62 protein-coding genes (2 of these 62 cut by a window edge) are annotated in these 54,660 nt (G+C 67.3%); 20 read left to right on the top strand and 42 right to left on the bottom strand.

Going from position 1 to position 54,660, the window contains the following annotated elements:
- From G3T36_RS09345 to G3T36_RS09335, 3 genes are all read right to left on the bottom strand, one after another.
- Positions 1-75: the beginning of a class II 3-deoxy-7-phosphoheptulonate synthase gene (locus G3T36_RS09345; RefSeq protein ID WP_163289532.1), read on the bottom strand. 1,260 nt of this gene lie to the left of the window's left edge; only the first 75 of its 1,335 coding nucleotides appear in the window; its start codon is at positions 73-75; the stop codon falls past the left edge of the window.
- A gap of 106 nt (positions 76-181) precedes the next feature.
- On the bottom strand, positions 182-871 hold the full coding sequence (locus tag G3T36_RS09340) for a lysophospholipid acyltransferase family protein (RefSeq protein ID WP_163289531.1): 690 nt from the start codon (positions 869-871) through the stop codon (positions 182-184).
- Positions 872-906: 35 nt separating this feature from the next.
- Positions 907-1,857: an ROK family glucokinase gene (locus tag G3T36_RS09335; protein ID WP_163289530.1), complete on the bottom strand. Its 951-nt coding sequence runs from the start codon at positions 1,855-1,857 to the stop codon at positions 907-909.
- Between the two features lie 182 nt (positions 1,858-2,039).
- On the opposite strand from G3T36_RS09335, the gene G3T36_RS09330 reads away from it, so the two are divergent.
- Positions 2,040-3,872 (top strand): AMP-binding protein, encoded by a 1,833-nt coding sequence (locus tag G3T36_RS09330; protein ID WP_163289529.1) that lies wholly within the window; start codon positions 2,040-2,042, stop codon positions 3,870-3,872.
- 103 nt (positions 3,873-3,975) lie between these two features.
- Here G3T36_RS09330 and G3T36_RS09325 read toward each other — a convergent pair whose 3' ends face one another.
- The 5 genes from G3T36_RS09325 to G3T36_RS09305 all read right to left on the bottom strand — a co-directional run bounded on the left by G3T36_RS09325 (position 3,976) and on the right by G3T36_RS09305 (position 11,607).
- Positions 3,976-4,821, bottom strand: coding sequence for an NAD-dependent epimerase/dehydratase family protein (locus tag G3T36_RS09325; RefSeq protein ID WP_163289528.1), 846 nt, complete (start codon positions 4,819-4,821; stop codon positions 3,976-3,978).
- Positions 4,822-4,849: 28 nt separating this feature from the next.
- Positions 4,850-5,341, bottom strand: a complete 492-nt coding sequence (gene def, locus G3T36_RS09320; protein ID WP_163289527.1) for a peptide deformylase — start codon at positions 5,339-5,341, stop codon at positions 4,850-4,852.
- 16 nt (positions 5,342-5,357) lie between these two features.
- Positions 5,358-6,779, bottom strand: coding sequence for a mycothione reductase (locus tag G3T36_RS09315; protein WP_338031529.1), 1,422 nt, complete (start codon positions 6,777-6,779; stop codon positions 5,358-5,360).
- Positions 6,769-8,124 (bottom strand): nucleotide-binding protein, encoded by a 1,356-nt coding sequence (locus G3T36_RS09310; RefSeq protein WP_163289525.1) that lies wholly within the window; start codon positions 8,122-8,124, stop codon positions 6,769-6,771. Before G3T36_RS09310 ends, G3T36_RS09315 begins: the two co-directional genes overlap by 11 nt.
- Positions 8,125-8,199: 75 nt before the next feature.
- Complete coding sequence (locus G3T36_RS09305) at positions 8,200-11,607, bottom strand: pyruvate carboxylase (protein WP_163289524.1); 3,408 nt, start codon at positions 11,605-11,607, stop codon at positions 8,200-8,202.
- A 79-nt stretch (positions 11,608-11,686) separates the two neighbouring features.
- Here G3T36_RS09305 and G3T36_RS09300 point away from each other — a divergent pair, with 79 nt between their 5' ends.
- Positions 11,687-12,493: an AAA family ATPase gene (locus tag G3T36_RS09300; RefSeq protein ID WP_163289523.1), complete on the top strand. Its 807-nt coding sequence runs from the start codon at positions 11,687-11,689 to the stop codon at positions 12,491-12,493.
- A 164-nt stretch (positions 12,494-12,657) separates the two neighbouring features.
- Here the strand turns inward: G3T36_RS09300 and G3T36_RS09295 are convergent, their stop codons facing one another.
- From G3T36_RS09295 to G3T36_RS09280, 4 genes are all read right to left on the bottom strand, one after another.
- The gene (locus G3T36_RS09295; RefSeq protein WP_163289522.1) at positions 12,658-13,206 is read right to left on the bottom strand and encodes a MerR family transcriptional regulator; all 549 of its coding nucleotides are present in this window, start codon (positions 13,204-13,206) and stop codon (positions 12,658-12,660) included.
- A gap of 120 nt (positions 13,207-13,326) precedes the next feature.
- A complete protein-coding gene (gene ftsR, locus G3T36_RS09290) occupies positions 13,327-14,025 on the bottom strand; it encodes a transcriptional regulator FtsR (protein WP_163289521.1) in 699 nt (232 codons plus the stop codon).
- A gap of 35 nt (positions 14,026-14,060) precedes the next feature.
- Complete coding sequence (locus G3T36_RS09285; protein WP_163290269.1) at positions 14,061-14,537, bottom strand: FHA domain-containing protein; 477 nt, start codon at positions 14,535-14,537, stop codon at positions 14,061-14,063.
- A 34-nt stretch (positions 14,538-14,571) separates the two neighbouring features.
- Positions 14,572-15,207 (bottom strand): CDP-alcohol phosphatidyltransferase family protein, encoded by a 636-nt coding sequence (locus G3T36_RS09280; protein WP_163289520.1) that lies wholly within the window; start codon positions 15,205-15,207, stop codon positions 14,572-14,574.
- A gap of 43 nt (positions 15,208-15,250) precedes the next feature.
- On the opposite strand from G3T36_RS09280, the gene G3T36_RS09275 reads away from it, so the two are divergent.
- The gene (locus tag G3T36_RS09275; RefSeq protein WP_163289519.1) at positions 15,251-16,090 is read left to right on the top strand and encodes a DUF1295 domain-containing protein; all 840 of its coding nucleotides are present in this window, start codon (positions 15,251-15,253) and stop codon (positions 16,088-16,090) included.
- On the opposite strand, the gene G3T36_RS09270 is transcribed toward G3T36_RS09275, so the two are convergent.
- Positions 16,006-16,518, bottom strand: a complete 513-nt coding sequence (locus G3T36_RS09270) for a hypothetical protein (RefSeq protein ID WP_163289518.1) — start codon at positions 16,516-16,518, stop codon at positions 16,006-16,008. The two genes, G3T36_RS09275 and G3T36_RS09270, sit on opposite strands and share 85 nt — an antisense overlap.
- A gap of 72 nt (positions 16,519-16,590) precedes the next feature.
- Between G3T36_RS09270 and G3T36_RS09265 the strand changes: the two genes are divergently transcribed.
- Genes G3T36_RS09265 through G3T36_RS09255 form a run of 3 tightly spaced genes read left to right on the top strand, consistent with a single transcriptional unit; the run spans position 16,591 to position 18,256 of the window.
- Positions 16,591-17,037: a hypothetical protein gene (locus G3T36_RS09265; RefSeq protein WP_163289517.1), complete on the top strand. Its 447-nt coding sequence runs from the start codon at positions 16,591-16,593 to the stop codon at positions 17,035-17,037.
- Complete coding sequence (locus G3T36_RS09260; RefSeq protein ID WP_163290268.1) at positions 17,034-17,417, top strand: RNA-binding S4 domain-containing protein; 384 nt, start codon at positions 17,034-17,036, stop codon at positions 17,415-17,417. The genes G3T36_RS09265 and G3T36_RS09260 overlap by 4 nt, the downstream gene beginning before the upstream one ends.
- Entirely contained in the window at positions 17,414-18,256 is an 843-nt protein-coding gene (locus G3T36_RS09255; RefSeq protein WP_163289516.1) for a DUF72 domain-containing protein, read from the top strand. The genes G3T36_RS09260 and G3T36_RS09255 overlap by 4 nt, the downstream gene beginning before the upstream one ends.
- A gap of 3 nt (positions 18,257-18,259) precedes the next feature.
- Here the strand turns inward: G3T36_RS09255 and G3T36_RS09250 are convergent, their stop codons facing one another.
- Entirely contained in the window at positions 18,260-18,652 is a 393-nt protein-coding gene (locus G3T36_RS09250) for a VOC family protein (protein ID WP_163289515.1), read from the bottom strand.
- An 82-nt stretch (positions 18,653-18,734) separates the two neighbouring features.
- On the bottom strand, positions 18,735-19,682 hold the full coding sequence (locus tag G3T36_RS09245; protein WP_163289514.1) for a nuclease-related domain-containing protein: 948 nt from the start codon (positions 19,680-19,682) through the stop codon (positions 18,735-18,737).
- Positions 19,683-19,899: 217 nt separating this feature from the next.
- Here G3T36_RS09245 and G3T36_RS09240 point away from each other — a divergent pair, with 217 nt between their 5' ends.
- The 4 genes from G3T36_RS09240 (at position 19,900) to G3T36_RS09225 (ending at position 22,033) form a co-directional block, all read left to right on the top strand.
- Entirely contained in the window at positions 19,900-20,271 is a 372-nt protein-coding gene (locus G3T36_RS09240) for a glyoxalase superfamily protein (RefSeq protein WP_163289513.1), read from the top strand.
- Between the two features lie 87 nt (positions 20,272-20,358).
- Positions 20,359-20,736: an ArsR/SmtB family transcription factor gene (locus G3T36_RS09235; RefSeq protein ID WP_163289512.1), complete on the top strand. Its 378-nt coding sequence runs from the start codon at positions 20,359-20,361 to the stop codon at positions 20,734-20,736.
- Positions 20,733-21,227: an SRPBCC family protein gene (locus G3T36_RS09230; protein ID WP_163289511.1), complete on the top strand. Its 495-nt coding sequence runs from the start codon at positions 20,733-20,735 to the stop codon at positions 21,225-21,227. The genes G3T36_RS09235 and G3T36_RS09230 overlap by 4 nt, the downstream gene beginning before the upstream one ends.
- Positions 21,224-22,033 (top strand): alpha/beta fold hydrolase, encoded by an 810-nt coding sequence (locus G3T36_RS09225; protein WP_163289510.1) that lies wholly within the window; start codon positions 21,224-21,226, stop codon positions 22,031-22,033. The genes G3T36_RS09230 and G3T36_RS09225 overlap by 4 nt, the downstream gene beginning before the upstream one ends.
- Here G3T36_RS09225 and G3T36_RS09220 read toward each other — a convergent pair.
- The 6 genes from G3T36_RS09220 to G3T36_RS09195 are packed head-to-tail and all read right to left on the bottom strand — an operon-like array spanning position 22,023 to position 27,117.
- Positions 22,023-22,904 carry a prenyltransferase gene (locus G3T36_RS09220; RefSeq protein WP_163289509.1) on the bottom strand — a complete coding sequence of 294 codons (882 nt, stop codon included), beginning with the start codon at positions 22,902-22,904 and terminating at the stop codon, positions 22,023-22,025. The genes G3T36_RS09225 and G3T36_RS09220 overlap by 11 nt on opposite strands.
- The gene (locus G3T36_RS09215; protein WP_163289508.1) at positions 22,901-23,221 is read right to left on the bottom strand and encodes a lycopene cyclase domain-containing protein; all 321 of its coding nucleotides are present in this window, start codon (positions 23,219-23,221) and stop codon (positions 22,901-22,903) included. Before G3T36_RS09215 ends, G3T36_RS09220 begins: the two co-directional genes overlap by 4 nt.
- Entirely contained in the window at positions 23,218-23,544 is a 327-nt protein-coding gene (locus tag G3T36_RS09210) for a lycopene cyclase domain-containing protein (RefSeq protein WP_163289507.1), read from the bottom strand. The genes G3T36_RS09215 and G3T36_RS09210 overlap by 4 nt, the downstream gene beginning before the upstream one ends.
- On the bottom strand, positions 23,541-25,133 hold the full coding sequence (crtI, locus tag G3T36_RS09205; protein ID WP_163289506.1) for a phytoene desaturase family protein: 1,593 nt from the start codon (positions 25,131-25,133) through the stop codon (positions 23,541-23,543). Before crtI ends, G3T36_RS09210 begins: the two co-directional genes overlap by 4 nt.
- On the bottom strand, positions 25,130-26,044 hold the full coding sequence (locus G3T36_RS09200) for a squalene/phytoene synthase family protein (RefSeq protein WP_163289505.1): 915 nt from the start codon (positions 26,042-26,044) through the stop codon (positions 25,130-25,132). The genes crtI and G3T36_RS09200 overlap by 4 nt, the downstream gene beginning before the upstream one ends.
- The gene (locus G3T36_RS09195) at positions 26,041-27,117 is read right to left on the bottom strand and encodes a polyprenyl synthetase family protein (protein ID WP_240148423.1); all 1,077 of its coding nucleotides are present in this window, start codon (positions 27,115-27,117) and stop codon (positions 26,041-26,043) included. Before G3T36_RS09195 ends, G3T36_RS09200 begins: the two co-directional genes overlap by 4 nt.
- 73 nt (positions 27,118-27,190) lie before the next feature.
- Here G3T36_RS09195 and G3T36_RS09190 point away from each other — a divergent pair, with 73 nt between their 5' ends.
- Positions 27,191-27,748 carry a MarR family winged helix-turn-helix transcriptional regulator gene (locus G3T36_RS09190; RefSeq protein ID WP_163289504.1) on the top strand — a complete coding sequence of 186 codons (558 nt, stop codon included), beginning with the start codon at positions 27,191-27,193 and terminating at the stop codon, positions 27,746-27,748.
- 10 nt (positions 27,749-27,758) lie between these two features.
- Here the strand turns inward: G3T36_RS09190 and G3T36_RS09185 are convergent, their stop codons facing one another.
- Entirely contained in the window at positions 27,759-27,986 is a 228-nt protein-coding gene (locus G3T36_RS09185; protein WP_163289503.1) for a hypothetical protein, read from the bottom strand.
- A 127-nt stretch (positions 27,987-28,113) separates the two neighbouring features.
- Here G3T36_RS09185 and G3T36_RS09180 point away from each other — a divergent pair, with 127 nt between their 5' ends.
- Together G3T36_RS09180 and G3T36_RS09175 are read left to right on the top strand one after the other, a co-directional pair.
- Positions 28,114-28,458 (top strand): DUF7882 family protein, encoded by a 345-nt coding sequence (locus G3T36_RS09180; RefSeq protein WP_163289502.1) that lies wholly within the window; start codon positions 28,114-28,116, stop codon positions 28,456-28,458.
- A gap of 113 nt (positions 28,459-28,571) precedes the next feature.
- Entirely contained in the window at positions 28,572-28,745 is a 174-nt protein-coding gene (locus G3T36_RS09175) for a hypothetical protein (protein WP_163289501.1), read from the top strand.
- A 52-nt stretch (positions 28,746-28,797) separates the two neighbouring features.
- On the opposite strand, the gene G3T36_RS09170 is transcribed toward G3T36_RS09175, so the two are convergent.
- The 3 genes from G3T36_RS09170 to ku all read right to left on the bottom strand — a co-directional run bounded on the left by G3T36_RS09170 (position 28,798) and on the right by ku (position 31,644).
- Positions 28,798-29,709, bottom strand: coding sequence for a sigma-70 family RNA polymerase sigma factor (locus tag G3T36_RS09170; RefSeq protein WP_163289500.1), 912 nt, complete (start codon positions 29,707-29,709; stop codon positions 28,798-28,800).
- Between the two features lie 118 nt (positions 29,710-29,827).
- The gene (locus G3T36_RS09165) at positions 29,828-30,796 is read right to left on the bottom strand and encodes a DNA topoisomerase IB (protein ID WP_163289499.1); all 969 of its coding nucleotides are present in this window, start codon (positions 30,794-30,796) and stop codon (positions 29,828-29,830) included.
- Positions 30,793-31,644: a non-homologous end joining protein Ku gene (ku, locus tag G3T36_RS09160; protein ID WP_163289498.1), complete on the bottom strand. Its 852-nt coding sequence runs from the start codon at positions 31,642-31,644 to the stop codon at positions 30,793-30,795. Before ku ends, G3T36_RS09165 begins: the two co-directional genes overlap by 4 nt.
- Positions 31,645-31,717: 73 nt before the next feature.
- Between ku and G3T36_RS09155 the strand changes: the two genes are divergently transcribed.
- Positions 31,718-34,159, top strand: coding sequence for an ATP-dependent DNA ligase (locus G3T36_RS09155; RefSeq protein ID WP_163289497.1), 2,442 nt, complete (start codon positions 31,718-31,720; stop codon positions 34,157-34,159).
- Positions 34,160-34,173: 14 nt separating this feature from the next.
- Here the strand turns inward: G3T36_RS09155 and G3T36_RS09150 are convergent, their stop codons facing one another.
- The 4 genes from G3T36_RS09150 to G3T36_RS09135 are packed head-to-tail and all read right to left on the bottom strand — an operon-like array spanning position 34,174 to position 37,191.
- Entirely contained in the window at positions 34,174-34,401 is a 228-nt protein-coding gene (locus G3T36_RS09150) for a ferredoxin (RefSeq protein WP_163289496.1), read from the bottom strand.
- 18 nt (positions 34,402-34,419) lie between these two features.
- Entirely contained in the window at positions 34,420-35,673 is a 1,254-nt protein-coding gene (locus tag G3T36_RS09145; RefSeq protein WP_163289495.1) for an NADH-ubiquinone oxidoreductase-F iron-sulfur binding region domain-containing protein, read from the bottom strand.
- The gene (locus tag G3T36_RS09140; protein ID WP_163289494.1) at positions 35,670-36,227 is read right to left on the bottom strand and encodes a ferric reductase-like transmembrane domain-containing protein; all 558 of its coding nucleotides are present in this window, start codon (positions 36,225-36,227) and stop codon (positions 35,670-35,672) included. The genes G3T36_RS09145 and G3T36_RS09140 overlap by 4 nt, the downstream gene beginning before the upstream one ends.
- The gene (locus G3T36_RS09135) at positions 36,220-37,191 is read right to left on the bottom strand and encodes an FAD:protein FMN transferase (RefSeq protein ID WP_163289493.1); all 972 of its coding nucleotides are present in this window, start codon (positions 37,189-37,191) and stop codon (positions 36,220-36,222) included. Before G3T36_RS09135 ends, G3T36_RS09140 begins: the two co-directional genes overlap by 8 nt.
- Positions 37,192-37,268: 77 nt before the next feature.
- Between G3T36_RS09135 and G3T36_RS09130 the strand changes: the two genes are divergently transcribed.
- Genes G3T36_RS09130 through G3T36_RS09120 form a run of 3 tightly spaced genes read left to right on the top strand, consistent with a single transcriptional unit; the run spans position 37,269 to position 39,546 of the window.
- The gene (locus G3T36_RS09130) at positions 37,269-37,676 is read left to right on the top strand and encodes a hypothetical protein (RefSeq protein ID WP_163289492.1); all 408 of its coding nucleotides are present in this window, start codon (positions 37,269-37,271) and stop codon (positions 37,674-37,676) included.
- A 47-nt stretch (positions 37,677-37,723) separates the two neighbouring features.
- On the top strand, positions 37,724-38,164 hold the full coding sequence (locus tag G3T36_RS09125; RefSeq protein ID WP_163289491.1) for a hypothetical protein: 441 nt from the start codon (positions 37,724-37,726) through the stop codon (positions 38,162-38,164).
- Between the two features lie 50 nt (positions 38,165-38,214).
- The gene (locus G3T36_RS09120) at positions 38,215-39,546 is read left to right on the top strand and encodes an MFS transporter (protein ID WP_338031528.1); all 1,332 of its coding nucleotides are present in this window, start codon (positions 38,215-38,217) and stop codon (positions 39,544-39,546) included.
- Between the two features lie 13 nt (positions 39,547-39,559).
- Here G3T36_RS09120 and G3T36_RS09115 read toward each other — a convergent pair whose 3' ends face one another.
- Together G3T36_RS09115 and G3T36_RS09110 are read right to left on the bottom strand one after the other, a co-directional pair.
- Complete coding sequence (locus G3T36_RS09115) at positions 39,560-40,279, bottom strand: putative glycolipid-binding domain-containing protein (protein ID WP_338031527.1); 720 nt, start codon at positions 40,277-40,279, stop codon at positions 39,560-39,562.
- Positions 40,276-41,595 (bottom strand): citrate/2-methylcitrate synthase, encoded by a 1,320-nt coding sequence (locus G3T36_RS09110; RefSeq protein ID WP_163289490.1) that lies wholly within the window; start codon positions 41,593-41,595, stop codon positions 40,276-40,278. Before G3T36_RS09110 ends, G3T36_RS09115 begins: the two co-directional genes overlap by 4 nt.
- 97 nt (positions 41,596-41,692) lie before the next feature.
- Here G3T36_RS09110 and G3T36_RS09105 point away from each other — a divergent pair, with 97 nt between their 5' ends.
- Positions 41,693-42,862: a citrate synthase gene (locus tag G3T36_RS09105; protein ID WP_240148421.1), complete on the top strand. Its 1,170-nt coding sequence runs from the start codon at positions 41,693-41,695 to the stop codon at positions 42,860-42,862.
- 250 nt (positions 42,863-43,112) lie between these two features.
- A complete protein-coding gene (locus G3T36_RS09100) occupies positions 43,113-44,204 on the top strand; it encodes a serine hydrolase (protein ID WP_163289489.1) in 1,092 nt (363 codons plus the stop codon).
- A 523-nt stretch (positions 44,205-44,727) separates the two neighbouring features.
- On the opposite strand, the gene G3T36_RS09095 is transcribed toward G3T36_RS09100, so the two are convergent.
- Entirely contained in the window at positions 44,728-45,216 is a 489-nt protein-coding gene (locus G3T36_RS09095) for a MarR family winged helix-turn-helix transcriptional regulator (RefSeq protein WP_163289488.1), read from the bottom strand.
- A gap of 43 nt (positions 45,217-45,259) precedes the next feature.
- Here G3T36_RS09095 and G3T36_RS09090 point away from each other — a divergent pair, with 43 nt between their 5' ends.
- The gene (locus G3T36_RS09090; protein ID WP_163289487.1) at positions 45,260-45,979 is read left to right on the top strand and encodes an NAD(P)-dependent oxidoreductase; all 720 of its coding nucleotides are present in this window, start codon (positions 45,260-45,262) and stop codon (positions 45,977-45,979) included.
- Positions 45,980-46,117: 138 nt separating this feature from the next.
- Here the strand turns inward: G3T36_RS09090 and G3T36_RS09085 are convergent, their stop codons facing one another.
- The 10 genes from G3T36_RS09085 to G3T36_RS09040 all read right to left on the bottom strand — a co-directional run.
- On the bottom strand, positions 46,118-48,010 hold the full coding sequence (locus G3T36_RS09085; RefSeq protein WP_240148420.1) for an MFS transporter: 1,893 nt from the start codon (positions 48,008-48,010) through the stop codon (positions 46,118-46,120).
- Positions 48,003-48,575 (bottom strand): helix-turn-helix transcriptional regulator, encoded by a 573-nt coding sequence (locus tag G3T36_RS09080; protein WP_163289486.1) that lies wholly within the window; start codon positions 48,573-48,575, stop codon positions 48,003-48,005. The genes G3T36_RS09085 and G3T36_RS09080 overlap by 8 nt, the downstream gene beginning before the upstream one ends.
- A gap of 142 nt (positions 48,576-48,717) precedes the next feature.
- Positions 48,718-48,939: a hypothetical protein gene (locus G3T36_RS09075; RefSeq protein WP_163289485.1), complete on the bottom strand. Its 222-nt coding sequence runs from the start codon at positions 48,937-48,939 to the stop codon at positions 48,718-48,720.
- 98 nt (positions 48,940-49,037) lie between these two features.
- On the bottom strand, positions 49,038-49,856 hold the full coding sequence (locus tag G3T36_RS09070; protein ID WP_163289484.1) for a MerR family transcriptional regulator: 819 nt from the start codon (positions 49,854-49,856) through the stop codon (positions 49,038-49,040).
- A gap of 92 nt (positions 49,857-49,948) precedes the next feature.
- Positions 49,949-50,464: a hypothetical protein gene (locus G3T36_RS09065; protein WP_163289483.1), complete on the bottom strand. Its 516-nt coding sequence runs from the start codon at positions 50,462-50,464 to the stop codon at positions 49,949-49,951.
- A 6-nt stretch (positions 50,465-50,470) separates the two neighbouring features.
- Positions 50,471-51,844 carry a hypothetical protein gene (locus G3T36_RS09060; RefSeq protein WP_163289482.1) on the bottom strand — a complete coding sequence of 458 codons (1,374 nt, stop codon included), beginning with the start codon at positions 51,842-51,844 and terminating at the stop codon, positions 50,471-50,473.
- Positions 51,845-52,022: 178 nt separating this feature from the next.
- Entirely contained in the window at positions 52,023-52,883 is an 861-nt protein-coding gene (locus G3T36_RS09055) for a hypothetical protein (protein ID WP_205245046.1), read from the bottom strand.
- A complete protein-coding gene (locus G3T36_RS09050) occupies positions 52,883-53,326 on the bottom strand; it encodes a hypothetical protein (RefSeq protein WP_163289480.1) in 444 nt (147 codons plus the stop codon). The genes G3T36_RS09055 and G3T36_RS09050 overlap by 1 nt, the downstream gene beginning before the upstream one ends.
- Positions 53,327-53,363: 37 nt before the next feature.
- Positions 53,364-53,660: a WXG100 family type VII secretion target gene (locus G3T36_RS09045; protein WP_163289479.1), complete on the bottom strand. Its 297-nt coding sequence runs from the start codon at positions 53,658-53,660 to the stop codon at positions 53,364-53,366.
- A gap of 153 nt (positions 53,661-53,813) precedes the next feature.
- A protein-coding gene (locus G3T36_RS09040; RefSeq protein ID WP_163289478.1) for a type VII secretion EssC family protein crosses the window boundary here: on the bottom strand, positions 53,814-54,660 show its 3' portion. Its footprint extends 3,668 nt past the window's final position; the window shows 847 of its 4,515 coding nt (coding positions 3,669-4,515); its start codon lies beyond the right edge, outside the window; its stop codon occupies positions 53,814-53,816.

Here is a 54,660-nt window from a genome sequence, read left to right as displayed (position 1 = left end):
AACCGCTTCGATGTCGGGCCAGTGCGGCTGCTGCTTGATCTCGAGGTTGCGCCAATAGTCCAGCCCTGCAATCACAGAATCGTCAGCCTTTACGACGGGTTCGGTGGTGTCTTGCACTGGATTTCCGCTTCGTGATCGAGGTGGCAGGAAGGCGCCGAAAAGTCGGCGCCTTGATCTGAGCCTATCGCGAAAGGGTGCCCCTCTTTTCTTTCACGCTGGTCGCGTAGACGTCGACGTATTCCTGCTTGCTGAGGGCGTGCAGCTCGTACATGATCTCGTCGGTGACCGATCGCAGGATGAACCTGTCGCCCTCCATGCCTTCGAAGCGCGAGAAGTCGAGCGGCTTTCCGATGATGAGGCCGATCCGGCCCACCTTGGGGATCCGCTGGCCGATCGGCATGATCTTCTCGGTGTCGATCATCGCGACGGGGACGACGGGCACCTGGCCTTCGAGGATCATTCGCGCGACACCGGTGCGGCCGCGGTAGAGCTTGCCGTCGGGGCTGCGCGTACCCTCCGGGTAGATGCCCAGGATCTCGTCACGCGCGAGAACGGCGAGGCCCGAATTCAGCGAATCCTCGGATGCCTTGCCTCCCGACCGGTCGATCGGCAGCTGGCCGGTGGCGAGCATGAAGTTGCGGGTCATCCACCCTTTGAAGCCTTTGCGGGTGAAGTATTCGCTCTTCGCAAGGAAGGAGACGTGCCGGTCGACGATGAGCGGCAGGAAGATCGAGTCGATGAACGAGAGGTGGTTGCTCGCGAGGATCACCCCGCCCGTCTTCGGGACGTTCTCGAGGCCGACCACCCACGGACGGAAGATGCCCTTCAGCAGCGGACCGGCGATCAGGTGCTTCATGATCCAGTAGAACATGGGCGCTTAACTCTCCTCGACGAGTGAGACCAAGCCTAACGCTGCGTAGCGTGCAGCCGTGCGAGATCTGCAGCTCCGACGACCCCGGCATCGTTCACGAGTTCGGCGATGCGGAACTCGGGTTCGGGGTGATACCCGCGCGCCGGGAGGTTCTCGAGGTACGCGAGACGGATGGGCTCGAGGAGCAGGTCGCCGGCCTGCGCGACGCCGCCGCCGAACACGAAGACCTGCGGATCGAGAACCGCGCCGAGGCTCGCACAGGCCTGGCCGAGCCAGTCGCCCAGCTGCCGGAGGGCTGCCAGGGCACCGGGGTCGCCCGCGAGGATCAGCTTGCTGATGTCCTTGCCTTTGAGTGCGCCCTTGCGGGTCCGCACGTCGGCGAGGGCCTGCCCGATGCCGCCTGCGTCGGCGAGCTCGCCGGCGAAACGCTCGAGCGCGCGCCCGGAACCGTACTGTTCGATACAGCCGTGGGCACCGCATCCGCACGGCAGCCCACCGGGCACGACGCGCATGTGGCCGATTTCGGCTCCGGCGCCGAAACCGCCACGGAAGAGCCGGTCGTTGCTGACGATGGCGCCGCCGACACCGGTGCCGATCGTGAGGATGACCATGTCGCTCACGAGGCGGCCGGCCCCGTAACGGAATTCAGCCCAGCCTGCCGCGTTCGCGTCGTTCTCGATGATGACGGGCATGGCGAGACGGGACTCGAGCTTCTCGCGGAACGGCTCGTGGCGCCAGTTGATGTTGGGCGCGTAGTAGACGATGGACTGGGCGGCATCGATGAAGCCCGCGGCCGCAACCCCCGCACCCACGATCTCCTCTGGCCCCTCGGAGAGGCGTTCGATCATCTCGACGACGGCGTTCTCGATCTCGTCCGGCTGTGCGGCGGTCGTCGGCTGGCGGTCCTCGCGAACGATCGTCCCGAACTCGTCGACCACGGCTCCGGCGATCTTGGTTCCACCGATGTCGATACCGATCGAATGCACAGGCGGGCGCCTTTCTCGAAGGAGGGAGCTGGGGTGACTCGGATGTGGGGTATCTCGACTCAGAATGCCCCGACCCGCACCATCTAGAGTGTAGTTAACCAATTTGCCGAAGGCCATTTGGTGCGAAACCCACAAGTGCGCTGGTCGCGCCCAGGCCCCCACCGGTACCAAAGGAGTTACCTGTGCAACAGTTCGATGTACCCGCCGTTGTCCCCGCCGACCCCGAGGCCAACGCCACCGACCTGCTCATCGATCGAGTCGCCGCAACGCCCGATGCCCCGCTGTTCGCCCTTCCGAAGGACGGCGGCTGGCAGGATGTCTCGGCTGCAGAGTTTCTCCGCCAGGTCATCGCCCTCTCGAAGGGCCTCGTCGCGTCCGGCATCCAGCCGGGCGACAAGATCGGCCTGATGTGCAAGACCCGCTACGAGTGGACCCTCATCGACTTCGCGACGTGGTTCGCCGGCGCCGTACTGGTGCCCGTCTATGAGACCTCGTCGCCGACCCAGGTGCACTGGAACCTCAGCGACGCCGGCGCGGTGGCGGTCATCCTGGAGACAGCCGACCATTTCACGAAGTTCGACGAAGTCCACCCCGAACTCCCCCTCATCGGGAACGTCTGGCAGATCGACCTGGGCGACCTCGACAAGCTCGTCGCCGCCGGAGTCGACGTGCCCGATGCCGAGATCGAGCGTCGCCGCAATCTGGCCCGCGGCGACGACATGGCCACGCTCATCTACACCTCAGGCTCCACCGGGAAGCCGAAGGGATGCGTCCTCACGCACTCGAATTTCGTCGAGCTTTCGCGCAACGCGGCCGTCGCACTCCGCGATGTGCTCGAGGCGCCGGGTGGAGCATCCACCCTCCTGTTCATCACCACGGCACACATCTTCGCGCGCTTCATCGCCGTGCTCAGCGTCCACTCGGGCGTCAAGGTGGGCCACCAGCCGGACACGCGGCAGCTGCTGCCGTCGCTCGCCTCCTTCAAGCCGACCTTCCTCCTGGCCGTGCCGCGCGTCTTCGAGAAGGTGTACAACTCGGCGGAGCAGAAGGCCGAGGCCGGCGGGCGCGGGAAGATCTTCCGGCAGGCCGCCGAAGTGGCGGTCGAGCATTCGAAGCTGGTCGAGGCCGGCGACCGGATCCCGCTCGGGCTCCGACTGCGCTTCGCGCTGTTCGACCGGCTCGTCTACAGCAAGCTCCGCGAGGCCATGGGTGGCCGCGTTGTCTACGCCGTCTCGGGATCGGCGCCTCTCGGCGCCCACCTGGGGCACTTCTTCCACAGCCTCGGGATCAAGATCCTCGAAGGCTACGGCCTCACCGAGACGACCGCGCCTGCGACGGTCAACCTGGCCACGAAGTTCAAGATCGGCACTGTTGGGCCGGCCCTGCCCGGTGTGTCGGTGCGCCTCGCCGACGACGGTGAGATCCAGGTCAAGGGTGTCGACGTGTTCAAGGAGTATTGGAAGAACCCGGAAGCGACCGCTGCGGCCTTCGAGGACGGATGGTTCAAGACCGGTGACCTGGGCTCCTTCGACGAGGACGGCTTCCTGACGATCACCGGTCGTAAGAAGGAGATCATCGTCACGGCGGGCGGCAAGAACGTGTCGCCGGCCGCCCTCGAGGACCCGATCCGCGCGAACCCGCTCGTCAGCCAGGTGATCGTCGTCGGCGACCAGAAGCCGTTCATCGCCGCGCTGGTGACCCTCGATCCCGAGATGCTGCCCGTGTGGCTGGCGAACAACGGTGAGGACAAGGAACTGACACTCCGTGAGGCGTCGGTGAACCCGGCCGTGCTGGCGGAGATCCAGCGCGCGATCGATGTCGCCAACGGCACGGTGTCACGGGCGGAGTCCATCCGCAAGTTCGTCGTGCTCTCCACGGAGCTCAGCGAATCGAGCGGGCACCTCACGCCGAAGATGAGCATCAAGCGCCATGTCATCCTCGACGACTTCTCCGATGTCATCGACGGGATCTACAACAGCGCACCCGCGACGCAGGGCACCTCGTTGTCTCACTGAGCGCTGGAGCTCTGGCGATTGCACTGCAATCGCGCTACGCCAGCTCCGGGCGAGCTGCGCTCGCCCGGCTCGACCTCTCGCGGTGTGCTCGCGAATACGAGCGCTAGACGGAGTCGCGCCAGGAGTGCGCGGGGGCGTAGCCGAGAACGCGCCGGGCCTTGTCGATCGACAGGAGCGTATCGTTCAGGCCGAGGTCACCTTTCACGGGGACACCAGGGAAGACCTCCGCGACCAGGTCGGCATTCGGCCGGCTCATCACCGTGTCGGCCGCTGCGATGATGAAACGGTGGAAGCCCGTCGCGTCCCAGTCGAGCGCCCGCTTCACCGCCTGGGCTCCATCGCGCCCGTCGATGTAGCCCCACAGGTTCCACTTGCGCAGCAGCGGATCGGCGTCGAACGACGGGAACTCCGCGTAGTCGGATTCGTCCATCACGTTCGAGAAGCGGAGTGCGACGATCTTCAGCGACGGATCCCACCGGACCAGCTCGATCGCCATCTGCTCTTCGAGGTGCTTGACCAGCGAATACGTGCTCTCGGGCCGTGCCGGGTAGTCCTCGTCGACCGGGATGTACGGCGGCGGCACGTCGAAGGGCAGGCCGAGTACGGTCTCGCTCGACGCGTACACGACGTTCCGGATGCCCGCCCGCCTGGCCGCCTGGAACACGTTGTAGGTGACGCGGATGTTGTTGTGGAACGTCGCCGCATCTCCCAGGATGCCGGGGGCCGGGATAGCCGCGAGGTGGACGATCGCGTCGAACCCGTCGATCTTGTCGTCGATGCCGAGGATGGCGTCGAGGGTCTGCCCGAAATCGGTCAGATCGACTTTCACGAAGCCGGGGCCTCGCTCCCCTGCCGTGTCGAGGTTGACGACCTCGTTCCCCGCTTGCGCGAGCGTGCGCACGACCGTGCGCCCCAACTTTCCTGATCCACCGGTAACCGCAATTCGCATACTGCCAGTCTAAGGAACCCCGGCGACTCTAAAACCAGTCGCTCGCGCGAACCTGCTTCATCGCTTCGCGACGGCTGTCCTTGTCGAGCCGGTCGAGGTACAGCGTGCCGTTCAGGTGGTCCGTCTCGTGCTGGAGCGCCTGGGCCATCACGCCGGTGCCGGAGAGCTCGACCGGCTTGCCGTCGAGGTCGATGCCGGTCACCCGGGCGAATGGGTAACGCATCGTGGGGAACCACAGTCCCGGCACCGACAGGCACCCCTCGTCGACCGGTTCGGGTTCGCCCGAGAGCTCCACGATCTCGGGATTGAGGATGTAGCCGACGTCGCCGTCGACGTTGTAGCTGAACGCACGAAGGTTGACACCGATCTGGGGAGCGGCGACCCCGGCGCGACCGGGCGGCAGCACACTGTCGATCAGGTCTTCGACGAGCCCGCGCACGCCGGCGTCGACCGAACGGATCGGGTCGGACATGGTCTTCAGCACCGGGTCTCCGAAAAGGCGGATCTGGCGTTCGGTCACGTGTCTTCCTTCGTGGTCACAGGGCCTCCTCGGCCTTCAGCAGGGCGTTCTCGACGACTTCGCTCGCGGCCGGATGCGGCCAGTACTGCCCTCGGGCGAGGCCGCGCACCGACATCCCGAAGCTGGCCGCGAGCACGAGCGGCTGGATCAGGATGCTCGCCTCCGGCCCGATGATATGGGCCCCGAGGAGTTCCCCCGTGTCACGGTCGACGACGAGTGTGCAGAAACCGGTCTCGTCTTCGGTCGCCCAGCCGTAGGCGGTGTGCCGGTAGTCCTGTGTGACGGCGACCGCGTCTATGCCGTCGGCCAGCGCATCCGCTTCGGTGAGCCCGAAGTGCGCGATCTGCGGCCGGGTGAAGATGGCGTGGGGAACCGGGCCCGGTTCGCCGCCGATCGGGGCGTCCGGGTGCAGGATGTTGTGGGCGACCACCCGCGCCTCGTGGTTCGCGACGTGCTTCAGTTTCGTTGCCGAGCTGATGTCGCCGAGGGCGTAGAGCCCGGGCACCGGGGCGCCGCGGCTGAGCATCCGCTGCCGGCTGTCGACGACGAGCCGGCCGTCGCTGTACAGGTCGAACCCGGCTGCGGCGGCTCCCAGGGTGTCGGTGTTCGGGATGCGGCCCTGGGCGACCAGGACGATCTCGGTCTCGAGCTGAGTTCCCGACTCGAGCGTCACCGCGAGGTGGTCTCCGACACGGTCGATCGCTTCGACGAGCTCCTCCGTGAGCAGGCGCCAGCGTTGGGCGGCAGACGCGGTGAATCGCTCGGAGACCGCGACGTCGAGTCCGCGGAGCAGCCGCTCCGACCGTGTGACGATCGTCACGTCGACACCGAAGGACGAGAAGACGTGGGCGAACTCGACCGCGACCGGTCCGCCCCCGACGATGACCAGCGATTCGGGAAGCGATTCGATGCGCATGACCTCGTCGGAATCGAGGATGGCCGGGTCGGGGTCGTAGGCGGCGAGCAGCGGCCGGGGCCGCGACCCGGCCGCGACCACGATGCGGTCGGCCCGCAGGCGCACCCCGCTCGCGCTCATCAGAGTGTGCTGGTCTTCGAAGCCGAACGTCTCGCGGAAGACCGTCACGTTCGGCGACGTCGCCTGGCGGAATAACAGCCCTGCATCGGAGACAGCGTCGGTGCGGGCGAAGATCCGGTCGCGCACGCGCGCCCAGTCCACGGGGTCGACGGAGGCGGACAGTCCGAGGCGCGACCCGGCCTCCGCCGCGGCCGCGACATCGGCCACGTGAACGAACATCTTGCTCGGAATGGATGCGGCGTTCAGGCTGGTGCCGCCGAACCGCTCGCCGTCATCGATGAGCGCCACCGACCAGTGCGCGAATTCAGGCCCAACCAGGGCGTTGCCGGATCCCGCGCCGACGACGATCAGATCGAACGTCCGCGCATCCGCCCCGTCGCCTGGGGCAGGCTCACGAGCCACGATTGGCCGGCAGGCCCTCGACCACGAGGGCTGCGAGCACGCGAGCCGCATCCTTCGTCAACGGCTTCAGGTCTTTGTACGAGACGACCGACCCCGCCGCGAGTTGCGGGTCGTACGGGATGCGCACGATCTCGCGCACGCGGGAACGGAAATGCGACTCGATCTCGTCGAGCTTCACGAGATTCGTGCCCTGCGTCGCGGTGTTGAGGGCGACGATCGCGTTGCGTACGAGGTCGCCGTAGCCGTTGGCCTCGAGCCAGGTGAGCGTCTCGGATGCGAGGCGCGCCTCGTCCACGCTGCCGCCGGAGACGATGACGACCGAGTCCGCGCGCTGCAGCGTGGCACGCATGACCGAGTGGACGATGCCGGTGCCGCAGTCGGTGAGCACGATGGAATAGAACCGCGCCGCGAGGTCGGCGACGACGTTGTAGTCGTTCTCGTCGAACGCCTCGGACAGGAGCGGGTCGGTGTCCGACGCGAGGATGTCGAGACGGGTCTCGTCGCGCGACACGAGGGCCGAGAAGTCGGTGAAGCCGTTGATGCTCGGGGCCTTGTGCACCACATCCCTGACGGTCGCCCTGGTCTGCTTCGGGACGCGCTCCGAGAGGGTGCCGCGGTCGGGGTTCGCATCGACGGCGATGATCCGGTCTTCCCGCGCATCGGCGAGGGCCATGCCCAGCAGCGTCGTGACCGTCGTCTTGCCGACGCCGCCCTTGCGGGTGAGAACCGGCACGAAGCGCGTGCCGCCCTCGAACTGCTTCTGGATGCGGTGGTCCAGCTCCTTGCGCGCCCGCACCTTCTTCGAGTCGCCCAGGTTCACGGTGTGGAAGCTGATCGCGTACAGGAAACGGTACCAGCCGCCCTCTGGCGCCGGACGCGTCTTGCGGTTCACCTCGAGCAGACGGTCGGCAGTGAGCATGGCGGCCGGCTCGGGCTGTGTCGAGTGCTCCCCGCGCAGCCGGTCGCGCCGGGACTGCGAGAAGGCATCCGCATGGTGGCCGTGCTCGGAAGTCTCGAGCGCGGTCGAACCGGTCATGGTGGGGGTCGGACCGGTCGAGGCACGCGGCGTGACGATGGCCATCGACCGCGTCGTCGGCTCGCTCCCGGTGATGAAACCGGGATTGACCGGGACATCGTCGATCGCGACTGCGATCTCGTCCTCGGGAATCTCCGGGGTGGGCGCCGGCGGAAGGTCGACGACGATGCTCAGGCTCTCCGGAAGCGTGACAGCGAGGTCGTCACCGTCGTCAGGATGGAGTTCGCTGTGGAACTCACCCGCCTCATCCGTCGATTCGGATTCGAGGACCTGACCTTGCGCATCGCGCTTCTCCGGCTTTTCTGCCACGTGAACAGTCTCCTTCAATCGTCACAGTCCGTGACCCAGTTTAGCGTGGAGGCTGAAAACACCCCGTCCGACGGCTTATATGACGGGCGTGATGACGACGAGGAGGTCCCCTGCGTCGACCTGCTGCGTCTTCGGGATGGCGAGGCGTTCGATCGTCCCGGCGATGGGCGCGGTGATCGCGGCCTCCATCTTCATCGCCTCGATCGATGCGACGCTCTGCCCTGCGGCGACCACATCGCCGATGCCGACCTGGAGCGTGACGACGCCGGAGAACGGCGCTGCGACCTGACCCGGCTTCGCACTGTCGGCCTTCTCAGCCGCCTTCGCCTCCACCGTGATGCCGCGGTCACGCACGAACACGGGCCGGAGCTGCCCGTTCAACGTGGTCATGACGGTGCGCATCCCCTTGTCGTCGGCCTCGCCGATCGCCTCGAGACCGATGTACAGGCGCACGCCCTTGTCGATCTCGATCACGTGCTCGGTGCCCTGCTTGAGCCCATAGAGGTAGTCGATCGTGTCGACGACGGAGAGGTCGCCGAACAGTTCGCGGATCGACTCGAAGATCCGTGTCGGGGCCGGGAACAGCAGCCGGTTCAGTGTGGCGCGACGCTCTGCGCTCGAACCGGCCAGCAGTGCAGCATCGGCCTCGCTGAGGTCTTCGACGCCCACCTTGACCGTCTTGCCCGCGAGGACCTTGGTGCGGAACGGCTCAGGCCAGCCGCCGGGCAGCTCCCCGAGCTCGCCCGCCATGAACCCGACGACCGAATCGGGTATGTCGTAGTTCTGGGGGTTCTCGGCGAAATCGTCCGGATCGGCGTGCACGGCCGCCAGGTGCAGGGCGAGGTCGCCGACGACCTTCGACGACGGCGTGACCTTCGGGATGCGGCCCAGGATGCGGTTGGCCGCGGCATACATGTCCTCGACCAGCTCGAAGTCCTCGGCGAGCCCGAGCGCCTTCGCCTGCGTGCGCAGGTTCGACAGCTGGCCTCCGGGGATCTCGTGCTTGTACACGCGCCCGGTCGGGCCGGGAAGACCCGACTCGAACGGCCGGTACACCTGGCGCACGGCCTCCCAGTACGGCTCGAGGTCGCTGACGGCGGCCAGCGACAGGCCGGTGTCGCGCTCGGTGTGTGCAAGGGCTGCGACGAGAGCGGATGCGGATGGCTGGCTCGTCGTGCCGGCCATGGGGGCGCTGGCGACATCCACAGCATCCGCACCGGCACGGCTGGCCGCGAGCAGCGTCGCGAGCTGGCCGCCCGGGGTGTCGTGCGTGTGCACGTGCACCGGGAGGTCGAAACGCTCGCGGAACGCCGACACCAGCTTCTCGGCGGCCGAGGGGCGGAGCAGGCCCGCCATGTCCTTGATCGCGAGGATGTGCGCACCGGACTCGACGATCTGCTCGGCGAGGCGCAGGTAGTAGCCGAGGGTGTACAGGTCTTCGGCCGGGTCGAGCAGGTCGCCCGTGTAGCAGACGGCGACCTCGGCGATCGCCGTGCCTGTCGACAGCACGGATTCGATGGCTGGGCGCATCTGCGAGACGTCGTTCAGGGCGTCGAAGATACGGAAGATGTCGACGCCGGTCTCCGCCGCCTCGCGCACGAACGCATCCGTCACCTGGGTCGGGTATGGCGTGTAGCCGACCGTGTTGCGGCCGCGCAGGAGCATCTGGATGTTGATGTTCGGAAGTGCCTCGCGCAGGGCGGCCAGACGATCCCACGGGTCCTCGCCGAGGAAGCGGAGCGCGACATCGTAGGTGGCGCCACCCCAGGCCTCGACCGAGAGGAGCTCAGGTGTCAGCCGGGCGACATAGGGCGCCACCGCGAGCAGGTCGCGGGTACGCACGCGGGTCGCGAGCAGCGACTGGTGCGCGTCGCGGAACGTCGTCTCGGTCACGGCGAGAGCGGTCTGCGCGCGGAGAGCCTGGGCGAAACCGACCGGTCCGAGCTCGAGGAGCCGCTGCCGCGATCCCGCCGGAGCCGGCGCGCTCAGGTCGATCTTCGGCAGCTTGTCCTCGGGCTCCGCCGTCTCGGGCCTGGGGCCGTTGGGCAGGTTGACCGTGACGTCGGCCAGCCAGTTCAGCATCTTCGTGCCGCGGTCCTTGGAGGCGCGGCCACGGAACAGCTCCGGCCGCTCCTCGATGAACGAGGTGCTCACATTGCCCGCGATGAAATCGGGGTCGTCGAGCACGGCCTGCAGGAACGGGATGTTCGTGGAGACACCGCGGATGCGGAACTCGGCCAGGGCGCGGCGGGCGCGGCTCACCGCGGCGGCGAAATCGCGCCCGCGGCAGGTCAGCTTCGCGAGCATGGAGTCGAAATGCGGGCTGATCTGTGCGCCCGGGTTGATCGTTCCGCCGTCGAGGCGGATGCCGCCGCCGCCAGGGGAACGATAGGTGGTGATCTTGCCGGTATCCGGACGGAAACCGGCGGTCGGGTCTTCGGTCGTGATGCGGCACTGCAGTGCGGCTCCGCGGATGTGCACCGTCTCCTGGCTGAGGCCGAGGTCGTCGAGCGTCTCCCCCGCCGCGATCCGCATCTGGGACTGCACCAGGTCGACGTCGGTGATCTCCTCGGTCACGGTGTGCTCGACCTGGATGCGCGGGTTCATCTCGATGAAGACGTGCTCGCCCGCGCGCTCCCCTGCAGTGTCGAGCAGGAACTCGACCGTGCCCGCGTTGACGTAGCCGATCGACTTCGCGAATGCGACCGCGTCCCGGTACAGGGCCTGGCGGGTCTCCTCGTCGAGGTTCGGCGCCGGCGCGATCTCGATCACCTTCTGGTGCCGGCGCTGCACGGAGCAGTCGCGCTCGAACAGGTGCATGGTGTTGCCGTCGGCGTCTGCCAGGATCTGGACCTCGATGTGACGCGGGCGGAGCACGGCCTGCTCGAGGAACATCGTGGGATCGCCGAACGCGCTGTCGGCCTCGCGCATGGCCTCCTCGAGGGCCCCGCGGAGCTCATCCTTCGTGTTGACGCGTCGCATGCCACGACCGCCGCCACCGGCGACGGCTTTGGCGAAGATCGGGAAGCCGATCTCGTCGGACTGCGAGATCAGGAGGTCGATGTCCTTCGACGGCGGGGTCGACTTGAGGACGGGGACGCCGGCGGCGATCGCGTGCTCTTTGGCGGTCACCTTGTTTCCGGCCATCTCGAGCACGCGCGGCGGCGGACCGATGAAGGTGATGCCCGCCTCTGCGGCGGCCTCGGCCAGCTCGGGGTTCTCGGACAGGAAGCCGTACCCGGGGTAGATGGCGTCTGCGCCGGACTCCTGCGCGACCCTGATGATCTCTTTCACGTCGAGATACGCACGGACCGGGTGCCCCGGCTCGCCGATCTGGTAGGCCTCGTCGGCCTTGAGCCGGTGCATCGAGTTGCGGTCCTCGTACGGGAAGACCGCCACGGTCTGGGCGCCCAGCTCGTAAGCGGCCCTGAAGGCTCGAATTGCGATTTCACCGCGATTGGCAACGAGGATCTTGCGGAACATACGAACCTTTCGAGCAGGGGGCGCACCACACAGCAAACGGTTAGGTTCTCTAAGACTAGTGAAGGTAACGTAGCTGTTTGTGCATGTACTCAGCGTTAGTTCCCTCAAAGGTGGTGTCGGTAAGACAACGGTGACGCTGGGCCTCGCTTCCGCGGCATTCGCGAAAGGGTTGCGCACGCTCGTGGTCGACCTGGACCCGCAGTCCGACGTCTCGACCGGCATGGACATCTCCGTCGCCGGTCACCTCAACGTGGCCGACGTCCTCGCGTCGCCGAAAGAGAAGATCGTCCGCGCCGCCATCGCCCCGAGCGGGTGGACCAAAGGCCGCACGGGCAAGATCGACGTCATGATCGGATCGCCGTCGGCCATCAACTTCGACGGGCCGCATCCGAGCATCCGCGACATCTGGAAGCTCGAAGAGGCACTCGCCAACGTCGAACACGACTACGACCTCGTGCTCATCGACTGCGCGCCGTCGCTCAATGCGCTCACGCGCACCGCCTGGGCGGCCAGCGACCGGGTAACCGTCGTCACCGAGCCCGGTCTCTTCTCCGTTGCCGCCGCCGACCGCGCGCTGCGTGCGATCGAGGAGATCCGCCGCGGGCTGTCGCCGCGACTGCAGCCGCTCGGCATCATCGTCAATCGCGCTCGGGTGCAGTCGTTGGAGCACCAGTTCCGTATCAAGGAACTGCGCGACATGTTCGGGCCGCTCGTACTCAGCCCGCAGCTGCCTGAGCGCACCTCGCTCCAGCAGGCGCAGGGTGCGGCCAAGCCGCTCCATGTCTGGCCGGGCGAGAGCGCGCAGGAGATGGCGCACAACTTCGACCTGCTGCTGGAGCGCGTGCTGCGCACCGCCCGCATCGGGGAGTATGCAAACCAGGTTTAGAGAAATCGCATCGCGATTTCACCCGGTTTGCCGAGCGAGCTGTGCTCGCGAAGCCCGCCGCGCTCGTTAAGCCCGAGTGCACCCTGTTGTACTAGTGCGCTCGCGCGCAACTCGTGCGAAGTAGGACCTCGGCAGGCGAGATGCGGCGCACGCGACGCGAGCGGTCAGGACGCCTTGACCACGCGGCGCGCGGCGAGCTCGTCCATCGGGTCGACCGTCTGGGTGTCGAGTTCGACCAGGCTGCTCTCGACCTCGCGCAGCACCTTGCCGACGGCGATGCCGAACACACCCTGCCCGCGGCTGACGAGGTCGATGACCTCGTCGTCCGACGTGCACAGGTACACGCTGGCCCCGTCGCTCATGAGAGTCGTCTGCGCCAGGTCGTTGACGCCGGCCTGACGGAGCTGGTCGACAGCGGTCCGGATCTGCTGAAGCGAGATGCCGGTGTCGAGGAGTCGCTTGACGAGCTTGAGCACGAGGATGTCGCGGAATCCGTACAGGCGCTGCGAACCGGACCCGGCCGCACCGCGCACGGTGGGCTCGACGAGACCCGTTCGCGCCCAGTAGTCGAGCTGGCGGTAGCTGATTCCGGCCGCGCGCGCGGCGACGGCGCCGCGGTAGCCGGAGGTGTCATCCATCTCCGGGAGCCCGTCCGTGAACAGCAGACCGAGGTCGTACTTGGGCGAGTCGTTGTTTCGACTGAGTTCACTCATTCGTTTGCCTCTCACCCCGGACTGGACCGCGCCGGTTCGACGGCGCTCCATCCACGGTACCCATGCTCAGGGTCGCTATCAATGACATTCGGTGAAACCGTCCCGGCGTGTCGAAGTCGGTCACGGAATCAGCCGCCCGATGGCCGAACGGATGAGACTCTCGCGGACGACCTCGAGCTGGCCTGCGATCTCGCGTGCGAGTTCCGCAGCCTGGGCGCGACCGGACACCTCGTTACGTCGCACGATCGGCACGAGCGCGCTCTCGATGAGCCCCAGTTCACGGTCTGCTGCCGCGCGGAAACCACGAAGGTGACGCGGCTCGATGCCGCATTTCTGCAGTTCGACGAGTGCTTTCAGCACGCCGAGTGAGTCTTCGCCGTAGACCTCGGCGGGAATGATGAGCGACGCCGAGACCGCATCCTGCAGAAGTGCGTTCGAGGCGCCCGCCTCGCGCAGGAGGTCGGCCTTCTTGAAACGACGGCCGGTGGCGAGCATGGAGGGGCCGGATGCGGTGGACGCGCCCGGGATGACCGGCGAGAGTCCGGCATCCAGATCGTCCAGGTACGCGCGGATCACCTTCAGCGGAAGGTAGTGGTCTCGCTGCATGGCGAGGATGATCCGCAGGCGCTCGACGTCGCCCGGTGAGAACTTGCGATAACCGGACGCTGTGCGTGCCGGCGCGACCAGCCCGCGTTCCTCCAGGAAGCGCAGCTTCGACGACGAGAGGTCAGGGAACTCGGGAGTCAGGTGAGCGAGAACCTGACCGATGCTGAGCAAGGCCTGCCCAGCAGTGCGAGCCTGAGCGGCTTGCCGCTCCACTAGTGTGTTCCCGCTGCCATCAGCGCGGAGCGCATCTACTTGGACGCCGAAGCGGCGAGGTCGTGCCTGGACGCGTAGAACGTGAGGCGGAACTTGCCGATCTGCACCTCAGCCGTGTCGGCGAGGAGCGCAGCCTCGATCCGGACGCCGTCGTAGTACGTGCCGTTCAGCGATCCGAGGTCTTTGACCTCGAACGCCGTGCCGCGACGGGTGAACTCGGCATGTCGGCGCGAGACCGTGACGTCGTCGAGGAAGATGTCGGCGTCAGGGTGGCGGCCCGCCGTCGTGATGTCGGCGTCGAGAAGGAACCGCGCGCCGGTGTTCGGGCCGCGCCGGACGATGAGGAGCGCCGATCCGGAGGGCAGGGCGGCGATCGCATCCTGCTCTTCGATCGAGACGTCGCCGTCGACCGGGTACATCTGCGACACGAATTCTTCGCCGAAGCGCGCGGTCGTGTCCTCGTTTCCCCGGGATGGTTCGCGCAGGGGGTTCGCGGGCTCGTTCTCCGGCATGTTGTTCTCCGGTTCGTCTTGGGGGTTGTTCTCGTCAGGCACCGTCGACCTCCTCTCCTTCCAGCGTATCGGATGGTCCCCCGTCGGAATCGGCCGGAAGGCGTATTACTCGACGAGTTTCCCCGATGTATACGATTCCGGCCCACCAATAGAGGAATGCGCCCCAGAGTGCGAACGCCCATCCGAGAGGTAACGATATCGGTGCGACAGCATCGAACGCCTCCCCCAACATGAGGAGGGGTAAGGCCACGAACAGGCAGAACGTCGCGACCTTTCCGAGATGGTGGACGGGCAGCGGACCGTAGCCGTGGTTGGCGAGGATGACGCCCAGGACGGCCAGCATCACATCGCGCGCGAGGATGACCGCCACCAGCCACCATGGCAGCACGTCGCGCCACGCCAGGCCGATCAGTGCCGCGAATATGTAGAGCCGGTCGGCGGCAGGGTCGAGGAGCTGCCCCAGCCTGGACACCTGGTTGAGCCGCCGGGCGAGGTAGCCGTCGAGGAAATCGGTGATGCTGGACGCGATCAGCACCAGCAGCGCCAGGGCATCCTCGCCGACGATGATGAAGGCGAGGAAGACCGGGACGAGCGCAAGACGGAAGAAGCTCAGGATGTTCGGCAGCGTGAACACCCGCGAGCTCACATGAGTCGCACCGTTTCCTTCCACAGCGTTCGAGTCTAGTTATCCCGACGCCCACTAGGATTCAGCCGTGGACCCCATCTTCGTGTGCCTGTGGATCCTGGGGGGCGTCTGCGCCCTCACCTGGATCCTCTCGCTGATCACCACCGAGCACTCCTGGGTCGACCGCATCTGGTCGATCGTGCCCGTCGCATACGTGTGGGTGTTCGCAGGATCAGCGGGGCTGGCGGATGCGCGGCTCAACCTGATGGCGACGCTCGTGACGCTCTGGGGCATCCGCCTGACCTTCAACTTCGCCCGCAAGGGCGGCTACGCCCCGGGAGGCGAGGACTACCGCTGGGAGACGCTGCGCGGCCGGATGTCCACCGGGCAGTTCGCTCTGTTCAACCTGTTCTTCATCGTGATCTACCAGAACATCCTGTTGCTGCTGATCACCCTGCCCGCCTGGACGGCCTACCAGCACCGCACACCGCTGGCCGTCCTCGACGTGCTCGCTGCCGTCGTCTTCCTTGCCTTCCTCGTGGGTGAGACGGTTGCCGACCAGGAGCAATGGAACTTCCAGACGTGGAAGAAGGCCGAGGTCGCGGCGGGCCTGACGCCGAACCCGCGTTTCGTGCAGACCGGCCTCTTCCGGTTCTCGCGTCACCCCAACTTCTTCTTCGAGCAGGCTCAGTGGTGGGTGGTGTTCCTCTTCGGCGCGATCGCGGCCGGGTCGCTGCTTCAATGGACCGTCATCGGCGCGGTGCTGCTGACCGGCCTCTTCGTCGGGTCGACCATCTTCACGGAGAGCATCACCCTGTCGCGCTACCCCGAATACGCCGACTATCAGCGCAGTACGTCTGCGGTCGTTCCCTGGTTCCGTCGCGCTGGCCGCGGGAACGCCGAGCGCATGTGGTCGGAGTCGAGATAGTCGGCGACGCCGATCAGGATGAGGCTGAAGATGATCTGCTCCGTCACCATCCAGAGCGGGTACAGCCCCGGGATCGCGGCGATCACCAGCGTGACGATCGGGAAGATCTTGCTGAAGAGCCGGAGCCGCGAATACGCCCAGTAGTAGCCCTTCTGTGCGCGCCAGGCGAAATAGAAGAGTGTGACGGTCATTCCGAGGACGACGGCGGAGCGCATCCATACCGCCCACTGGACGGGGTGCCCGGTCAGCTGGAGGACGGCCGCGATGGCCACGGCCGTCACCCCGAGCACGAACTCCGCGACGAGCAGCCAGGTGATGACGACAAACGACCGCCTGGTGCGCGGATCGTCGCGCGCCTCGGGGGCGATCGTGTAATCGGCGTGGCGTCCTCCGGCGATCCGGTCGAGCTTCGCCAACAGGTTTTCCATGCTTCGACGATAACCCGTGCGACATGCCGTCTCCTGACTGCGGTGTCGGTGGCGAGCGCGTAGCGTTGAAGGATGTCGTGCATCCGCTTCAACACACCGGCCCAGCGGCAGGCCATGCGCGAGCAGGCGCCCGCGATGCTCACGCCGGAAGAGGCCGCTGCCCTGCATCCCTCTCCCCCGGTCACCGAGGGCAAGCTCCGCCGCCTCCGGCTGCTCGCAGTCCACGAGAATCCGAAGATCCGCGAATCCGTCGCGAGCAGCTACAACACCCCGGACGACGTCTTCCTGGCGCTGGCGTCCGACCCTGACGAAGGGGTCAGGGCCTGCCTGGCCCGCAACGAGTCGACGCCGTGCGACGTCCTCCGGATGCTCGCAGACGACAGCTCGGAGACCGTGCGCGGGTGGGTGGCGGTCAACTATTTCGTTCCCGAAGACGTCATGGAGCGGCTGGCGAACGACGCGAGCCGCACGGTACGCAGCCTCGTGAAGTGGAAGACGCAGCTGGCCGACGCCCGATGAGCGGGCAGGTTCCCGTGAGCGTGCGGGTCGACAGCTGGACGTGGGCGGTGCGCCTGTTCAAGACGCGCTCGCTCGCCGCAGCCGCCTGCCGCGGCGGTCACGTGAGGGTCAACGGCGACAAAGCGAAACCGGCACAGCCGGTGCGCATCGGCGACGAGGTGCGGGTGCGGGAGTCGGGGGTCGAGCGCATCGTCACCGTCCGCAGGCTGATCGTCAAACGGGTCGGTGCATCCGTCGCCGTCGAGTGCTTCGATGACCTCACGCCGAAGCCGGCCACTCCGGTCGAGGTGCCCGCCGCGGTCATCCGTGAACGCGGTGCGGGGCGCCCGACGAAGCGCGACCGGCGCGTCCTCGACCGTCTGCGAGGTCACGGATCGTGACCGGGGCGCGTGCAAGGGTCGGGATCTCCGGCTGGACGTACGCGCCGTGGCGCTCCACCTTCTACCCGAAGGGTCTCGCACACAAGAACGAGCTCCGCTATGCGGCCGAGCGGATGGACTCCATCGAGCTGAACGGTAGTTTCTATGCGCTGCAGAAGCCGGCGAGCTACCGTCGCTGGGCGGAGGAGACGCCCGAGGACTTCGTGTTCTCCATCAAGGGCGGCCGGTACGTCACCCACATCCGGCGCCTGCAGAACCCGACGGAGGCGCTCAGCAGCTTCTTCGCATCCGGACTCCTGACCCTGGGTGACAAGCTCGGCCCACTGCTCTGGCAGCTGCCGCCGAACCTGCCCTTCGACAGGGCGCTGGTCGACTCCTTCTTCGCCGCGCTGCCGCGCACCGCGATGGAGGCGGCGGCTCTCGGCCGAACCTCGACGCTCGACGAGGGGCGGACCTGGACGGCGGTCACCACGGACCGGCCGCTGCGTCACACGATCGAGGTGAGGAACGAGAGCTTCGTCGACGACGCGTTCACCGAGCTGGCGCGGTCCTACGGCATTGCGATCGTCGTCGCGGACACCGCCGGCCGCTGGCCGTTGCTCCGCGAGGTCACCACGGACTTCATGTACCTGCGGCTCCACGGCGACGAGGAACTGTACACGAGCGGCTACACTCCGGCCGCACTGGACGCGTGGGCGCACGACATCCGAGGGTGGGTCGACGGATCGGCATGCCCCGACGGCGTGGGGCGCGACGTGTACGTCTACTTCGACAACGACACGAAGGTCAGGGCCCCGGTCGACGCGATGGCGCTGCGAGAGCGCTTGGCCGGAGCGTAGGCCTCAGTCCTGCAGGACGGAGAGCACGTTGCCCGCCGGATCGCGGAACCAGGCGATGTCCGGACCCTGGCCCGCCGCCTTGCCGCGCGCGATGCCCTTCTCGTCGGTCGGGAACGCCCCGTCGTCGTAGATCTTCGTAACCACACCGCGCGCGTTGAGCTCGTCGACGGCGGCGTCGATGTCATCGACGACGAAGTTGAGAACCGTGAAACTGGCCGGCTCATGATTGGGCTTCGGGTAGACGAACACGGTGCCCCCGCCGCCAGGCAATGCGAGCTGGAGGTTGCCCATCGCCCCGTCCGACGCGTCGAGTCCCAGGGTTTCCCCGTAGAACGCCTTCGCAGCGGCGACGTCGTCGACGCTGAATCCGCTGAATGCGCGAACCGGTGAGAACATGCTGAACTCCTTCGCTGTGCGGCCGTCTGCCGCACGCCCTCACGCTACCCCTGCGGATGCGTTCGCGCTCCGGCGGCGGAACTCAGACGAAGCGGATGCCTTCCTGCAGCCGGGTGCGCAGGTCGAACACGCGGTCGACGCTTTCGCGTTCCGCACCGGTCGCTCCCGTGCGCAGCACGTTCGGGAGGAGCGATCGCCGCACCAGGAGCGCTCCGGCGAGACGTCCGCGCTGGATGCGGTCGTAGGGCACAGCGAGAGCCGAGTCGGGTACCACGATGATCAGCCCGGTGAAGCGCACGCCGACGTAGCGCGAGAAGGTCTTGGCGTCACGCTGGAGCTCGTGGAAGGGCTCCTCATCGTCGGCGATGCCCGCTCCGACGATGTCGCCCTTCGAGAGCTTGACCTCGGAGCCCCAGTCTTCACTGCGGACGGCGAACAGGCCGGCGGGACCGAGCACGACATGGTCGAGTTTCGAGCTCGACTTCGGATGCACGGCGACATCGTTCCACACGGTGAAGCCGATGCCGAGTCCCGCAACGGCCCGTGCGGTCGCCTCTTCTGCGAGTGCTTTGGCGAGCAGTGCGCGGATCTCCCGGGGAGCTGATCGCACGAGTCGCGGGTCGTACGGGTCGGAGAGCTCTGCGCCACGTCCGACCCATTCGCGCATGAGGCGAAGGTAGTGTTCGCGGGCCTGGCCTCCCGGGTGACCGTAGGTGCGGGCCCGGACGGCGGTGCCGCGCGGCGACGGGGCCGTGAAGGTGGCGCTGAAGCCATGGCCGGCGCTGCCTCCCGACGTGGCGCCAGCGCTATCCGGGATGCTCTCCCCACGGTCGAAGGCGGCGCGGTCGGCCGGGTCCCCGACCAGTTCCCAGGCGCGCTGCACCTCGGTGAAGCGGACAGCGCTTCCGCCGGTGTCCGGATGCGTCTCCCGGAGCAGGCGGCGATAGGCACGACGCAACTCGTCGTGGCTCGCCGACGCGCTGACGCCGAGCACCTCATACGGGGTCGGCGACGCTGGGCTCTCGCTCATGCTGCGTGCGGGTCTTTCTCGGTCGTGGTCGGCCATGAGGCCGCATTATGACGATACCGGGTGGTGGCTCGGAGTCCGCCTCCAACTGGCTGTGAGCGACCCTCCAGCGTCATGGCGCATTGCGGCCAGAAAGTGACCGCAATGGTTCCTAGGCTGGAAACAGAGAGTAGGACGGATCGCGAAACGGTTTGCGATCCCAAGCGAGAGAAGGATTGTCATGAACTGGAAGATCGAGCTCATCTTCGTCCCCGTCACCGACGTCGACCGCGCGAAGGCGTTCTACGTCGACCAGGTCGGGTTCAACGCCGACTTCGACCAGACCGTCAGCGACGAGCTTCGTTTCGTGCAGCTGACTCCCCCAGGGTCGGCGTGCTCGATCGCGTTCGGCCGGGGCCTCAGCGACATGGAGCCGGGCTCGCAGCGCGGCATCCAGGTGGTCATCCCGAATGCTGAGGAGGCACGCGCGCACCTCGTGGCGAACGGCGTCGATGCGAGCGATGTCGACCCGCAGCCGTGGGGCAGGTTCGTCACGTTCTCGGATCCGGATGGCAACCGCTGGACGCTGCAGGAACTCGTTCCGCAGTCGTGACAGGACGGATGTGACACGACGGTCTTGACACGGCGGCGCTGAGCTGTATATTTGCCATATCAGTTATAAAACCGATTGGTTATGGATATGGCAGATCAGCTCAGCGCCGTCTTCGGCGCTCTTGCGGACCCCACACGCCGTGAGATCCTCCTGCGACTCATGGACGGCGACGCCAACGTCGCCGAACTGGCCGAGCCCTTCGCGGTCAGCCAGCCTGCCATCTCGAAACACCTCAAGGTGCTCGAAGGCGCCGGGCTCGTGTCCCGCACGCGCGTCGCGACCTCCCGCCTCAGCCACCTCGAAGCCGAGCCGCTGAGGGAGGCGACGATGTGGATGGAGCGGTACAAGCACTTCTGGAACAGCGGTTTCGACAAGCTCGACGCCGCCCTCGCCTCCTACCAGGCGAACAGCGCGCAGGGGGCGGCCGACGACGAATCGAACGAAGAGGAAGGGAACGAACGATGACCGACAGCAGGCCGAGCGAGGTGGCCGACACCGACGTCTACATCACCCGGGCGTTCAATGCGCCCCGCGAACTGGTCTTCCGGTTCTTCACCGAGCCGGAACACCTCGCGAGCTGGTTCGGACCGGCCGGGATCTCCGTGCCACTCGACAGCGTCGTCGTCGAGCCCCGCGTCGGCGGACGCTGGGAGCTTGTGATGGTGGACAACGCCGGCCACGGCCCGTTCCCCATGCGCGGAACGATCGTCGAGTTCGTGGAGCCCGAACTGATCGTGATCGAGGTGTCCGCCGAATCCGGGCCGGTTGACCTCGACGCGGTGACACTCCGCATAGAGTTCCACGATCACGGGGACCGCACACGCATAACGCTCCACCAGGGCCCGTTCAGCCCCGAGATGCGGCACGCCACCGAAACGGGCTGGCTCGAATCGTTCGACAAGATCGACAACATATTGGCCGCTCGGGCGGCCACCGAGACAGGAGAGACGCGATGACCGACCAGACCACGCTGGTGACCGAGACCACCACATCGGCCGACGGGACTCCGATCGCCTTCGAACGCATTGGTGCCGGGCCCGCCGTCGTCCTGGTCGACGGCGCCCTCTGCCACCGCGCCTTCGGTCCGTCCCGGCCGCTCGCTGCGGCTCTTGCCGAACGGTACACGGTCTTCGCCTACGACCGGCGCGGGCGGGGCGAGAGCGGGAACACCCTTCCCTACAGTCCGCTGCGGGAGATCGAGGACCTGCAGGCCGTCATCACCGCCGCCGGCGGCGACGCGTACGTGTACGGCATTTCGTCCGGCGCGGGCATCGCGCTCGAAGCCGCCGCGGCTGGGGTGCGGATGCGCCGGCTTGCGACCTACGAAGCGCCGTACGTCGCCGCGCGGTGGAAGGACCCCGCCGTCGACCACCTCGCACACATGGAGTCGCTGATCGCGGCGGACAAGCGCGGCGCGGCGGTCAGCTACTTCCTCGTCCCGATGGTCGGGGCGCCGGCTTTCGTCCCTGTGATGATGCGGGCGATGCCGAAAGTGTGGAACCAGATGAAGGCCGTCGCGCCGACCCTGCCGTACGACCTGAGGGTCATGGGCTCGTTCACGGTGCCGGCGGAGCGTTTCGGGTCCATCGTCGTGCCGACCCTCGTGATGGTCGGAGGAAAGGCGGCACCGCCGATGCGCGACGCTCAGAAGGCGGTCGCTGCCGCGATCCCTGGGTCGCGGTTCGAGGTGCTGGAGGGGCAGACCCACCAAGTGTCGGAGAAGGCGATCGCGCCGCAGCTCGAGGCGTTCTTCACCGACTGAACGAGAACCAGATGAGCAGCAGGGTGACCGCGAAACCGCACGCATAGTTGATCACGAGGAAACGCCTCCACCCGCCGTTCGCACGTTCGGAATCGGCGTCGCTCACCGACCAGTACGGTGTGGCCGCGAGGATGTACGGAACAGCGAGAAAGGCCGCGAGAGGTCCTGGCCAGGCGGTCGCCAGCATTGCCAGCCCGGCGAGCGCCCAGGCCGCGACGGCGAAGCGCACAGTTCGCCGGGCACCCAGCACCGTGGCGATCGAAGCGAGCCCGCCCGCGCGGTCCGGCACCACATCCTGAACGGCACCGAAGGCGTGACTGCCGATCCCCCAGAGAAGGAACGCCGCGAGCAGTGACCAGAGCTGGGGCGTGAAGACGGCGCCGGCGAGAACGAGGCCGTAGACGGCGGGGCTCACGAAATGGATGCTCGACGTCACGGAGTCGACGAACGGCACCTCCTTGAAACGCAGGCCGGGCACAGAATAGGCGAGCAGCGCGAACAGGCTGAACGCCAGCACGAGCCACGAGAGCGGCGACCCCACCGCGACGAGCCAGACAAGGAATGGAAGGTTGAGCAGCGCGGCTGCGACGAGCACTCTGCGGTGCATCCGGCGATCGAGAACCGCGCCCTCAACGCCGCCCTTGCGCGGGTTGCGCTGGTCGGACTCGAAATCGAAGACGTCATTGATCCCGTACAGCGCGAGGTTGTACGGGATGAGGAAATAGAGAGTGCCCACGACGAAGGTCGCGTCGACCTCGCCTGTCGCCAGGAGGTAGGCGGCGGCGAAAGGAAAGGCCGTGTTGATCCAGCTGAGGGGGCGCGAAGCGAGCAGTAATTGGCGCGTGAGGTGCGGGACTGCCGTGTCGGTCATCCGTCGCCCTTTCGCCGGAAGAGCAGCCACAGTGCGGGCAGGAGGATGACTGCGGCGACCGGATAGGCGAGATCGAGCGCCGGCATCAGGCCGATCGCCGGGCCGGAGACCTCCGGGCTCGCGTACCGCATCAGTCCAGCGGCGATCATCAGGTTGTCGAACACGACGGTCAGCGCGATGAGCACGAACGCAGCGATCGCGGCAGGCGCGCGCCAGCGCCGGATGAGCTCCCGGCGGTCGACCGCCCGCGTTAGCGCGCCGAGGAGGGTCACGACTGCGATCGCGAGGAAACCGGCAGCAAGCAGGCCATACGTCATGGGCGGCGCCTCCCCCGGTCGAGCACGAGCCGCGCGCCCGCGATCAGGATCATCGTGAGATAGCAGAGGAACGCGAGGAAGAAGAGCTCCTCGATCGGCAGTTCGGGGGCGATTAGGACGCCGGTGCTGATGGGCGCCTCGCCCCGGGCGAAGATGCCCAGAGCTATGCCGAGGAGATCCCAGACGACGAAGAACACCAGCCCGATCACGCCGACCACGGTGGCGCGCCAGGCGTCTCGCCAGAAGAACAGGCGGAAGCGCCGGTCGAGCAGCACCATGCAACCGAGCGCGCCGAGCAGGCTGAGAAGGTAGAGGATGCTCACAACGGCTCCGCGAGTGGTCCGGTCGACGTGTCGCCGCGCAGCCGTTTCACCACGAGTTCGGCGCTGATAAGGCACATCGGCAACCCGATTCCCGGAGTCGTGCTTCCACCCGCGTAGTAGAGGCCCGCGACGCGCGCCGAGGCGTTGCGTCCCCGCAGGAACGCGCTCTGCCGCAGGGTGTGCGCAGGCCCGAGCGCGCCGCCCTTCCACGCGTTGAGGTCGCGCTCGAAGTCCGCCGGGCCGATCGTGCGGCGCAGGACGATGCGGTCCCGGAGGTCGGGGATCCGCGCCCAGGCCGCCACCTGGTCGATAGCCGCGTCGGCGATGGCCTCCACCTGCAGCGACCCGCCCCCGTCGAGACCGCCGTGCCCGATCGCGGGGTCGGCGGGTACCGGCACGAGGACGAAGAGGTTCTGGGCGCCGTCGGGTGCGACGCCTGCATCCGTCGCGCTCGGCCGGCAGACGTACAGCGAGGCGGGCTCCGGGACGGACGACGGGTCACCGAAGATCCGGCGGAAATCCCCGCGCCAGTCCTTCGTGAAGAAGAGACTGTGGTGGGCCAGCCCGGGGAGGTCTCCGCCGACGCCGAGCAGCACGAGCACGGCGCCAGGGCCGGAGACACGGGAATCCCACCAGCGCTGCGGATACGTGCGGTGCTCGAGCGGAAGCAGTGCCGTCTCGGTGTGGTGCAGGTCGGCGGCCGAGACGACGACCTCGGCCGGAATGCGACGCGAGCCGATCGCATCCGTCACATCGACACCGACCACCCGCGGACGGTCGTCACCGACCGTGAGCACGGCGGATGCGATGGCCGTCACCCGCGCGCCCGTCACGATCTCGGCGCCTCCGGCCTCTGCAAGCGCCCTCACCCTGTCGATGAGAGCGACGAACCCGCCACGGGGGTACAGCACACCGTCCTCGAGGTCGAGGAAGCTCATCAGGTGATACATGCTGGGCGCGTCGAACGGCGAGGTTCCCAGGAAGACGGCCGGGTAGCCGAGCACCTGCTGCAGCCTGCGGTCGCTGACGTAGCGCCCGATGAATCGGTCGAGCGGCTCGAGGAGCAGCCGCCCGAGCCTCGGGGCGCGTGCGAGCACGTCCCTGGTCAGCAGCGGGCGGAAGGATGCGAAGGTGCTGTACAGGAAGCGGTCGACGGCCATCCGGTACGTCTCGCGGGCACTCCGCAGATAGCGGGAGAGGGCCGCGCTCGCGCCCGGCTCGATGCGCTCGAAGGCTGCGAGGTTCCTCACGAGGTCGGCCGTGATCTCAAGCGGCTCGGCCTCCCCCTCGAAGAAGACCCGGTACCCCGGGTCGAGTCGCACCAGGTCGAGTTGTTCGCGGGTGTTCGTGCCGAGAAGCCGGAAGAAGTGGTCGAACACGTCGGGCATCAGGTACCACGATGGTCCTGTTTCGAAGCGGAAACCGTCGCGCTCCCACGAGCCCGCGCGCCCGCCGACCTCGTCCCGGGCCTCGACGACCGTCACACGGTAGCCCTCCCTGGACAGGAGCGCCGCTGTCGCAAGCCCGGCGATCCCCGCGCCGATCACGACCACGCGATCGCCCCGGCCGGCTGGGACGGTCGGTGTCACCGCGCTCCCCCGCCCCACCCGGCGGTGGCGCGGACAAGGATGGCCAGTTTCGTTCGCGTCGGCACGCTCACCCGGGTGACGGCCAGTGAGCGTGCCGGGGTCGCACGGATGCGGTCGCTGAGTTCTGCGAACAATCCGTACACGGCGACGATCGCACGCCGGCAGTTCTCCGGCAGCTCAGGGATCGCCTCTGCCGCGGCGCCGAGGTCCGCGTCGATGTCGACGACGAGGTCGAGCTTCTGGCGCTCCGTCAGGCGCGCAGGGTCGATTCCGGGAAAGTAGTTGCGCCCGAGCTCCGTCCAGTCGACAGCGAGGTCGCGGAGGAAGTTGATCTTCTGGAAGGCCGCACCCAGTTGCCTGGCGCCCGACTCGAGCCGCGCCCTGCAGGCGTCGTCGACCGGCTGCTCGGCGAGGAAGGCGCGCAGGCACATCAGCCCGATCACCTCGGCCGAACCGTAGATGTAGGCGGCGAGTTCGTCGGCCGAGAAGTCGACCGGGCTGAGGTCGCGCCGCATGGACCGGAAGAACGGCGCGGTCAGATCGGTCCCGATTCCGACCTGCCGCGCAGTCGTCGCGAAGGCGTGCACGACCAGGTTCGTGCTGTACCCGCTGCGTATCGCCTTCTCAGTGTCCGCTTCGAGCTGGTCGAGCAGATCGCGTCGGCCCGCGAGATCGACTCCGGCCTCTTCCGCTGCGCCGTCGACGATCTCGTCGGCGATCCGGACGAGCGCGTAGATGTCCTCGACCTGGGGACGCACGCTCGGCGCGAGTAGGCGGGTGGCCATACTGAACGAGGTCGAGTACTCGTGGATGACGCGCGCCGAGCTCGCGTGGGCGGCCCGGCGGTACAGGGCGAGGTCGGTCGGATGCTCGACCGTCGTGACCGCTGCGGATGCAGCTTCGCGCGTCACGAGGCCCTCCCGATGCAGGTGCCAGCGAACCCTTCGAGCTGGGACGCGAGCCCGGCCGGAACGGCGGCGACGTCGAGTGCGGCGACCGCATCGCGGACGTGATCGGCGACGAGGGACTCGACGAAGGCGCGGGCGCCGCAGAGCTCGAGCGCCGAACGGAGCCTGTCGGCCTCCTTCGGACTGAGGTCCGGTCTGCCGAACAGATCGTCGACGCGAGCCCACTCGTCGGTCGCGCGTGCAAATGAGACGAGGGGCGTCTCTTTCCCTTCGCGGAGATCGTTGACGACGCTCTTGCCCGTGACGCCCTCTGCGCCGAACGTGCCGAGAAGGTCGTCCCCCAGCTGGAAGGCGACACCGAGCAGCCTGCCGTACTCCCCCAGGGCGCGGATGCACTCTCGATCGGCGCCGCCCAGGATCGCCCCCGCGATCAGCGGCGCCTCGAACGAGTACGCCGCGGTCTTGCGCTCGGTCATGTCGAGCGCATCCGTCAGCCGTGGCTCGGTCACGCCGACGCTGTACGACACATCGGCGAGTTCGCCCGCGGCCGTCACGAAGACACCCCGGTCGAGCACGTCGAGCAGGGCGATTCGGGTGTCGCGATCGACGTCGAGCCGGGCGACCAGCGACTGCGAATAGTGAATGAGCAGATCGCCCGCCAGGATCGCAGCGGTTCGCCCCCACTGTTCGGCTCTCGCCTCACTGATCGCCCGGCGGCGTGCATCCAGGCCGAATTCTCCGACCACGTTCGGCACGCCGCGCCTGACCTCGTCGCCGTCGATCACATCGTCGTGCAGGAGGAAAGCCGTGTGCAGCAGTTCGAACGCGACGGCGAGCTCGACCGCTTGCGCCGCATCCGACCCGTGCACCCCGCCGTGCGCGACGAGAACCAGCATGGGGCGCAGTCGCTTGCCGCCCGCGCTCGCACGCGAGGCAGCCTGCCAGAGGTGCTCGTACTCACTCCCGTAATGGGCCGCATCGTCAAGGCGGCCGGCGAAGAATGACCGGATGCGGTGCTCGACGTCGACCATCAGGTCGGGCCGGGCCGGAGACTCGATCTGGGTCATCGCCATCATCGTCACCATCCTTTAGCTAGCCAAGTTAGTAAATAACTTAGCACGCTTCTTGCCGGTGCAATAGGATGGTTCCATGGCTTCGGGACGGGATGATGCGCGGAGGATCTCCGGCTCGCTCCTCGACCCCCGTGTCATCGACCCGCGGCAGGAACTCGTCATCCACGACGACCTCAGCGAACAGGAGCTCGACCAGGTCGTCGCGGTGCTCACCGCGATCCGCGACTGGCGAGAGGCCGAGCAGCGCCTCAACTTCGAGTCGCGCACCCACATGAAACTCAACGAGACCGACATGAAGGCGCTGCGCTACATCATCGCCTCGATGAACCAGGGCGTCGAGGTCACGGCCGGCGCCCTCGCCGAACACCTGCACGTCTCCACCGCCTCCACCACCAAGCTGCTCGACCGGTTGGAGCGAGCCGGCCACATCGAGCGCCACCCGCATCCCACCGACCGTCGCGTGATCACGATCGCGATCACCGACGAGACACATCAGGAAGTGAGGCGCACGGTGGGCCGCCAGCACGCGCGACGGTTCGAGGTCGCCAAGCGACTGACGCCTGCGGAGCGCGAGGTGGTCATCCGCTTCCTCACGGAGCTCAGCTCCGTCTCTGAGCCCACCGCAGACGCCTGAGGCGAGCGCGTCAGGGACGATCGGCGCGCGCGTGCGCTTCGCGCGACACCACCCGGAACGACGACGCGTCCGTGATGAGGAGCAACTCGACACCCTTGGTGTGGCGGAGGACGACGAGCGTCGGCTCGCCGCTGGCGATCGCGCGATCCGCCTGGTTCAGGAACGCCTGCGACATCTCCGCGCTCGTGAAATAGTGATGTCCCCCGTGCTCGACAACCCAGGATTCCCCTCGTTCCATGGTGTCTCCGATCGTTGGGGCAACCCTAGGCGCGCAAATGAGTGTGGCAAGGGGATTGACAAAATGGGCCGATCCTGCAGCCCGCCTGAAATGCATGGAGCGCGACGTGGTGTTGTAGTTTCTCAGCATGGGCAAGCTCATTTACGGGACGACGACGGAGATCGGTTTCGAAGACCGGGTTCTCGCGCACCTGCAGATCGTCATCGGCTTGAAGCTCAGGCGCAAGGAGGGGTTCTTCTTCTCCTGGCGCGATGAGCAGAGCGTCGGCGACGGACGCAGCGCGATCTGGATCGACCCCGCGATCCCCCTGCTGTTCCGCTACAACGGCGGCCGTCAGCCCAAGATCAACAAGGAGTGGCTCGAGGCGCTCACGCTCTCGTCGAACAGTGCGCAGGGACTCCAGCTCACCGAGGAGATCGGCGCCCTCGGGCGCGACGAAGCGAACGCCGAGATTGCACCGCAACGACGGTGAACCTGAGTGCGCGTCGAGAGCCGGTTGTCCTTCGGCGTCGAGACGCCTAGCGTGGACGGTGTGGTGCTGATGACAGCACCGGAACAGCTGCAGGAAAGCGAGGCTGAACGCTCATGACAGCCGCAGACTCCACCCCCGGTTCGAGCACGCCCGCCGACCCGACACCAGTGAGCGCGCCAGCAGGCGGCGCAACGGCCGACGATACGGACGCCTCGCAGGGCGACCGCCCGGGCGACATCCCGTTCGACCAGGCCACGGCCGAACACGAGAACCCCGACCTGGCCTGAGTTCAGGTCAGCCGAGGCCCGGTCAGGCGAGGCCCGGTCAGGCGAGGCCCGGTCAAGCGAGGTACTCGCGCAGCTCGGGGCAGCGCAGCCGTTCGAGGCTCCGCGTCTCGAGTTGACGCACGCGTTCGCGGGTGATGCCGTAGAGTTCGCCGACCTCGTCGAGGGTCAGCGGCTTATGGCCGTCGAGCCCGAACCGGAGCCGGACCACCCGCGCGTCTCGCGCCGGAAGCGTGTTCAGGCGCTTCTCGAGGTCATCGTGCCGGAACGACAGTTCGACCGCCTCAGGCGGACCCGGGAAATCGTCGTCTTCGATGAGATCCCCGAGTTCGGCGCCATCGTTCTCGCCGACGGGCACCGCCAGCGAGACGGTCTCCGAATTGCTTCGTTCGAGCTTGCGCACCTGGTCGGGGTGGAGGTTCGACGCCTCGGACAATTCGGCGAGCGTCGGGGTGCGGCCCAGCTCACCACCCAGGTCGCGCCGGATGCGGTCCAGCTTGTCGATCTTCTCGACGGTGTGCACGGGGATGCGGATCATCCGGGCCGTGTCCGCGATGCCCCGGAGGATGGACTGGCGGATCCACCAGGTCGCGTAGGTCGAGAACTTGTTGCCCGTCCGATGGTCGAACTTCTCCACAGCACGGACGAGTCCCAGGTTGCCTTCCTGGATCAGGTCCATGACGGGCAGCCCGCGTCCCGCATACCGCTTGGCGATGCTCACGACGAGACGCAGGTTGGCTTCGATGAAGCGGTCGAAGGCCTTGCGTCCGTCTTCGGCGAGCCACATGAGCTCACGTCGTTGTGCGGGTGTCAGCCCTGGGCGGGTGAGCAGGCGCTCGTCGGCGAGGATGCCCACTTCGATGCGCTTGGCGAGAGAGACTTCCTCCTCGGCCGTCAGCAGCCGAGTCCGGCCGATGGAATTGAGATAGTCGCGAACCGGATCAGTCGTTACTTCGAGCGCAGTCATGTCGGTCTCCGTGTCTTCTCTTGTAGCGGTCCGGCTACGGTCGGGCATCCGGACCACGGTCAGATAAACATGCGAGCTCGACCCCCGACAAGGGGTTGACACTGCCTCGGCCGATCAGCTATAAGGCAAGCAGCTCGACCAGTGCGCGTTCAGGTGCGCGCCCCGACGCCACGTCGATGACCTCGCCGGCGCGATAGTGGTCGAACACCCGCGGGTCGATGTAGCTGTTGCGGGCGATTGCCGGCGTGTTCCCAAGCGCTTCGGCGGTCTCGGCGACGGCCGACGTCATCCGCTTCCTTCGCTGTGCGTCGGAGCCTGCGGTGCCCAGCTGGGCGAGGGCCCTGGCTGCCACGATCGTCCCGTGCAGGGTGCGGAAGTCCTTCGCGGTGAATTCGCCGCCCGTCTTCGCACGGATGTACTCGTTCAGCGAAGCGGGACGGATGGTGTGCCACTGCGTGTCACGCCAGGCGAGCAGCCGCGATCGCGGCCCTCGCGTCTCGACGATCTCTCCGAGCAGGGCGGCGACGTCGGCATCCGCGACCGTCGACGCCCATTTCTGACCGCTCTTGGCCGGGAAGGTCAGGGTGACCTCGTCGCCGTCGATGCGGACATGCCGGCACAACAGCGTGGTGAGGCCGCGGCTGCCGTTGGTCTGGAGGTACTCCTCGCTGCCGATGCGGAGAGAGCCGAGGTCGATGATGCGGAAGGCGGCCGCGAGCGTGCGGTCCTGGCCGAACTGGTCGGAGCGCAGGTCGCGGGTCACTCGCCCGCGAGCCGCGGGCAGGGTCTCGGCCAGCTGCAGGGCGCGGTCGAACTTGATGCGGTCCTGGTGCTGACGCCACGACTCGTGGTACAGGTACTGCCGGCGCCCGGCCTGGTCCGTGCCCACCGCCTGGATGTGCCCGTTGGCGTCGGCGCAGATCCACACGTCGACCCATGCGGGCGGGATGACGAGCGACCGGATGCGCTCCAGCTCACGCTCGTCGACGATCGCGTTCCCCGCCTCGTCGACGTACCGCGGACCCTTCTTCGAGGTGAGACGGCGGTATCCGGGCCCGGCCGGGTCGCTGTGCCTGAGCCGCGTCACGCGGGCTTACGCTTCTTGCCTGCCTGGGTCGACGATTCGGCTTTCGCCGGTTTCTTCGAGGCGCGGCTGCGCTCCACACTGCGCTGAAGCGCCTCCATCAGGTCGATGACCTCTCCGCCGCCCGCCTGCTTCTCGGCCTCCTCGCCGAACGTCTCTGCGGTGTCGACCGTGTCACCGCGCTCGAGTTTGGCATCGATGAGTTTGCGGAGCTCCTCCTGGTATTCGTCCGCGTACTTCTCCGGGGCGAAGTCTCCGGCGAAGCTCTCCATGAGGGCGTTCGAGAGGTCGAGCTCGCGCTCGGTGAGCCTCGTCCGCTCCTCGAGGGCCGGGAAGCTCGCCTCGCGCACCTCGTCGTCCCAGAGAAGCGCCTGGAGCATCAGCACGTCGCCGTGCACCCGGAGCGCACCCAGACGGGTCTTCTGACGAAGCGCGAAGAGCACGATCGCCGTGCGGTCCGCATCCTCGAGGGTGCGGCGCAGCAGCGTGTACGCCTTCACCGACTTCGAGTCGGGTTCGAGATAGTAGCTGCGGTCGAACATGATGGGATCGATCTGGTCGCTCGGCACGAACTCGACGACGTCGATCTCGCGGCTGCGCTCCGCGGGCAACGACGCGAGATCCTCGTCGGTGAGGATTATCGTCTTCTCCCCCGCCTCATACGCCTTCGCGATGTGCTCGTAGGGAATGATCTTGCCGTCGATCTCGCAGCGGCGCTGATACCGGATGCGCCCGCCGTCGGCGTCGTGCACCTGGTGAAGCTGCACGTCGTGGTCCTCCGTCGCGCTGTACACCTTCACCGGGACGTTCACGAGTCCGAAGGTGATAGCGCCCGTCCAAATGGCCCTCATGGCACCTATTCCACCACTGATCGGCTCTATTTCAACCTTTACTTGACGTTTTGGCCCGGCGTAGCGTGTGGGCATGGCGAAGAGCGACACGGAGATCGTCGACATCGACGGTCGGCGCATGAAGCTCACCAACCTCGACAAGGTGATGTATCCGGCCACCGGGACGACCAAGGCCGAGGTCATCCACTACTACGCGACGGTCGCGGATGTGATGCTCCCCCACACCCGGGGACGCCCGGCGACGCGCAAACGCTGGGTGCACGGGGTCGGCACCGAAGACGAACCGGGCGAGGTGTTCTTCCAGAAGAACCTCGACTCCTCCGCACCCGACTGGCTGCACCGCGGCACCCTCACCCACAAGACCAGCACCAACACGTATCCGCTCGTCGACGACCGGGCGACCCTGGTCTGGCTGGCGCAGATCGCATCCCTCGAGATCCACGTTCCGCAATGGCGGTTCGGCCGCAACGGCCAGCCGAAGAACCCCGACCGGCTCGTCCTCGACCTCGACCCCGGCGACGGCGTGACGCTTGCGGACTGCGCGGAGGTCGCGCGGTTCGCCCGCGACATCCTGACCGACATGGGACTCGATCCGTTCCCGGTGACGAGCGGCAGCAAGGGCATCCACCTCTACGCTGCGCTCGACGGAAGCCAGAATTCGGATGCGATCTCCGCGGTTGCGCACGAACTCGCGCGGGCCCTCGAAGCCGACCACCCCGACCTGGTCGTCAGCGACATGAAACGGGCGATCCGTGCGGGCAAGGTCTTCGTCGACTGGAGCCAGAACAACGCGGCCAAGACGACGATCGCGCCGTATTCGCTGCGCGGCAGGCTCCATCCGACGGTCGCGGCACCGCGCACGTGGAAGGAACTCGCGTCGAAGGACCTCGCCCACCTCGACTTCGAGGAGGTGCTTCGACGGGTGAAGAAGAGCGGCGATCCCCTGGCCGCGCTGTCGGCGGGCCTGGACGATCCCCACGCGGCAGCAGCCGACCGGCTCACCACCTATCGCAGCAAGCGCGACGCGTCGAAGACACCCGAGCCGGTGCCGGATGAGGTCCCGCATTCGACGACGGGCCGCACCTTCGTGATCCAGGAGCACCACGCCCGGCGGCTGCACTGGGACTTCCGGCTCGAACACGACGGAGTGCTCGTGAGCTGGGCTCTGCCCAAAGGTGTTCCCACGGACACGGGCACCAACCATCTCGCCGTACACGTCGAAGACCATCCCCTCGAATACGGAGCCTTCGAAGGAGATATTCCGCATGGGGAATACGGCGCCGGGCACGTCGACATCTGGGACGCGGGAGACTACGACCTCGAGAAATGGCGCGACGGCAAAGAGGTGATCGTGACGCTGCACGGTTCGAAGGGCGGCGGTCTCGAAGGCGACAAACGGTTCGCGCTCATCCACACGGGCGGCGAAGGCAAGGCCGACCAGAACTGGCTCATCCACCTGATGAAGCCGGCGGATGCGCCGGACCAGCGACCGAAGACGAGCGCGTCGGGCACGAAACGGGATGCGACACCCGCACCCCGCGCATCCGCGTCGACGATAGAGCCCATGCTCGCCACGCTCGGGAGCGCCGCCGACATCCTCGACGAGTCGGACTGGGCTTTCGAGATGAAATGGGACGGCATCCGCGCGATCGCCACCGTCTCGGAGGGGCGGTTGGCCCTCACCAGCCGCAACGGGATCGACCAGACGGTCAGCTACCCCGAGCTTCAGGAACTCGTCAGCCTCGTGGGCGACCACGAGGCCGTGCTCGACGGCGAGGTGGTGACCCTCGACACCCGTGGACGCCCCGACTTCGGGCTGCTGCAGACCCGGATGAAGCTCACCCGCCCGCACGAGGTGGAGGCCGCGGCCAAGCGAGCGCCCGCCCATTTCATGCTGTTCGACCTGCTCGAACTCGACGGAGCGAAACTGGTGGGCAAACCGTACGACGAGCGGCGCGACGCCCTGCAGAAGCTGGTGCGGCCGCCGAAGGGAAGCAGCATCCAGGTGCCTCCGGCGTTCGCCGGCGACCTCCAGCATGCGGTCGCCAGCAGCAAGGAGCTCGGGCTCGAGGGAGTCATGGCGAAGCAGCGCGACGGCACCTACAGCCCAGGTCGCCGCTCGCGCACCTGGATCAAGATCAAGAACCACCGAGACCTCGAAATCGTGATCGTCGGCTGGCGACCCGGCAACGGTCGTCGGGCCGACTCGATCGGGTCGCTTCTGCTCGGGTTCCCCGACGGCGACGGGCTGCGGTACGTCGGCCGGGTCGGTACGGGGTTCACCGACGCCGAGCTCGACGATCTTCTCAAGCTCCTGAAACCGCGGTCCCGCAAGACCAGCCCCGTCACCGACGTGCCATCGCTCGACGCGCGCGACGCCCACTGGGTGCGTCCCGACCTCGTCGGCGAGGTCGAATTCGCCGAGTGGACGCCCACCCGCCGGCTCCGACAGCCGTCGTGGCGGGGGCTGCGGCCCGACAAGTCCGTCGCGGACATCAACGTCGCCGAGGCGTAGCGCGGGATGCTCCGCTAGTCGGTGCGCAGGCGCAGGGCGACCAGCGGGCAGAGCGCCACCGCCTCTTCGGCCGCCTCGAGGTCGCCTGCCCCGACAGGGATGTCACTCCGTGCGGCGACCCCGCCCTTGAGCGCAACCGGGAAACCCCACTCATCGCGCCCGATGAGTCGTGGCAGGAGTTCCGCGCACAGCCCACGGCCGTCACAGGCCGTCCAGTCGATGTGCAGTCGTGCAGAGGACATCTCGCGTCCCTTCCCGGCTCAGGCCCTGGCCGCTCGCGTGCAACGACCCGACAGGTGCGCCTTCACGTCATCATCGAAGGCGACGAGGGCGCTCTGTACGAGACGAGCGGTGCCGTCGGGATGATGGCAGGCACCACGGCCGGTCACCGAATCGGCGAGACGCGCGACGTCAGCTACACCGTGCCGCTGGACCTGACCTGCCGCCAGCGCGGACATGCGCTCTGCAAGGGCGGGCAGGCCGAACATGCACGGACCGCACTGCCGGGCGGACTCGGCGGCCAGGTATTCCACGATCTCCGCCGTCGACGCGAGCCCGCAGCGCTGACGCCCGATCACGATCAGTACGCCGGCGCCGGGCTGCGCGCCTGCCGACGCGAGACCGGATGCGGAAAAGGGCACGTCTAGCTGCGTCGAGCGCAGCCAGGTTCCGTGATAGCCGCCGACGAGCACGGCTGAGACGCGGTCTCGATCGACTCCGGCCGCGGCGAGGATGTCGCTCAGCCGCATGCCACCGGCAATCTCGAAGACACCCTCTCGACCGACGTCGCCGGACACCGTCACCAGGCGCGTCCCCGGGTCACGAACCGCCCCGGCTTCACGGAACCAATCCGCCCCGTGGCGCGCGATGAGGCCGATGTGCGCGAGGGTCTCGACGTTGTGAACCAGCGTCGGTCGCTTGCGCAGGCCGCTTTCACTGAGGCGACGGACATGATCGCGTGGACGCGCATCGTCGTTCTCGATCGAGTTCACAACGGCCGACGCCTCACCGGAGATGAAGGTGTCCGGAGCCGCCATGAGCGTGATCGCGCGCGCGTCGCGACGTTCGGCAACGGCCGCCCGGACCGAATCCAGGCTCCCCTCGGAGGCATAGACATACAGGCGCGACCTCCCGAGGGCCGCGCCTGCAGCGAGGAGACCGTCGATGACGAGGTGAGGCGCATTCTTGAGGAGGACGGCGTCCTTCCAGCTTCGGGGCTCGCCCTCGGCACCGTTGGCGATCACGGTCGCCGAACCGCTGAAGGCACGTGCGTTCGCTGCGTCCTCCGTGGCGCCGAGTTTCCGCCAGGCTGCGAAGCCTGCTCCCCCGCGCCCGGTCAGCCCCGAACGCTCCAGCTCGTGCAGCAATCCGGATGCGACGGCGCGGGGGTCGAAAGCACCGTGAACCCTCAGGTGCGTGGCGTAGTCGGCCGCAGCACCGGCGGCGAAGATTCGGTTCAGGCTCACCTGCGCGTCCTTCTGCCGGCTGGTCGTCGGGCTGTCGGTGATCGTCACGAGAGGGTCTCCTGTCGGACACGGTCGGTCTCGCCGAATCGGGCGGAGAGGCGCCAGATCACGGCTGCAAGGACCAGCGCGGCGGAAATGATCGCGAACAGGATGAACCATCCGCTCGTCCCGTTGGTTCCGTTGCCGATCGAGTGGAGCACCGCGATCGGCCACATCGCATACGTGAACCAGTGCACGAACCGGAAGGTGCGGGCGCCGATCCGCCGTCTCAGCAGGCCCGTGACCACTATCGCGATCACCAGGTCGAAGGCGACCGTGCCGAGCCCCTGCCACAGCGGCTTGAACGATCCGACGAACGGGATCACCACGTCGGCGAGTGTGAGCTTCGAGAATGGGTCGAGGATGAGCGTGCCGACGTGCAACACCAGGAAGACTGATGCGAGCAGCGCGACGTTGCGATGAACGAGCGCGACGGAGAAGCGCGGCATCCCGGGCAGCGGCCGACCCGAACGGTTGGTGATGCCGAGAAGGACCGACACCGTGAACAGAGCGAGTGCGATGACGCCGCTGGCGCGACCGAACGCCCAGAGCGCCTCATTCATGGCCCACCGCCGCGGCGTGCTGGGCTGCCGAGTGCTGCGCCTCCTCGGCCGGCCAGTTGCCCGTCGTGACGACACGTCCGTCGCGGTCGACGAGGCGCGCATCCGCACCGGCTGAGGCCAGCCATGCCGGTGCATCCGTTCCCCTCACGATCGCGGCCGTGCTCAGTGCGTTCGCACGCAGGCACGACGCCGCCGCGACCGTGGCGCTGCGCCAGACCGGTTCGACCGGCAGTCCGAAACGCGGGTCGAGGATGTGGTGACGCGGGAGGCCGGACTGGCTCCAGCGCCGCTTGCGTGTGCTCGACGTCGCCATCGCAAGCCCCGAGGGAAGGGCAACCTGCTGGGCGGGGTCGGCCTGTGTGTCCTGCACGAGGATCTCCCAGTGTGCGTCGATCGCCGGCCCCGCGGTCGCGATGTCGCCTCCGAGGGAGATGAGCACGCCGCAGCCGAGTTCGTCGGCGATGCGCTCGGCGATACGGTCGGCGGCGACCGCTTTGGCCGTCGCGCCGAGATCGAGCCGCAGGTCGTCGGGCACGGTGAGACGGTCGCCATCGAGGAGGACCCGGCGCCGGCCGGGGCTGCGGCGCTCGAGACCGACAGTGATGTCGACAGGGAGGTCGCCGTCGGCGGGAGGGTCGAGGCGCGCGATGTCGCGGTCGTAGCCGAGCGCGAGCAGGTCGTTGCCGAGGGTGGGGTCCACCGCCCCGTCGGTCAGCGCCGCAGCCCAGAGCGCCGCGCGGATGAGATCGGCGAGGACCGGGCTCACAGGCGCGGGCGCGCCGAAGCGGGGCGCCGACTGCAGGATCGAGAGTTCGGAGTCGTCACGGAAACGGCTGCACGCGAGGTCGACAGCCTCGGTGAGCTCACGCGTCATCCGTTCGGCCCGCGCGAGAACGCTCGGCTTGGTCACGACGAGGTGGGCGGAGGTGCTCCACAGGTTCCAGTCGGCGGTCGCGGCACACATGTCACGACCCCGAGGACTGGCCCTGCGACGGGCCGCCCTGGCTCTGGCCGACCGAGGAGGAGCCGGATGAGTTGGAGGTGCCGGATGTGCCGGAGGTGCCGGATGTGCCGGAGGTGCCGGATGTGCCGGATGAGGATGAGGATGAACCGGATGAGGAGGAGCCGGCCGAGGAGGAGCCCGTCGAGGATGAGCCGGTCGACGAACTGCCTGACCCCGTCGACGACGATGACGAGGTCCCGGTGGACGACGACCCGGTGGACGACGACCCGCTCGACTGCGTGCCCGAGAAGAGCACGACCGAGGTGATGCCCGCTGCGGCCAGGCTCGACAGCCCGACGATCGAGGTCACCCAGACGGCGACGCGCTTTCCTGCTGATCGAGAATCCATGGTGGCCACCTCCGTGTCGGGCGATTCGTCACTGCGATGGATCAACCTTCAGGCGCGCGCGTCCAAGCAGACTGAGCGTTACCCATCATTTGTCTAAGACACGCCCTTCGCGCTGGATGGTCGCCGCAGCGTAGGATTCTGGCTGTGAGCCAAGCACAGATCGCATCGTCCCCGTACCCTGTCGAAGTCGTCGAAGACGATGAGGTCGGCGGACTCGTCCGCAGTCTGAGTGCAGAACTGCCGAGCGCTCTCGGCAACCTCCTCGCCACCATCGTCGTACTGGCGACCCTCGTCTTCGGCATCTGGAGCCTCGTCGCCACCTGGACCTACCAGCCGCAGAACGCGCTGCCGCTGTTCCAGGTCGCCGTCGCAGGCACCGTGGTGGCGCTCAACGCGCTCTACGCGCGCCGCACGTTCAGCTATGTGATCACGCTCATCGGCGCCATCCTCTGGCTCTGGGTGTCGGTCACCCCGTTCCTTCCGTTCTGGCAGGTCGTTCTCCAGGCCGTCACCGTGACGATCATGCTCGCCGGTGTGGTGTTCTCGCTCGCGGCCGTGGCGCTCAGCAAGAAACCGAGATTCTGAGCGAGCGGATCCGCGACCGCAACGACGACGCGGAGCCGCCGAACGATTCCGTGTCGACCGGACCAGAAGGACCCACGCTCGCCAGGCGACGCCATTTCGTCGACCTCTCACCGCTGAGGGAGAGCCCGGCATTCGCGCGGCTGTGGATCGGCGGCTCCATCTCCGGCATCGGCGGCCAGATGACGATCGTCGCCGTCGGGTTGCAGATCTTCGCGATCACCGGATCGACGCTCGCCGTCTCGCTCGTCGCTCTGTTCGCCCTTCCGCCGATGGTCGTCTTCGGACTGTACGGCGGCGTCCTCGCCGACTCATTCGACCGCCGCACGGTCGCACTGGTGTCGGCGATCCTCGCGTGGACCTCGACCCTCGGGATCGCCGTCTTCGCCTGGCTCGACATCCGGGTCGTGTGGCCGCTCTACGTCCTCACCACCATCAACGCCGTCGCCGCCACCGTCATCGGGAGCACACGCCAGGCGATCACCCCGCGGCTCCTCCCCACCAGGCTCCTTCCGGCGGCCAGCGCGCTGAGCGGCATCAGCATCGGCGTGATGGTGACCGTCGGCCCGGCGCTCGCCGGCCTGCTGGTCGCGACAGTCGGCATCCCCTGGACGTACACGATCGACGTGGTCCTGTTCACTGCCGCGTTCCTCGGGATCTTCACCCTGCCGCGCATCATCCCTGAAGGCGAACGGCAGAGCCCGGGCCTCGAGTCGGTCATGTTCGGCCTGCGGTTCCTCAAGACCGCTCCGAATATCCGGATGACATTCATCCTCGACATCATCGCCATGACCTTCGGGCAGCCGCGCGCGCTGTTCCCGGCGGTCGGCGCGCTACTCATCGGCGGCGGACCGGTGACCGTCGGCATCCTCACCGCCGCGGGCGCGGTCGGAACGCTGGTCTGCAGCGTGTTCTCGGGCCGGATCGGGCATGTGCGCTGGCAGGGCCGCGCCGTCGGGCGGTCGATCATGGCCTACGGCGCGTGCATCCTCGGTTTCGGCATCGTGCTCGCCGTGGTGACGTTCGGTAATGCGGGAGCGGCGGTCGGCCAGAACATCGCGGACGCCAACCTGCCGGCCCTCGTGCTCGCGTCGGTCTTCCTCGCCGGCTCAGGAGCGGCGGACAACGTCAGCTCGATCTTCCGGACCACGATCCTGCAGGCTTCCGTTCCGGATGTGATGCGCGGCCGGCTCCAGGGCATCTTCACCGTCGTCGTCGCCGGCGGACCCCGCCTCGGCGACCTGTACGTCGGCATCCTGGCGCTGACGGGTGTGCTCTGGTTTCCGCCCCTGCTCGGCGGCCTCGTGATCATCGTCGCCGTCGGGGTGATCCTGCGGCTGCAGCATACGTTCCGCCACTACGACGCGCTCGACCCGACACCCTGACGGGTAAGGCAGGTCATTCGAGCCGTTTCGCGAGCCACGGGTAGTCGATGACGACGCCGTCCTCATCCACCGTGAGGTCTGCCATGAAGGCGCGGTTCGCGCTCTCGTAGCGCACCACGGCAGAGCCGACCTCGGCGTCGAACGAGCGCACTCCGCTGTACACCTGGTCGCTGCGGATGACCTGCAGCGACGGCAGGTCGACCCACGCCATGACGAGTGCGGTCGCCGGACCCACCGCGTCGAGAAGCCCGAGCCGGAGGATAGGCATCGAGTTGGTGACCGGGCACAGCGCGAGATCGCAATCGTTGGCGCCGTCGATCGAAGCCGCATCCACAATGCCCGGCGACGGCAGGTCGGCTTCCCCCTCGGTCTCCGCCTCCGAGGTCCAGTGGCCCGCCGGATCGCGAACGAGAGTGAGGTGGCGCCACCAGCCGAGCCCGGTGACGCCGACCTCGAGGCGCTCGGTCACCCATCCGGAACCCGTCTCGAGGGCCCAGCTCGTCGTGTAATCGGCGGCACGGGAGGTGCCGAGCGCGCTGAAACGGTCGGCAGCGAGGGTGATGGTGACGGCTTCGAGCCGATCGGGGTCCTCGTCGCCGCTCCACGCGACGAATCGTGTCCGTTCCGCGGGGTTCGTGCTCACGGCTCCTCCTCCGTCGTCGCCGGTGATCGTCACGGTACGCGCATCCACTGACGCCCGCAGCGACGAGGGCGCGAGCGGGCGTCGGGTCACACGCCGCGTTCGACGTAGCGGCCGACGGGTCGCAGCCGCAGGGGTTGTTCCCGGTATTCGGCGAGAGCGTGAGCGATCCAGCCGACCGACCTCGCGGTCGCGAAGATCACCTCGCCCGCGTCGGCGGCCATACCGGTCGCGAGCGTGAGTGCTGCGAGCGCGAAATCGACGTTCGGATGCGCACCCGTGCGCGCCACGAGCATCCGCGTCGTCCGCTCGGCCGCTTCGAGAACGGGCTCTGCTCCGTCGACCGCGGCGAGCATCCCCAGGATCGCCCGCGCCCGCGGATCGGTTCCGGGATAGAGCACCTGCCCGAATCCCGGCACCGCTCCGCGCCGCGTCGCAACGGTGTCGGCGACCACACGTTCGGGCGTCTCGCCGGACACGATGCGGGCGAGCATCCGGGCAGCCTCCGCGCTGGCGTTGCCGTGCAGCAGCGAGTCGAGGGCGCCGAGCCCCGCCGTCACCACCGCGTACACGTTGGCCCGGGCGGAGGCGGCGGCGCGCGCTGCGAGCGTCGAGACGGCCATGTCGTGGTCGATGAGAAGGACGAGTGCGGCGTTGAGCGCTGCGACGGCGGCGGGCTGTGCTGGTTGCGGCGTAAGCCGGGACCAGAGGTCGGCGGCGAGGCCGGATGCGGCTGCAGCCCCGGTGTGGGACTCGGGACCGGACTCGGCGCCGGACCGGGCGCCGGGCTCGGGACCGGACCCGGCGCCGGACGGGGCGCCGGGCGCGGGACCGGACTGGGGAAGCACGGCGACCATCCCGGCGACGAGGGCCTCCCCCGCCGCGACCACCGTCGCGGGATCGAGCGAATGCCGCAGAGGATCGAGCGCGGCGAAGGTGGTGACGGCCACCTGCTGACGGTCACGGAGCGTCGCCGACTCGGGCATCGCATCCGTCACTCTCCGCGCCCGCGCCACCGCGTCCGGCTGTGCGCGGAAACGGGCGCGCACGTCGTCGACCCCGGTGAGCACCCAGTGCGCCACGCGTTCGAACGGCTCCTGCTCGGCCAGTTCGGTCGCGTCGCGTCCGCGATAGTAGAGCCTGCCGTCCTCGATCAGGGTGAGGTCCGTCTCGATCACCATGAGCGGCCGGCCGTCGGAGTGTCCGTGGGGTGTGGGATCCGTGCGGGCGCGCGACCGGCGGCTGGCCGCGAAGCGCTCCACGTCGAGCGAATCGAATGCCGAACCGTCCGGTCCCCGGGTTCGTCGGAGCCGCCCGCGGGCGACGTAGGCGTACAGCGTCTCGAGCTTGATGCCCAGCCGCGCGGCGGTCTGTTCGGCGGTGAGCGTCGGCAGGTCCGGCTCGGTCATCGAGATCCTCCGAGGTTGATTGAATCAACGTTGACGTATGCATTGAGCAATATCAGACTGACCATAGCACCACCCGCACCAACCGAAGGAGACGGCGATGCTCACCACCGACCGCATGGACGACACCCTCATCGACGTACCCCGCGGACTCACCAACGTCGTCGCCGCCGAGACCGCACTCGGAGACGTCCGTGGTCACGAAGGCTTCTACCACTACCGGCAGTACTCCGCCGTGGAACTCGCGAGCGAACGCACCTTCGAAGAGGCCTGGTACCTGCTGGTCTTCGGCGACCTGCCGACACGGCCCCAGCTCGACGCCTTCAAGCGGCGCGTCGCCGACGCACGCACGATCCCGGATGAGGTCGCCGCGATGCTCCCTGCCATCGCGCGGGTGACGGGCGGAACGGATGCGCTGGCCGGGCTGCGCCTCGCGCTCGGCGCGGTGGCAGCGGTGGACGGCATCCGGCCGCTGTACGACACGGCAGCGGATGCGCGTATCGACGACGCCATCCGGGTCGCCGCCGTGACGCCCGCACTGCTCGCCGCCCTCCACCGGCTTGCGGCGGGCGAGCAGCCCATCCTGTCGCGTCCCGACCTCGGGCACGTCGCGAACTACCTCTACCTGCTGTCGGGCACGGCACCGGATGCACGCACCGAGCACGCGGTCAGCGCCTACATGACCGCGGCGATCGACCACGGCTTCAACGCCTCCACCTTCACGGCACGCGTGATCGCCTCCACCGGAGCCGACCTGGGCTCTGCCGTCGTGGGGGCGCTCGGCGCGCTCGCGGGTCCGCTGCACGGGGGCGCGCCCAGCCGCGCGCTCGACACGCTCGACGCGATCGGCAGCCCGGACCGCATCGACGCCTGGGTGACGGATGCGGTGCTGTCCGGCGGGCGGATCATGGGGTTCGGGCATCCGGTGTACCGAACGGAGGACCCGCGCTCGCGGATGCTCCGCACGATCGCGGAAGGGTTCGGCGGGTCGCGAGTAGAGTTCGCGACGGCGGTCGAGAAGCGAGTGCTCGCGTTGCTTTCCGAACTCAAGCCGGGGCGGGAGCTGCACACGAACGTCGAGTTCTACGCGGCTGTCGTCATGGAGCTGTGCGGAATCCCGCGGAGCATGTTCACGCCGACGTTCGCCGCAGCGCGGGTCGTCGGCTGGACGGCGCACATCCTCGAACAGGCGGCTGACGGGAAGATCATCCGCCCCTCGTCGCGGTATGTCGGGGAGCCGGCACCGGCGCCGCTGCCGCCCGCCGTATGAGCCGCGGCCCTGCCGGCCGCGGGGTCGGGCGGCTGCGAGCCGTGCGGGCGGCGGGCCGCGAGGGCGGCGAGCCCCGCGGCGTCGCGCGGCCGCGAGCCGCGCGGGCGGCGGGGTCGCGAGGGCGGCGGCCCCGCGGCGGCGAGCGTCGCCGTTCCGGTCGAGAGTGCTCGTTCCGTCTGTAACAATCGACCGGAACGGGAACATTCGGCGGGCAACCCCGGCCCACAGGGAGCAAGCGTACGCTCAAGGGGTGTCAGACGTCGGCTGGGTCGAGGCGTCCGCCCGCGATGTCGGCATGGATCCCGCCGGACTCGAACGCGCGGTCGCCCTCATCGACGCGCGCCGGGCATCCGCCCAGTTGTGCGTGTTCCGCGACGACCAGATCGTGCTCGACCGGGCGTTCGGATGCGCATCCGACGCCCTGTTCTGGACGTTCTCGGTCAGCAAACCGTTCGTCGCCCTCGCCATCCACCTGCTCGTCGAACGCGGCCAGCTCACCCTCGACGACCCCGTCGCCCTGCACTGGCCCGAATTCGCGCGTAACGGCAAAGACCGCATCACGGTGCGACATGTGCTGACGCATCGCGCGGGTATCCCCTTCTCGAGCGGCGGACTCCTCGGGGACGTCGCAGCGATGGCCGACTGGGACCGCTCGACCGCACTCGCCGAGAACGCGACACCCTGGTGGCCGGCGGGGAGGGTCGTCGGGTACCACATCCTCAGCTACGGGTTCGTGCTCGGCGAGGTGGTCCAGCGCGTCAGCGGGATGCCCGTGCGCGACTTCGTCCATGCGAACCTGCTGGCCCCGCTCGGGCTCAACGACATCGAGCTCGGCCTCGCCGACGCGGAATGGCCGCGGCATGTCCCGCTGCGCGGACAGGTCATGACCGACCAGGTGCGCCGGGTCGTCTTCAACCGCAGGAACGTGCGGCAGTCGGTGATACCCGCCGCGGGCATCTCGGCGACGGCTCGCTCGGTAGCGACGTTCTATCGGATGCTGTTGGCGGGCGGCGAACTCGACGGCGTTCGGGTACTGCAGCCGTCGACGATCGAGGAAGCACGGCGAGTCTCCAGCGACGGCGAAGTCGACCAGCTGATGCACCACCCCGTGCGGTGGGCGCAAGGATTCCAGCTCGGCGGGCCGTACGGCACGCGGCGGCCGACCGGGACGCACTCCGACCCGAGGACGTTCGGCCACAACGGCAGCAGCATCTGCAACACCTGGGCGGACCCGGGGCGCGGACTTGTGTTCGCGTACCTGACGAACCTCGGGGCGCCGCGTCGCGCATCCCTCCGCCACAACGCCGACGTCTCCGACGCGTTGCTCGACGCCTGCCGCTGAGCGCGGCCGGCCCCTGGCGTCGAGTGTCGCCGTCCCCGCCGAATGTCACTGCTGCGCCGGTGATTCTCGGCGGGAACGGTGACACTCGCGCCCCCGATGTGCGTGCCGGGCGGGCTCGGCTGGCGACAGGGCCCGTTCCGGTCGAAAGTGCCCGGCGGAACAGGCACGCTCGACCGGAAAGGGCACACTCGGGGCGCACGGTCGCGCGCCGCGCCCGGCGAGCCGCCGGGGTCCCTCCCTGCCGTCGAGAGTCGCCGTCCCCGCCGAATGTCACTGCTGCGCCGGTGATTCTCGGCGTGAACGGCGACACTCGCGCCCCCGATGTGCGTGCCGGGCGGGCTCGGCTGGCGACAGGGCCCGTTCCGGTCCAAAGTGCCCGGCGGAACAGGCACGCTCGACCGGAAAGGGCACACTCGGGGCGCGAGTGCGCGGGTGCGCGCGTGGGCGAGTGCGCGGGTGCGCGCGTGGGCGAGTGCGGCGGGCGCGGTGCGCGGCGGGAGGGCAGACGCGGCGCGCGGGCCGCTCAGCGTGTGAGGTCGTCGGTGGCGGTGCGGCCCGCGGCGGTCGCCCGCTGCAGGAAGTCGGCGAGCACAGCGAGCTGGGCCTCGTCGTAGTCGTCGAGGATCGCATCCATCGAGGTGTTCATGCCGGAGTACAGCCGGAACAGCTCCCCGGCGCGATCGGGCAGTGCCCGCACCTGTACGGCGCGGCGATCGGCGGCGTCGCGTTCGCGCACGATCCAGCCGTTCTTCTCGAGCCGGTCGAGGATGCCGGTGATCGTCGCAGGGTGCAGCCCGGCGCGGCGCGCGAGTTCACTGGGGCTGATCGGCCCGTGCATCGCGATCACGTCCAGGCAGTCGAGGTCGACGTCGCGGAGGTCGGCGCGCGAGCCGACCTGGTGGTTGAGCAACGAGATCTGGTTGTTGAACTCGCGCATCGTGAGCTTGATGGACGTCGCCGCCCGACGTCGTCGTCGCGCCGTCTCCTCATCCCCACTTAATTTGGTTTCCATATGATACCTTTTTCATATTGTACGGTGAATTGAGGAGGACACGTTGAACATAGTCGTTTTCGGCGCGAACGGCGGGACCGGGCGCCTTCTGGTGCGTCGGGCCCTGGATGCCGGACACACAGTCACTGCCGTCACGCGGCACCCCGACGCCTTCACCCTTGGTGACGGCGCGACCCTGCACGAGAACCTGTCGGTGCTGGCGGCGGACGTGCACGACCCGAACGCTGTGGACCGCGCAGTCACTGGTCACGACGTCGTGCTCTCGGCGCTCGGCGTCCCCTACGCGCGCAAACCGATCACCGTGTACTCCGTGGGAATCACCAACATCATCGCGGCGATGGACAGGTACGGCATCCGCCGATTGGTCTGCGTGAGTTCGAGTGCGACGGATCCCGCCACCCGTTACCACGACACCGGCGGCGGCTTCATCTTCGAGAAGGTGCTGAAGCCGTTCATCACGAAAACGCTCGGCAAGGAACTGTATGCGGACATGCTCCGGATGGAGCGCCTGGTGCAGGCGAGCGACCTCGACTACACGATCGTGCGGCCCTCCGGGCTGTTCGAGACGCCTGCCGTGACCGAATATGTGGACGCCGAGATCGAACTCCCCGAGCGGTTCACGTCGCGCGCAGATCTCGCCGCGTTCATGCTGAGGCTCGGCGAAGGAGACGAGTATTCGCGGACGTCGGCCGCGGTCGCGACCGTGTCGACGCATCCGCGGGTCATCGACCTGCTCCGCCAGGAGGCTTTCGCCCGCTCCTGACGCGCGCCGTGTACGACGCGCCGAGCGGCCGAGAGTCGCCGTCCCCGCCGAATGTCACTGTTGCGCGTGTGATTCTCGGCGCGAGTGGCGACACTCGGCGCTGGTGGGTGTTGGCTGGCGGGCGGGCCGGCGCTGGGGTCAGCCGGCGGCGGGGGCCTCGCCGGGGATGGAGATCCGCTTCGGCAGGGCGAACACCAGCAGGAATGCGGCGACGCTGAGCGCGGCGCTGACGCCGAGTGCGTTGGCTGCGGCATTGGTGAAGCCCGTCGCGACTGCTGCCGGCGTGTGCCCCGTGATCGTCAGCGTTCCGAACAGGACCGAACCGATGATCGCGATACCGATTGCGCTTCCGACCCGCTGCATCACGCCGATCACACCGCTAGCGGAGCCCGCTTCCGAACGGTCGACGGTTGCAACGATGAATTGCGCGTTGGGTGCGATGAACAGTCCGCTGCCGAAGCCGGCGATGGCCAGGGGCGCGAGCAGGTCCCAGTTGGTGAGGTCGGCTGCGACGACGGTCAGCAGCACCAGCCAGATCCAGACGAGTCCGATCACGACGAGGCCCGTACCGATGATGAGTACCGTGCGTCCGAGCAGCTTCGAGAGGCGGTCACTGAGCGCGGCACCGACGATGCTGCCGATGGCGAACGGGATCGAGACCAGGCCCGACTCGAGCGCCGTGTGTCCCAGGCCGGCCTGCCAGAGCAGCGAGATCGTAAAGAAGATGCTGGTGAACGCCGCGAAGTACACGAGCGCCAGCACCACACCGCCGGTGAACTGCGGATGCGTGAACAGGTGCGGTGGAACAAGCGGCGATCCACCGGCATTCGCAACTCTGACTTCCCAGAACGCGAAGGCGACGATCAGCAGTGCACCGGCGACGAGCGTGACGTAGGTCCAGGCCGGCCAGCCCTGGTCCTGGCCTTCGATGAGCGGCACGAGTATCGCGATGAGCCCGGCCGAGAGCAGCAGCAGCCCGAACCAGTCGGTGCCGACACGGCCTTCGCCGACTTTGCCGGCGGGCAGGATGATGGCGGCGGCGATGAGGGCGAGCACACCGATCGGGATGTTGACCCAGAACACGAGGCGCCAGCCGTTCTCGTTGCCGAATGCCTGGATGATCAGGCCACCGACGATCGGGCCGAGCGCGGTCGACACGCCGATCACCGCGCCCATGATGCCGAACGCCTTTCCGCGGACCTGGGGCACGAACAGCAGCTGGATCATCGCCGTGACGGCAGGCACGAAGATACCGCCGGCGAGTCCCTGGATGACACGCGCCACGATCAGCTGCATGTCGTTCTGCGCGAGACCGCAGAACAGGCTGGCCGCGGTGAACAGTGCGAGACCGGTGAAGAACACCCACTTGTGTCCGATGCGGTCGCCGACGCGACCGGATGGGATCAGGGCGAGGCCGAACGCGAGGGCGTAGCCGGAGATGATCCACGACAGCGTCGCCTCGGAGGCGTTGAGGCTGGTGCGGATGGTCGGCAGCGCGACGTTCACGATGGTGGTGTCGAGGAGCGCCATGAACATGGCGACCATCAGGACGATGAGGGCGTTCCACGCGCTTCGCGGCACGACGGGCGCGGGCGGGCGGCCTCCGGCGGCGGTCGGGGCGGATGCGTCGGCCGACGCCACCGTGTCGGTCATCGGTGTGCCGGCGGTTGCGACTCCTACACCGCGTGCGCCGGCCTCGCCGGCCGTCGCCACGCCGGCCGCGTGTGCGGACGTTGCACCCGTCGCGGTGGTTGCCGTTCCGGTGCTGTTGGCGCGGTCGGAGCTGCCCACCGCATCCGGTTCGACCGGGGCCGCGTGTGCACCCGAGTGCGGTTCCGGGTTCGCCCCGTCGGGTATCACGTCGGGGAGCGCGTGGGCTCCGGCGTGTGCGCCGTGATGGGTGCCGGCCGCGTGGTCCGGGTGGTCTGCGTTGCCGGGGTGGTCTGCGTTGGCTGGGTTGCCGGGGTCGGCTGGGTTGCCGGGCTTGCCTGGGTTGTCGGGTGTCGGTTCGTTGGGCGAGGTGTCAGTCATCGGGGGTGTCCTTTCGGGCGCGTTCGTCGGCGATGATGTCGGGAAGTTGTTGGAGGAGGTCGTTGTGCCAGGCGACTTCGGCGCGCAGTCGTTCCGTCTTGTGACGCATGACGAATTTTTCAGCTTTGGTCAGGTATTTGTCGACGTGGATCCGGTGCGATTCTGTGTCTGCGATCATCGCTTGGAGCGTCTGGATGCGCCCCTGGATCGTGTCGGGAAGGTGGTCGAGCCGGTCGGTGTCGAGTTTGGTGAGCGCGAGGTCGAACGGGTCGGGTTTGATCACGATGGCGCGGAGCCCGTCGAGGCGCATGCTTCGGAGGGATTCGCGGCCGGCTTCGCTGATCTGCCAGACCTGGCGTTCAGGGTACGCGCCTTCGCGTTCGACCCGCGTTTCGACGATGAGCCCTTCTGCAGCGAGTCGTTTGATGGCTCCGTAGAGGGCGCCGACGGTGATGTCCGTCCAGAGGTTCACGTGTTCTTGTTCGGCGAGCAGTCTGAGCTGGTGGCCGTGCATCGGGCCTCGCTCGTCGAGCGATCCCAGGATGAACAGGCGGATGGATGACACGCGACTACTCTCGCACGACTAGTCTTTGGCGTCAATTCGGTTTCTGGTCTGGTGGCGCCGTTTCTCTCCGGCTTGTTTCGTTGTCGCTGTTGCCGGTGAGCGGTCAATTGTGCCGCGGGCTCGGCCGGTTTCAGCGTTTGGGTCAGGGGTTGTTTTGGGCGTTGAATCCGCCGTCGTCGTAGTGTTCGTCGTTGACGAAGCCCCCTCCGGATGCGTTGAGCGCGATGTTGTATGCCGTTTGTTCGCGTTCTTCTTCGGTGTCGGTTGTGCCGTCTTCGTAGTCTCGGACGATGTCGTCTCCGTCTGCGAGTGGTTCGCCGTCCCACTCGTATTCGCTGTCGTTTGTGTCACCCTTGCGTGTCATGGGTGAAGGGTACGCGCGGTCGGGGGTTGGCGGCCATCCCCCGTCTTGTGAACTTTTGGGCGTGGGCGCCGACGTGTTGGGCCGGCGCCCGAGCGCGTTCAGGTGTTGTAGGGGACGGCGATGTCGCAGACGTCGTCGTCGGGTTCTGCGGCCATGAAGTCGGCGAAGTAGATTTCGCGTGGCGCCAGGCGCGGCGTGAGTTTGTGTTCGGTGAGCCACGCGTACACCTCGTCGTAAGCCTGCAGGATTTGCGGGTATTGGACCTGCGCTTTGGTGATGCGCGTGTAGGCCTCCTCACCGGCAGCCTCGACGAGCACCTCGGTGGGCGGCTCGACGTCGTCAGTTGTCACTCCCGCGCGGACCGGCACCGCGTTGCGCACGTCGCCGTCGGTGTCGTCGTTGACGGGTGTTTCGTAGATGGTGGTCAACGGGCCGGCCCATCCCCCGAAGCGACCGGCTTGTTCGGCGAGCCTGTCTGCGGAACCTTGGATGAAGCCAGGGATCTCGGGTGGGGACACCCGTTTCACTTCCGTGAGGTAGGTCGTTTCGGGCACTGTCCTGCTTTGTACGGTCATGGTGGTTTCCTTCTCTGCTGAGACGACCGAGATCACGTAGGCGGCGAGGTTGTGCTGGCCCCACAGTTGCGCCTCGCGCCGTTTCCAGTAAGCGTCGATGAGCTGCGCCCGCTCGGCACCCTTGCTTTTGAGCACCGCGCGGATGCTCGCCAGAGGCATTTCGAGAGCACGAAGCATATTAATGAGGCGTGCTTCGAGTAGCTGATCTTCGCTGTAGTAGCGGTACCGGTTGGCGGGGTCGACGTGGACGGGCTCGAGGATGCCTTGTTCGGCATACAGTCTCAGCGCTTTCGCGCTGAGCCGGCTTCGCACCTGGAAGGTGCCGCTGAGGATGAGTCCCACGCGTTCCTCCCTCGTCGTGATCTCGTGTGGCGGCTGCCACTATTCCACTGTCGGGGCCGCCCTTGGGGCAAGGTCAAGCACTGTGAACCGCGTCAAGTACCAGCGTCCGTTTCGGCGACGATCATTCCTGCGGGCGTCTTTGGCACCGGTCCTGGCCACGGACCGAGCTTGGAGCGCGCGACCTCCGGCGTGATGAAGACGAAGCTCCGGCTAGGGGATGGGTTGACGTCCCATCCTGCATTTCGGAAACCAGCAGCGAGGTCCGAATTGGATAATCCCTCGATCCTCAACGCAAGAGTCTCGTTCGGCTCCTCCACATTGACGGACCAGGCAAGCCGGGCGAGGAAATCGGCAAGGTCTTCCCCCTTCGCCACGTTGAACCCGGGCGACAACCAAAGAGTGACAAGTGTGGTTGATTCCCGCTTGAATCCGTTGAAGCTGCCTCCGCCTTCAACCACGGCGTCCTCGACGCCCTCGATTGATCGAACTTGTTCAACGGCTCTTTTCACGCTCTGGCCGCCCTCGCTGACCGACGTGCACCCAGTGCAGAGCGGAAGTAGTGCGACGGCCGCGACGGCAGTCAATGAACGAATCAGATGGAAAATCATGCCAGGTCACTCAATGGTTTTTGCATAGTAGTCGTGGACCGCGAGGTTCCCGTCGAAGTATCTTGCAACCTTCGAATCGGCGCCGAGCTCAGGATTGTTTGCTGCCATGCGGGCGTAGCGGTCGAGATTGTGTGCGATGTCAGGACGGATCAGAGACCCGGGACTCTCGCCTGCAAAGTACGGCGCGCTTTTGCGCAAAGTTGTCCATTCGACTGGATTTGTAGCGCCGTCTGTCGCGCAAACGATGTCCTGAGTCGCTTCCAAAGCGATCACATCAACGTCATCTGGAATGGAAAATCTTGCGATCGGTGAGCCCGCGGTGATCACTTGACGGATGTTGTAGCTAGTGTCGCTCGACGCTAATGATGCAGCCGTGATACCGCCAAGGCTGAATCCCGCCAGCAGAATCGGAGGACCGTCAGGATCAGCAGGGATCCCGGCTGCTTCCATCGAGTCAAGGACTGCTCTAGCGAGAGCTGTCTGCCTCCCCCCGACCATCGAATGAAGATCCGCGGTCAGGTCGCTAGGAGCAGTCATACGTTGTAGGTCAAAAGATTGTGTGCTCGGGATCTGAACGATGTACGAGGTGATTCGCCCCTCCTGATCGGTATTGGTAATGACGCGAATGGTTGCGAAGCCGTCTTTGCCTATGTCGTCGATCTGTCGGCCGCTTGCAAGCAAGGAGGTGATGTCAGACGGAACAATGCGCTCGTTTGCATCGACACGAAAGGCGCCATCACTTCCAAAGACGGCATTTGAACTCATCGCGGCGCGAAGTCGTGCCAGCTCAGCAAGCCGCTTTTCAGTCAACCCTGAGGGGCCGAGCTCTGCGGGGCGGTCGATGAAGAAGCCGAAGGTGTTGCCGGACGCGATCAGGCCTCGAAGGATGTCGTCGTAGAACGGGCCCGTCCTGCCCAGGGACGACTCAAACCGAGTGATCGCGTGCGCGAACGCTCCGTTCATTTCAAACGCCGAGGCGATGTTCGCGCCGAAGAGGGCGCCGAAAAGCGCACCCCCACCCATCACCCACTCTGGATTGTTGCGGTAGTCCTCGAGAGTCTTCAGTAGTCCGGGTACGAGTGCGGCGACGAACTCGTCGCCGAAGCCCGCGACGAGGGAATCGACCGCGACCTTTACACCGATGATCGCCGTACCGAACAAGACCCCGGCTGACTCGGCTGCGGCCAACCCGGCAAGTGCTTCGTCACCGGCCCGCGTAGCGAACGCTCCGGCGGTGCCGGCGGCGTTCCCGAGCCCAGTCGCCGCAATGGCCAAGGCGTCTTCAGCAAGTCGGTATGTCGTCACAACCGTGGCTGAGATGACCGCAGCGCTTTCTACTGCCGTCGCATGAATGACGAGCCGACTGACGGCAACCGCCACGGCACCCTCCGCGTTTGCGCCAGTGAAGGGCGAGAGCGGCAAAGACGCTACGAGATCGGGATCGCTCGCTACGCGCGCGACGTAGCCGATCCGGGAGCGAACGAACTCGGTGTGCGTGCGCACTGACGTCGACAAACGATCGATGTCGTCGAACGAGACGAGGAGAGTCGAACCCCCCTCACGCGACATCTCTGGTCCTTCGAAGGCCGGCGACCATCTCGAGCAGATCCGCGCGAATCAGAGATCGAGAGACCTTGGCCAAACGCATTCGGCCGCTTTCGGCGAGGGACTCACCGGAAACAGGGAACTGCCCCGGGATCACGGTCATCGAGATCCACCCGTCGTCGCCGCGGAACCAGTCCCCCATGTACAGGCAGCGGGCCTCCCTGTCGAGAAGTTCGAGATGAAAGCCTGCATCCATCTGGCGGGTAAGACCCGACATGAGTTCGACGTCCTGGTCATCGCCGCTGCGCGAGGTGAGGGATGCGAGGAACTCCTGGTTCCCCGCTCGGACGGCTTCGACGACTGCTCTCGAGTCCACAAGACCGATCGTTGTCGACGTGAGGGGCGAGTTCGTTCCCGGCGAGTTGTCCGCAACCAACTCGAGAAGGTGCTTGGTCAGTTCGCCCAGGTACATGAAGGTGACCACGATCCGGGCCGTGGGATCAAGAGCACCTCGCCTCTGGACTCGCCGCAGCCCCGCACAAGCACCACGGTTGACGCTGATCAGCTCCCGCGATTCCTCGGCGGGGCTCCACGCGAAGATGCGGAGCGCACGCTCGGCCACCGCGTGAAGGGAGAGCGCGAAGAGCAACGCCGGAGCCACTCCCTCTGGATCGCCGTCTGCCTGGGGGCCGACAAGACCACGCTCCTTCAGGGACGCGTGTCCGGCCGCGATTGCGGTGTCCTCGTTAGCGTCGTCCGGCAACGGACTGAGGTCGCTCGCCGTGTACCCGGACGGCAGAACGAGCTCAGGGACAAGCTCGCACACCGCGCGAAGCTCGTCGATGGACAGTTCGAATCTCCAGCTCTCGGCCACTACTGCGCCCACCCCTTTTTCTCGAACAGTTGTCTGAAATCCAGCCAGTCCCTCGACCCCGCCGCGGGAACGTCGCGAGCAGCCGAAGCGATGGCACCTTCGACGGCGCCCACGGTGTCCTCCCCCGCCTGACGGACTGCTCGGGCCGCCTCATCGATTCGTGCAGTCACCCAGGCTTGCGCATCCTGGATCGCTCGCTTCGTCCCTTCAACAGCCGTAACATGACGCTCGAGCGCCCCGGCTGCGTCCTGAAGTGCGGACGCATGTGCACCGATCTCGCCGGCCAGCCCATGCAGCTGATTGCGGAAGGAATCGCCGGCTGGGGACTTCCATGTCATCGCGTCACTCTGAAGAGTCAGCGTGGTCGCGCTCCCCCTCAGCTCGTCCGCGATCTCCCTAAGAGCGTTTGCCCGCGCGCGAACGCTAACCATTTCTCCGTACATCCTGGTTCCTGGTTCCTCTTCGTGAACGACGGGGCGATCAGCGGCCGAGGCGAGCGGCCAGGCTGGCGTCAACCTCGTGAAGCGTTTGAGCGGTCGTACGGAGGAATTGGGCAAGATCGTCGAGGCCGCCGATCGTATTCCGCGCCCCCGACGTGAAGCGGCTGTATGCATCCGCGAAGGCACCGGAGGACTTATCGGTCGTGAAGCCCGCAGCTGTCAATGAGGCGATCTGCGACTGAAGTTTCGCCAAGGTCGAATTGATCTCGTCGCGACCGGCCACCAGTCGGTCGGCGTTGCCATTGATTTCCTGATACGAGACGTTGATATTGGCCATGGTTTCCCCCTTGGGCATGATGAATCGAAATTAGAGAAGGTCCATGCCCCGCCCGGAATGACCTGTCTCATCGAGTCTAGGGAGCCCCCTCTGTCGAGGTCCAGCGAATCGGCGACTTGTGGATTACTACAAATGCATTGAATGTAGACCACGTCAACATGGTCCCGATCCCGGTCCGGTATGCGCCACCTGGACGCGCTCCATTCGGCCGTCCCGCACGAGAATTCCCCGGCCAAGGGGGAATTCCGAGCGCCGAATCCTCGGAAACTGTACACGGAAGAGACTCATCCCATCGCCCTCTTCCGGCTGAAGGACGATGCCGGATCGGGCTGCTTTCAGCTGACCGGTGATCGCCCAGGCGCTCGCCCCGGTGACAGTGTCGGTCTCAGCGATCACCGAGGCACCCGTGCGACGCGCGACACCGATGAGTCGGGCAACGGCCGTATCGGCCGCAAGTCCATCGAAGTCTCCGACACCTTCGATCACTATGACGACGTGTTTGACCCTTTCGGCGATCGAGGCTTCGAGACGGGCGGCGAGGCGTCCCGCCAATTCATCGGCCGAGTCCGGTGAAGCCGAGGCTTCAACCCAGTTCTCGGCCTCCGCAAGCTCCCCACGTCGACCGGCGAGGAGGTAGAACTCGGCCGCTGGGCGAGCCTTCCGCGCGTTTCGGATGAGCGTGCGCATGGCCGTCGACCGACCGGAGCCGAGCGGGCCGGTAACGACGAAGATCCCCTTGAGGGCAACGGTTACTGGACTCAGTGTTTCGTGACCGAGCCCGAGCACAGCGCGTCCGTCGTGTGTTGACGGCAGGGCATCCGATCCGATCAGAGTGGGAAGCCTTGCAACGGGCGGCGCCGCGTTCACGCGACTCTCCAAAGTGGTCGCGAGGAGCGCAATCCGCTCAACGTGGTGGGTGGCGTCGCGACCGCCCCCCGGCGCGCCGATTTGAAACTCTTGGCCATCGCACACTGCTCGGCCGGGTGGGGCACCATCCAGC

Source organism: Leifsonia tongyongensis (assembly GCF_010686705.1).
Classification (GTDB): Bacteria; Actinomycetota; Actinomycetes; order Actinomycetales; family Microbacteriaceae; genus Diaminobutyricibacter; species Diaminobutyricibacter tongyongensis.
This window is presented reverse-complemented; position numbering and strand designations above follow the sequence as displayed.

What these genes read in the sequence shown, in the direction of transcription:
- G3T36_RS09340 (WP_163289531.1), bottom strand. Translation starts at nt 871, where the DNA reads ATGTTCTACTGGATCATGAAGCACCTGATCGCCGGTCCGCTGCTGAAG.
- G3T36_RS09325 (WP_163289528.1), bottom strand. Translation starts at nt 4,821, where the DNA reads ATGCGAATTGCGGTTACCGGTGGATCAGGAAAGTTGGGGCGCACGGTC.
- G3T36_RS09305 (WP_163289524.1), bottom strand. Translation starts at nt 11,607, where the DNA reads ATGTTCCGCAAGATCCTCGTTGCCAATCGCGGTGAAATCGCAATTCGA.
- G3T36_RS09295 (WP_163289522.1), bottom strand. Translation starts at nt 13,206, where the DNA reads ATGAGTGAACTCAGTCGAAACAACGACTCGCCCAAGTACGACCTCGGT.
- G3T36_RS09285 (WP_163290269.1), bottom strand. Translation starts at nt 14,537, where the DNA reads ATGCCGGAGAACGAGCCCGCGAACCCCCTGCGCGAACCATCCCGGGGA.
- G3T36_RS09270 (WP_163289518.1), bottom strand. Translation starts at nt 16,518, where the DNA reads ATGGAAAACCTGTTGGCGAAGCTCGACCGGATCGCCGGAGGACGCCAC.
- G3T36_RS09265 (WP_163289517.1), top strand. Translation starts at nt 16,591, where the DNA reads ATGTCGTGCATCCGCTTCAACACACCGGCCCAGCGGCAGGCCATGCGC.
- G3T36_RS09260 (WP_163290268.1), top strand. Translation starts at nt 17,034, where the DNA reads ATGAGCGGGCAGGTTCCCGTGAGCGTGCGGGTCGACAGCTGGACGTGG.
- G3T36_RS09250 (WP_163289515.1), bottom strand. Translation starts at nt 18,652, where the DNA reads ATGTTCTCACCGGTTCGCGCATTCAGCGGATTCAGCGTCGACGACGTC.
- G3T36_RS09245 (WP_163289514.1), bottom strand. Translation starts at nt 19,682, where the DNA reads ATGAGCGAGAGCCCAGCGTCGCCGACCCCGTATGAGGTGCTCGGCGTC.
- G3T36_RS09240 (WP_163289513.1), top strand. Translation starts at nt 19,900, where the DNA reads ATGAACTGGAAGATCGAGCTCATCTTCGTCCCCGTCACCGACGTCGAC.
- G3T36_RS09235 (WP_163289512.1), top strand. Translation starts at nt 20,359, where the DNA reads ATGGCAGATCAGCTCAGCGCCGTCTTCGGCGCTCTTGCGGACCCCACA.
- G3T36_RS09230 (WP_163289511.1), top strand. Translation starts at nt 20,733, where the DNA reads ATGACCGACAGCAGGCCGAGCGAGGTGGCCGACACCGACGTCTACATC.
- G3T36_RS09225 (WP_163289510.1), top strand. Translation starts at nt 21,224, where the DNA reads ATGACCGACCAGACCACGCTGGTGACCGAGACCACCACATCGGCCGAC.
- G3T36_RS09220 (WP_163289509.1), bottom strand. Translation starts at nt 22,904, where the DNA reads ATGACCGACACGGCAGTCCCGCACCTCACGCGCCAATTACTGCTCGCT.
- G3T36_RS09215 (WP_163289508.1), bottom strand. Translation starts at nt 23,221, where the DNA reads ATGACGTATGGCCTGCTTGCTGCCGGTTTCCTCGCGATCGCAGTCGTG.
- G3T36_RS09195 (WP_240148423.1), bottom strand. Translation starts at nt 27,117, where the DNA reads ATGATGGCGATGACCCAGATCGAGTCTCCGGCCCGGCCCGACCTGATG.
- G3T36_RS09190 (WP_163289504.1), top strand. Translation starts at nt 27,191, where the DNA reads ATGGCTTCGGGACGGGATGATGCGCGGAGGATCTCCGGCTCGCTCCTC.
- G3T36_RS09185 (WP_163289503.1), bottom strand. Translation starts at nt 27,986, where the DNA reads ATGGAACGAGGGGAATCCTGGGTTGTCGAGCACGGGGGACATCACTAT.
- G3T36_RS09180 (WP_163289502.1), top strand. Translation starts at nt 28,114, where the DNA reads ATGGGCAAGCTCATTTACGGGACGACGACGGAGATCGGTTTCGAAGAC.
- G3T36_RS09175 (WP_163289501.1), top strand. Translation starts at nt 28,572, where the DNA reads ATGACAGCCGCAGACTCCACCCCCGGTTCGAGCACGCCCGCCGACCCG.
- G3T36_RS09170 (WP_163289500.1), bottom strand. Translation starts at nt 29,709, where the DNA reads ATGACTGCGCTCGAAGTAACGACTGATCCGGTTCGCGACTATCTCAAT.
- ku (WP_163289498.1), bottom strand. Translation starts at nt 31,644, where the DNA reads ATGAGGGCCATTTGGACGGGCGCTATCACCTTCGGACTCGTGAACGTC.
- G3T36_RS09155 (WP_163289497.1), top strand. Translation starts at nt 31,718, where the DNA reads ATGGCGAAGAGCGACACGGAGATCGTCGACATCGACGGTCGGCGCATG.
- G3T36_RS09150 (WP_163289496.1), bottom strand. Translation starts at nt 34,401, where the DNA reads ATGTCCTCTGCACGACTGCACATCGACTGGACGGCCTGTGACGGCCGT.
- G3T36_RS09140 (WP_163289494.1), bottom strand. Translation starts at nt 36,227, where the DNA reads ATGAATGAGGCGCTCTGGGCGTTCGGTCGCGCCAGCGGCGTCATCGCA.
- G3T36_RS09135 (WP_163289493.1), bottom strand. Translation starts at nt 37,191, where the DNA reads ATGTGTGCCGCGACCGCCGACTGGAACCTGTGGAGCACCTCCGCCCAC.
- G3T36_RS09110 (WP_163289490.1), bottom strand. Translation starts at nt 41,595, where the DNA reads ATGACCGAGCCGGACCTGCCGACGCTCACCGCCGAACAGACCGCCGCG.
- G3T36_RS09105 (WP_240148421.1), top strand. Translation starts at nt 41,693, where the DNA reads ATGCTCACCACCGACCGCATGGACGACACCCTCATCGACGTACCCCGC.
- G3T36_RS09095 (WP_163289488.1), bottom strand. Translation starts at nt 45,216, where the DNA reads ATGGAAACCAAATTAAGTGGGGATGAGGAGACGGCGCGACGACGACGT.
- G3T36_RS09085 (WP_240148420.1), bottom strand. Translation starts at nt 48,010, where the DNA reads ATGACTGACACCTCGCCCAACGAACCGACACCCGACAACCCAGGCAAG.
- G3T36_RS09075 (WP_163289485.1), bottom strand. Translation starts at nt 48,939, where the DNA reads ATGACACGCAAGGGTGACACAAACGACAGCGAATACGAGTGGGACGGC.
- G3T36_RS09065 (WP_163289483.1), bottom strand. Translation starts at nt 50,464, where the DNA reads ATGATTTTCCATCTGATTCGTTCATTGACTGCCGTCGCGGCCGTCGCA.
- G3T36_RS09050 (WP_163289480.1), bottom strand. Translation starts at nt 53,326, where the DNA reads ATGTACGGAGAAATGGTTAGCGTTCGCGCGCGGGCAAACGCTCTTAGG.
- G3T36_RS09045 (WP_163289479.1), bottom strand. Translation starts at nt 53,660, where the DNA reads ATGGCCAATATCAACGTCTCGTATCAGGAAATCAATGGCAACGCCGAC.